General features: G+C 68.3%; 51 protein-coding genes, 1 tRNA gene and 1 pseudogene (2 of these 53 running past the window's edge). 34 read left to right on the top strand and 19 right to left on the bottom strand.

What is annotated here, in order from left to right; all coding sequences use genetic code 11:
• On the top strand, positions 1-284 hold the 3' portion of the coding sequence (locus tag RHOOR87_RS0108690; RefSeq protein WP_007510540.1) for a squalene/phytoene synthase family protein. Its footprint begins 571 nt before the window's first position; only the last 284 of its 855 coding nucleotides appear in the window; its start codon lies off the left edge, out of view; its stop codon occupies positions 282-284.
• A 109-nt stretch (positions 285-393) separates the two neighbouring features.
• Complete coding sequence (gene folE2 / locus RHOOR87_RS0108695; RefSeq protein WP_007510543.1) at positions 394-1,341, top strand: GTP cyclohydrolase FolE2; 948 nt, start codon at positions 394-396, stop codon at positions 1,339-1,341.
• A 116-nt stretch (positions 1,342-1,457) separates the two neighbouring features.
• Here the strand turns inward: folE2 and yidD are convergent, their stop codons facing one another.
• A complete protein-coding gene (gene yidD, locus RHOOR87_RS20340) occupies positions 1,458-1,700 on the bottom strand; it encodes a membrane protein insertion efficiency factor YidD (protein WP_231381747.1) in 243 nt (80 codons plus the stop codon).
• 145 nt (positions 1,701-1,845) lie between these two features.
• On the opposite strand from yidD, the gene dksA reads away from it, so the two are divergent.
• Positions 1,846-3,105: an RNA polymerase-binding protein DksA gene (gene dksA / locus RHOOR87_RS20615; protein WP_196806976.1), complete on the top strand. Its 1,260-nt coding sequence runs from the start codon at positions 1,846-1,848 to the stop codon at positions 3,103-3,105.
• Positions 3,106-3,215: 110 nt separating this feature from the next.
• On the opposite strand, the gene RHOOR87_RS0108710 is transcribed toward dksA, so the two are convergent.
• The 3 genes from RHOOR87_RS0108710 to cysS all read right to left on the bottom strand — a co-directional run bounded on the left by RHOOR87_RS0108710 (position 3,216) and on the right by cysS (position 7,536).
• Positions 3,216-5,312 (bottom strand): TonB-dependent siderophore receptor, encoded by a 2,097-nt coding sequence (locus RHOOR87_RS0108710; protein ID WP_027484800.1) that lies wholly within the window; start codon positions 5,310-5,312, stop codon positions 3,216-3,218.
• A 299-nt stretch (positions 5,313-5,611) separates the two neighbouring features.
• On the bottom strand, positions 5,612-6,046 hold the full coding sequence (locus tag RHOOR87_RS0108715; protein ID WP_007510551.1) for a SufE family protein: 435 nt from the start codon (positions 6,044-6,046) through the stop codon (positions 5,612-5,614).
• A gap of 119 nt (positions 6,047-6,165) precedes the next feature.
• Positions 6,166-7,536, bottom strand: a complete 1,371-nt coding sequence (cysS, locus tag RHOOR87_RS0108720; protein ID WP_027484801.1) for a cysteine--tRNA ligase — start codon at positions 7,534-7,536, stop codon at positions 6,166-6,168.
• Between the two features lie 190 nt (positions 7,537-7,726).
• On the opposite strand from cysS, the gene RHOOR87_RS0108725 reads away from it, so the two are divergent.
• The 14 genes from RHOOR87_RS0108725 (at position 7,727) to RHOOR87_RS0108795 (ending at position 22,151) form a co-directional block, all read left to right on the top strand.
• A complete protein-coding gene (locus tag RHOOR87_RS0108725) occupies positions 7,727-8,254 on the top strand; it encodes a glycine zipper 2TM domain-containing protein (RefSeq protein WP_007510554.1) in 528 nt (175 codons plus the stop codon).
• Between the two features lie 361 nt (positions 8,255-8,615).
• Positions 8,616-9,623, top strand: coding sequence for an N-acetylornithine carbamoyltransferase (locus tag RHOOR87_RS0108735; protein ID WP_027484803.1), 1,008 nt, complete (start codon positions 8,616-8,618; stop codon positions 9,621-9,623).
• A gap of 6 nt (positions 9,624-9,629) precedes the next feature.
• The gene (locus tag RHOOR87_RS0108740; protein ID WP_027484804.1) at positions 9,630-10,253 is read left to right on the top strand and encodes an FMN-binding negative transcriptional regulator; all 624 of its coding nucleotides are present in this window, start codon (positions 9,630-9,632) and stop codon (positions 10,251-10,253) included.
• Complete coding sequence (locus RHOOR87_RS0108745) at positions 10,250-10,723, top strand: OsmC family protein (protein ID WP_027484805.1); 474 nt, start codon at positions 10,250-10,252, stop codon at positions 10,721-10,723. Before RHOOR87_RS0108740 ends, RHOOR87_RS0108745 begins: the two co-directional genes overlap by 4 nt.
• A gap of 28 nt (positions 10,724-10,751) precedes the next feature.
• Positions 10,752-11,945: an argininosuccinate synthase gene (locus tag RHOOR87_RS0108750; RefSeq protein WP_027484806.1), complete on the top strand. Its 1,194-nt coding sequence runs from the start codon at positions 10,752-10,754 to the stop codon at positions 11,943-11,945.
• The gene (locus RHOOR87_RS0108755) at positions 11,942-13,075 is read left to right on the top strand and encodes an acetylornithine deacetylase (RefSeq protein WP_027484807.1); all 1,134 of its coding nucleotides are present in this window, start codon (positions 11,942-11,944) and stop codon (positions 13,073-13,075) included. Before RHOOR87_RS0108750 ends, RHOOR87_RS0108755 begins: the two co-directional genes overlap by 4 nt.
• Before the next feature lie 17 nt (positions 13,076-13,092).
• Positions 13,093-14,412 carry an acetylglutamate kinase gene (locus RHOOR87_RS0108760; protein ID WP_027484808.1) on the top strand — a complete coding sequence of 440 codons (1,320 nt, stop codon included), beginning with the start codon at positions 13,093-13,095 and terminating at the stop codon, positions 14,410-14,412.
• 3 nt (positions 14,413-14,415) lie between these two features.
• Positions 14,416-15,369, top strand: a complete 954-nt coding sequence (argC, locus tag RHOOR87_RS0108765; protein WP_027484809.1) for an N-acetyl-gamma-glutamyl-phosphate reductase — start codon at positions 14,416-14,418, stop codon at positions 15,367-15,369.
• A gap of 19 nt (positions 15,370-15,388) precedes the next feature.
• Positions 15,389-16,684: an argininosuccinate lyase gene (argH, locus tag RHOOR87_RS0108770; RefSeq protein ID WP_027484810.1), complete on the top strand. Its 1,296-nt coding sequence runs from the start codon at positions 15,389-15,391 to the stop codon at positions 16,682-16,684.
• Between the two features lie 13 nt (positions 16,685-16,697).
• On the top strand, positions 16,698-17,885 hold the full coding sequence (proB, locus tag RHOOR87_RS0108775; protein WP_051281156.1) for a glutamate 5-kinase: 1,188 nt from the start codon (positions 16,698-16,700) through the stop codon (positions 17,883-17,885).
• Positions 17,882-19,144, top strand: coding sequence for a glutamate-5-semialdehyde dehydrogenase (locus RHOOR87_RS0108780; protein WP_027484812.1), 1,263 nt, complete (start codon positions 17,882-17,884; stop codon positions 19,142-19,144). The genes proB and RHOOR87_RS0108780 overlap by 4 nt, the downstream gene beginning before the upstream one ends.
• A 165-nt stretch (positions 19,145-19,309) precedes the next feature.
• Entirely contained in the window at positions 19,310-20,023 is a 714-nt protein-coding gene (locus RHOOR87_RS0108785) for an ABC transporter ATP-binding protein (protein WP_015447228.1), read from the top strand.
• On the top strand, positions 20,023-20,961 hold the full coding sequence (locus RHOOR87_RS0108790; protein ID WP_007510581.1) for an efflux RND transporter periplasmic adaptor subunit: 939 nt from the start codon (positions 20,023-20,025) through the stop codon (positions 20,959-20,961). The genes RHOOR87_RS0108785 and RHOOR87_RS0108790 overlap by 1 nt, the downstream gene beginning before the upstream one ends.
• Entirely contained in the window at positions 20,961-22,151 is a 1,191-nt protein-coding gene (locus tag RHOOR87_RS0108795) for an ABC transporter permease (protein WP_007510583.1), read from the top strand. Before RHOOR87_RS0108790 ends, RHOOR87_RS0108795 begins: the two co-directional genes overlap by 1 nt.
• Before the next feature lie 36 nt (positions 22,152-22,187).
• Here the strand turns inward: RHOOR87_RS0108795 and kynU are convergent, their stop codons facing one another.
• From kynU to RHOOR87_RS0108825, 6 genes are all read right to left on the bottom strand, one after another.
• The gene (gene kynU, locus RHOOR87_RS0108800; RefSeq protein ID WP_027484813.1) at positions 22,188-23,483 is read right to left on the bottom strand and encodes a kynureninase; all 1,296 of its coding nucleotides are present in this window, start codon (positions 23,481-23,483) and stop codon (positions 22,188-22,190) included.
• A 61-nt stretch (positions 23,484-23,544) separates the two neighbouring features.
• Positions 23,545-24,063, bottom strand: coding sequence for a hypothetical protein (locus RHOOR87_RS0108805; protein ID WP_007510587.1), 519 nt, complete (start codon positions 24,061-24,063; stop codon positions 23,545-23,547).
• Entirely contained in the window at positions 24,060-25,094 is a 1,035-nt protein-coding gene (locus tag RHOOR87_RS0108810; protein ID WP_007510589.1) for an amidohydrolase family protein, read from the bottom strand. Before RHOOR87_RS0108810 ends, RHOOR87_RS0108805 begins: the two co-directional genes overlap by 4 nt.
• Positions 25,095-25,157: 63 nt before the next feature.
• Positions 25,158-27,254 carry an FUSC family protein gene (locus RHOOR87_RS0108815; protein ID WP_027484814.1) on the bottom strand — a complete coding sequence of 699 codons (2,097 nt, stop codon included), beginning with the start codon at positions 27,252-27,254 and terminating at the stop codon, positions 25,158-25,160.
• An 83-nt stretch (positions 27,255-27,337) separates the two neighbouring features.
• A complete protein-coding gene (gene yeiP / locus RHOOR87_RS0108820) occupies positions 27,338-27,901 on the bottom strand; it encodes an elongation factor P-like protein YeiP (RefSeq protein ID WP_007510594.1) in 564 nt (187 codons plus the stop codon).
• 127 nt (positions 27,902-28,028) lie between these two features.
• Positions 28,029-28,796, bottom strand: coding sequence for an SDR family NAD(P)-dependent oxidoreductase (locus RHOOR87_RS0108825; RefSeq protein ID WP_007510597.1), 768 nt, complete (start codon positions 28,794-28,796; stop codon positions 28,029-28,031).
• Between the two features lie 198 nt (positions 28,797-28,994).
• Between RHOOR87_RS0108825 and RHOOR87_RS0108830 the strand changes: the two genes are divergently transcribed.
• Entirely contained in the window at positions 28,995-29,447 is a 453-nt protein-coding gene (locus RHOOR87_RS0108830) for an RcnB family protein (protein ID WP_007510599.1), read from the top strand.
• A gap of 74 nt (positions 29,448-29,521) precedes the next feature.
• On the opposite strand, the gene RHOOR87_RS0108835 is transcribed toward RHOOR87_RS0108830, so the two are convergent.
• The 3 genes from RHOOR87_RS0108835 to RHOOR87_RS0108845 are packed head-to-tail and all read right to left on the bottom strand — an operon-like array spanning position 29,522 to position 31,241.
• Entirely contained in the window at positions 29,522-30,085 is a 564-nt protein-coding gene (locus RHOOR87_RS0108835; RefSeq protein WP_027484815.1) for a GNAT family N-acetyltransferase, read from the bottom strand.
• 10 nt (positions 30,086-30,095) lie between these two features.
• On the bottom strand, positions 30,096-30,698 hold the full coding sequence (locus tag RHOOR87_RS0108840) for a YdeI/OmpD-associated family protein (RefSeq protein WP_027484816.1): 603 nt from the start codon (positions 30,696-30,698) through the stop codon (positions 30,096-30,098).
• 9 nt (positions 30,699-30,707) lie between these two features.
• Positions 30,708-31,241: a GNAT family N-acetyltransferase gene (locus tag RHOOR87_RS0108845; RefSeq protein ID WP_255325543.1), complete on the bottom strand. Its 534-nt coding sequence runs from the start codon at positions 31,239-31,241 to the stop codon at positions 30,708-30,710.
• An 11-nt stretch (positions 31,242-31,252) separates the two neighbouring features.
• On the opposite strand from RHOOR87_RS0108845, the gene RHOOR87_RS0108850 reads away from it, so the two are divergent.
• Together RHOOR87_RS0108850 and RHOOR87_RS0108855 are read left to right on the top strand one after the other, a co-directional pair.
• Complete coding sequence (locus RHOOR87_RS0108850) at positions 31,253-31,888, top strand: glutathione S-transferase family protein (RefSeq protein WP_015447238.1); 636 nt, start codon at positions 31,253-31,255, stop codon at positions 31,886-31,888.
• Positions 31,885-32,361, top strand: a complete 477-nt coding sequence (locus RHOOR87_RS0108855; RefSeq protein ID WP_015447239.1) for an NUDIX domain-containing protein — start codon at positions 31,885-31,887, stop codon at positions 32,359-32,361. Before RHOOR87_RS0108850 ends, RHOOR87_RS0108855 begins: the two co-directional genes overlap by 4 nt.
• A 30-nt stretch (positions 32,362-32,391) precedes the next feature.
• Here the strand turns inward: RHOOR87_RS0108855 and RHOOR87_RS19125 are convergent.
• From RHOOR87_RS19125 to RHOOR87_RS0108875, 4 genes and pseudogenes are all read right to left on the bottom strand, one after another.
• Positions 32,392-33,725, bottom strand: a pseudogene (locus RHOOR87_RS19125) (amidohydrolase family protein).
• A gap of 41 nt (positions 33,726-33,766) precedes the next feature.
• Complete coding sequence (locus tag RHOOR87_RS0108865) at positions 33,767-34,669, bottom strand: hydroxymethylglutaryl-CoA lyase (protein ID WP_007510614.1); 903 nt, start codon at positions 34,667-34,669, stop codon at positions 33,767-33,769.
• A 137-nt stretch (positions 34,670-34,806) separates the two neighbouring features.
• A complete protein-coding gene (locus tag RHOOR87_RS0108870; RefSeq protein ID WP_027484818.1) occupies positions 34,807-36,798 on the bottom strand; it encodes a biotin carboxylase N-terminal domain-containing protein in 1,992 nt (663 codons plus the stop codon).
• 93 nt (positions 36,799-36,891) lie between these two features.
• Positions 36,892-37,689 carry an enoyl-CoA hydratase-related protein gene (locus RHOOR87_RS0108875; RefSeq protein WP_027484819.1) on the bottom strand — a complete coding sequence of 266 codons (798 nt, stop codon included), beginning with the start codon at positions 37,687-37,689 and terminating at the stop codon, positions 36,892-36,894.
• A gap of 120 nt (positions 37,690-37,809) precedes the next feature.
• Between RHOOR87_RS0108875 and RHOOR87_RS0108880 the strand changes: the two genes are divergently transcribed.
• From RHOOR87_RS0108880 to RHOOR87_RS0108890, 3 genes are read left to right on the top strand one after another with little or no spacing between them, the layout of a single operon-like run.
• A complete protein-coding gene (locus RHOOR87_RS0108880; RefSeq protein ID WP_007510622.1) occupies positions 37,810-38,055 on the top strand; it encodes a FeoA family protein in 246 nt (81 codons plus the stop codon).
• On the top strand, positions 38,052-39,887 hold the full coding sequence (locus RHOOR87_RS0108885; RefSeq protein WP_015447244.1) for a ferrous iron transporter B: 1,836 nt from the start codon (positions 38,052-38,054) through the stop codon (positions 39,885-39,887). Before RHOOR87_RS0108880 ends, RHOOR87_RS0108885 begins: the two co-directional genes overlap by 4 nt.
• Positions 39,884-40,186, top strand: coding sequence for a DUF6587 family protein (locus RHOOR87_RS0108890; RefSeq protein WP_015447245.1), 303 nt, complete (start codon positions 39,884-39,886; stop codon positions 40,184-40,186). Before RHOOR87_RS0108885 ends, RHOOR87_RS0108890 begins: the two co-directional genes overlap by 4 nt.
• A gap of 110 nt (positions 40,187-40,296) precedes the next feature.
• On the opposite strand, the gene rpsT is transcribed toward RHOOR87_RS0108890, so the two are convergent.
• On the bottom strand, positions 40,297-40,560 hold the full coding sequence (gene rpsT / locus RHOOR87_RS0108895; RefSeq protein ID WP_007510628.1) for a 30S ribosomal protein S20: 264 nt from the start codon (positions 40,558-40,560) through the stop codon (positions 40,297-40,299).
• Positions 40,561-40,782: 222 nt separating this feature from the next.
• Between rpsT and murJ the strand changes: the two genes are divergently transcribed.
• From murJ to ispH, 5 genes are all read left to right on the top strand, one after another.
• Positions 40,783-42,393, top strand: coding sequence for a murein biosynthesis integral membrane protein MurJ (gene murJ, locus RHOOR87_RS0108900; RefSeq protein WP_007510630.1), 1,611 nt, complete (start codon positions 40,783-40,785; stop codon positions 42,391-42,393).
• 30 nt (positions 42,394-42,423) lie between these two features.
• A complete protein-coding gene (locus RHOOR87_RS0108905) occupies positions 42,424-43,377 on the top strand; it encodes a bifunctional riboflavin kinase/FAD synthetase (protein WP_015447246.1) in 954 nt (317 codons plus the stop codon).
• Positions 43,378-43,474: 97 nt separating this feature from the next.
• On the top strand, positions 43,475-46,336 hold the full coding sequence (gene ileS, locus RHOOR87_RS0108910) for an isoleucine--tRNA ligase (protein WP_027484820.1): 2,862 nt from the start codon (positions 43,475-43,477) through the stop codon (positions 46,334-46,336).
• Between the two features lie 159 nt (positions 46,337-46,495).
• A complete protein-coding gene (gene lspA, locus RHOOR87_RS0108915) occupies positions 46,496-46,996 on the top strand; it encodes a signal peptidase II (protein ID WP_027484821.1) in 501 nt (166 codons plus the stop codon).
• A gap of 100 nt (positions 46,997-47,096) precedes the next feature.
• A complete protein-coding gene (gene ispH / locus RHOOR87_RS0108920) occupies positions 47,097-48,059 on the top strand; it encodes a 4-hydroxy-3-methylbut-2-enyl diphosphate reductase (RefSeq protein ID WP_027484822.1) in 963 nt (320 codons plus the stop codon).
• Positions 48,060-48,231: 172 nt separating this feature from the next.
• On the opposite strand, the gene RHOOR87_RS0108925 is transcribed toward ispH, so the two are convergent.
• Positions 48,232-48,307, bottom strand: a tRNA-Thr gene (locus RHOOR87_RS0108925).
• Between the two features lie 279 nt (positions 48,308-48,586).
• Between RHOOR87_RS0108925 and RHOOR87_RS0108930 the strand changes: the two genes are divergently transcribed.
• From RHOOR87_RS0108930 to RHOOR87_RS0108955, 6 genes are all read left to right on the top strand, one after another.
• Positions 48,587-50,443, top strand: coding sequence for a GGDEF domain-containing protein (locus RHOOR87_RS0108930; RefSeq protein WP_027484823.1), 1,857 nt, complete (start codon positions 48,587-48,589; stop codon positions 50,441-50,443).
• Positions 50,444-50,619: 176 nt separating this feature from the next.
• A complete protein-coding gene (locus tag RHOOR87_RS0108935; RefSeq protein ID WP_007510642.1) occupies positions 50,620-51,252 on the top strand; it encodes a GspH/FimT family pseudopilin in 633 nt (210 codons plus the stop codon).
• Complete coding sequence (pilV, locus tag RHOOR87_RS0108940; RefSeq protein WP_007510645.1) at positions 51,249-51,776, top strand: type IV pilus modification protein PilV; 528 nt, start codon at positions 51,249-51,251, stop codon at positions 51,774-51,776. The genes RHOOR87_RS0108935 and pilV overlap by 4 nt, the downstream gene beginning before the upstream one ends.
• Positions 51,773-52,825: a prepilin-type N-terminal cleavage/methylation domain-containing protein gene (locus RHOOR87_RS0108945; protein ID WP_081660222.1), complete on the top strand. Its 1,053-nt coding sequence runs from the start codon at positions 51,773-51,775 to the stop codon at positions 52,823-52,825. Before pilV ends, RHOOR87_RS0108945 begins: the two co-directional genes overlap by 4 nt.
• A gap of 1 nt (position 52,826) precedes the next feature.
• Entirely contained in the window at positions 52,827-53,435 is a 609-nt protein-coding gene (locus RHOOR87_RS0108950; RefSeq protein ID WP_231381748.1) for a PilX N-terminal domain-containing pilus assembly protein, read from the top strand.
• 76 nt (positions 53,436-53,511) lie between these two features.
• Positions 53,512-56,254: the 5' portion of a PilC/PilY family type IV pilus protein gene (locus RHOOR87_RS0108955; protein WP_027484825.1), read on the top strand. Its footprint extends 1,052 nt past the window's final position; the window shows 2,743 of its 3,795 coding nt (coding positions 1-2,743); the start codon lies at positions 53,512-53,514; the stop codon falls past the right edge of the window.

A 56,254-nucleotide genomic window follows, 5' to 3' on the forward strand; every position in this document is an offset into this window, starting at 1 on the left:
GCCTGAGTCGCGTGCAGTTGCGCAGCCACGGCGCGGCGCGGCAGCAGGCGATCAAGGCGCAACTGGACGACCTGCTGGCCAGCTGGCAGGAGTCGGCCACGCTGGCCGGGTCGCTCAGCGTGTTTCGCGCGCTGGAATCGCGTCACGCCTGTGGCCTGGCGCGACGCGCGGCGCGCGCCGGCGACGCGCTGGCGGTGCTGCAGGCCGGCCAGTCGCGTACCGCGCTGACCACCGCGCTGCAGGCCTGGCAGGCCGCACGTGCATGGCGCCGCTACGTGGCGTAAAACGGCCACGGACGCAGTGTTTCCGCCACGCCACTATTGCGTGGCCGCCCGCCTGCCCCAAGATTGTCTGCTTCACGGCGACCGCTCGCCGATGCCAGGATTCCCCGCCATGCCGAACCAGGAAAACACCGCCCGCCTGTTGCCCGATGTCGCCGTGCACGCGCAGCCGCATCTTGCCGGTGCGCTGGACTGGGTCGGCATGGCCGACATCCAGGTGCCGGTGTTGTTCGACGCCGGCGATGGCCACGCGCAGCGTTCCAGTGCCCGGGTCGGCGCCTTCGTCAATCTGAACCGGCCGGACAAGCGCGGCATCCACATGTCGCGGCTGTACCTGCAGGTCGAGCAAGCGCTGAGCACGCAGACGTTGAATGCGTCGATGCTGCATGCGCTGCTGCGCGGGTTCCTCGAATCGCACAAGGATCTGTCCGACCGCGCCTGCCTCAGCATCCGTTTCGAGCACCTGGTGCGCCGTCCCGCGCTGAAAAGCGCCAACAGCGGCTGGCGCGCGTACCCGGTGTGCATCGAGGCCAGCCTCACCGGTGACGAGTTCCTGCTCGAGTTCGGCACCGAGGTGGTCTATTCCTCCACTTGCCCGGCCTCCGCCGCGTTGTCGCGCCAGCTGATCCAGGACCAGTTCGCCAGCGACTTCGATGCCGGCAAGCCGCTCGACCATGCCGCGGTGCTGGCCTGGCTCGGCAGCGAGAAGGGCATCGTCGCCACGCCGCATGCCCAGCGCAGCGTGGCGCGGCTGCGCATCCGCCCGGTGATCGGCGCGGGCTTCAACCTGATCGGCCTGATCGACCGCGTCGAGCGCGCGCTCGGCACACCGGTGCAGACGGCAGTGAAACGTGAGGACGAGCAGGCCTTCGCGCTGGCCAACGGCGGCAACCTGATGTTCTGCGAAGACGCCGCCCGGCGCATCCAGAAGGCACTCGATGCCGATGCCGCGCTGGGCGATTTCCACATCCGCGTCGAGCACCAGGAAAGCCTGCACCCGCATGACGCCGTGGCCTACGCAAGCAAGGGTGTGGAAGGCGGCTACGGCTCCACGCCGTGACGATTGCTGCCGCTTGCGCCGGCCCGGCATCGGCGGCCATCCCGAGGTAACCGTGCTTCACGCGAGACAGCGTGGGGACGGCGGCCTTGTGGCGACGAGTCCGCATTCCAGAACGCTCAGTGCGCCTCGGGAGAATGTCCCCGGTGGCGGCAGCGGGAAAAATGGAAGTGCTCGGGCACCGGGTCCTCGCCGCCCTCGCACAGCGGCTGGCAGCGCAGCAGGCGCCAGCCAGCCAGCAGGCTGCCGCGCCATGGGCCGAAGCGGGTGACCGCAATGCGTGCATAATCGGAGCAGCTGGGGTGGAAGCGGCAGCGCGGACCCAGCAGGGGACTGAGCCAGCGCTTGTACAAACGCAGCATCCACAGTATCAATCGGGTCAGGACGTTCACGGTGCCGAAGCGGCCAGCGGCGGGTAGTGGTACAAGTATTCCAGATGCGAGCTTGCTGGTGTAGGACACATGGGCTATAACACCCGGCCGCCACGGCCAAAAACGGTGAAGGGATATGGCGAAAACGACGCGTAGTTCGACCGCCGCCAAGGCGCAGAAGGGCAAGACTTCGACAGCGGCCAGGACCGCCGGCGCGGCCAGGGCGGCGGCGAGCAAGGGGCGAACCGTGAAGAGCGCCGGCAAGGCAGCCGCGAAGACCGTTCGCGGCGCGAACGGCAAGGCGGCGCCGAAGAAGGCCGCCACCCGGCCGGCCGCTGCGAAGAAAACGCTCGCCAAGCCCGTGGCCGGGAAGGCCGTTGCCAAGTCATCCGCGAAGAAACCCGCCGCGAAGAAACCAGCCGTGAAGAAACCAGCCGCGAAGAAACCAGCCGCGAAGAAGGCGGCCGTGAAGAAAGCCGCGGTCAAGAAGGTGGTGGCGAAAAAAGTCGTAGCGAAGAAACCGGTCGCGACGAAACCGGTAGCGAAGAAGGCACCCGCGAAAAAGGCGGTCACTCGGAACATCCGGCCGGCGAATGGCGCCGCTGCGAAAACGGCAGCGAAGCCGGCGACGCGGGTGGTCGCCGGCAAGGCGCCGCCGGCCAAGACCGTGGCGAAACAGGTCGCCAAGCCGGAAACCAGGCCGGCTGCAAAACCCGTCGCAAAACCTGCTGCAAAACCTGTCGTCAAGCCGGTACTGGCGGCTGTCAAAAGCGTATCCCCGGCACCCGCCAGCACCCTGTTCAAGGGCAAGGTGGCGAGTGCAACCGCCATGGTGACACCGCGTGCAGCCCCGGCCGCCGCGGGCCATGCCTCTTCCCCCAAAAGCCCGAAAAACTCGTCGTCCTCAATGAATAAATCCGCTGCAAAGAAACTCGACAACGGCATCACCCGCGAAGACGGGCGATACGCGCTGCCGTCCACCAGCAACATCACGTTGCCCAAGGGTTACCACCCCTCGCCGAGCGAGGAGTACATGAACCCGATGCATCTGGCCTACTTCCGCAACAAGCTGCGCGACTGGCGCGACCAGCTGGTGGAAGAGTCGCGCCAGACCATGGACAACCTGCGTGAGGAGGTGCGCGACGTCGGCGACGAAGCCGAGCGTGCCACCCGCGAGACCGAGAATTCGCTGGAGCTGCGTACCCGCGACCGCTACCGCAAGCTGATCTCGAAGATCGACAAGGCGCTGCGCCGGATCGAGGAAGGCAGCTACGGCTTCTGCGAGGAGACCGACGAGGAAATCGGCATCGACCGCCTCGACGCTCGCCCGATCGCCACGCTGTCGCTGGACGCGCAGGAGCGTCGCGAGCACCTGCAAAAACAGATGGGCGACTGATCACCGCGCCGTCCCTGCGGCCGGGGATGGCGTCGTTGTCCGCATCCAAGATCAGCAAAACCCCCGAGCCTCGTGGCTCGGGGGTTTTGTTTTCCCGGGCGGGCTCGACGCTAGAACTGGTAGCGCAAGGTCAGGTTCGCGCCACGCGGCGCACCCGGCAGGTTGAGGTTCGGGCTGGTGCCGTGGGCGGACACGATGTAGCGCGTGTCGAACAGGTTGGTCAGGTTGAGCTGCAGCGAGACCGGCCCGGTGCGGTACTGCGCCATGAGGTCGGCGGTCACGTAGCCGGGCAGGGTCACCGTGTTGCCCGGGTTGGCCTGTCGCGCACCGACCAGGTTCAGGCCGCCGCCCAGTTGCCAGCGCTGCGCAAACGCGTGGGTGATCCACAGGTTGCCGCTGTTGCGCGGGGTGAGGGTGGCGCGCTTGCCCTGGACCGGACGCCCGGCATCCATCGCCACGGAACGGATGACGCGCGCATCCAGCCAGGCGTAGCCGGCGAGCAGGCGCCAGCCGTCCGCCAGGTCCGCGGCGGCGCTGAGCTCGACGCCGCGCGTGCGTTGCGTGCCGATCGGCAGCACTTTGTGCGTGACCGGATCGGTGGCCTTGATGCCGCTGCGTTCCAGCTCGAAGAGCGCGGCGTTGAAGGTGACGCGTCCATCCAACAGGTCGTATTTCGCCCCGACCTCGGTGTTGTGCGTGCGCTCCGGTGCGATGTCCGCATTGCTCGCGGCGAGCGCGAACGCCTCGCCGGAAGGCTGGAACGAACGGCTCCAGGACAGGTAGTAGGACTGCGTGGCCGAAGGCTGCCAGACCACGCCCGCGCGCGGGCTCAGCGCCTTGTCGGTGCGCGCGAGGTTGCGCTGGCCCGGCAGGTGATTTTCCGTACGCTGGCGAAAGCGGTCGTAGCGCACGCCGAGCAGGGCCTTCCACTGCGAGCCCAGGCTCAGCAGATCCTGCAGGTAGACGGCGCTGGCGTCGAAGATGCCGAGGTTGTCGGCGGCCGGCGCGCGAGACACCTGCAGCGGCAACACCGGCAGCACGGGATGGAACAGGTCGACCACCGCCACGCCGCTGGCGCTGCGATTGAGCAGGGCCTTGTCCTGCCGCCCCAGTTCCAGGCCGTAGAGCAGGTCATGGCTGAGCGCGTCGCCGGCCAGGTGCTGGCTGAGTTCGGTCTGGTTGAACCAGCCGTGTTCGTGCCGATCCACGTTGGAGCGGTTGAGCGAAACGGTTCGCGCGCTTTCGTCGACGCTGCCCGGAAGCGTATTGTTGCGGTCGAGCTTGTAGTCGTACCAGCGTGTGGCGTTGCGCAGGGTCAGGTCGTCGCTGAAGGCGTGGGTCAGGGTTGCGGTGGTCGAGCTCACGGTGGACTCGCTGGTGTCGACGTCGCGCGCATTGGCCGCGCCGTAGTAGGTGCCCCTCGGCACGTCGACCGGGCGTCCGTGCCAGGCCGGAATGCCGAAATCGGTGACACGGCGGTCCTTTAGGTAATCGGCCTGCAGCAGCGTGGTGTCGCTGCCGGGGTGCAGCAGCACCGAGGGAGCCACGGCACGGCGTTTGAGGAACTGCGGGTCGCGGTAGCCGTTGGCATCCTCGACCGCGCCGGTGAGACGCCACGCGCTGCCGGCGTCGCCAAAGCGCCGCCCGACGTCCAGCTCGCCGCGGCGATCGGCCCAGCTGCCGTAGCTGAGCGCGAGCTGGCCACCGTCAGTGCCGGGCTGCCGGGTGATGCGATTGATCAGGCCGCCCGACGAGCCACGCCCGTACAGCACCGACGCCGGTCCCTTCAGCACCTCGATGCGCTCAATGTTGGAGAGGTCGCGGAAGTACAGCGCATCGTCGCGCAGGCCGTCGACGAACTGGTCCGCGATCGCGGTGAAGCCGCGGATGGAGACCTGGTCGCGCTGGCCGTCACCGGTCGAGAAGCCGACGCCGGGCACGTTCTTCAGTGCATCCTGCATCGACGTGGCGTGCTGGTCGCGCAGCACGCTGGCCGGCACCACGTTCACCGTCTGCGGCACGTCGCGCAGGGCGGCGTCGATTTTGGTGGCGCTGGTGGCGTCCGGCACGCGGTAATCGCCGGGATGGGTGGCCTGCACGTTGACGCCGGGCAGCAGCTTGGCTTGGTCGGCGGAAGCTTCGTCGGCAACGGCCCGGGGCGAGCCCAGGATGGCGAGCAGGGCGAGGGAGAGAGGCAGCAGGCGCATGGCGAAATCCTGGGCAGCCGTGGGCCACGCGCGTCCCTCGCGGGGGCGCGATGAGCACACAGGGGATGGCGCCGGGCCGGCGTGGCGCTGGCTGGCTCAGGCCGCGGCGAACGGATGGAACGCTTTCATCGTTGCCGGCCGGAAGCAGCCAGCAAGATGTTGCGAATTATTCTCATTTTCACAAATGGCGTCAACACTGCAGTGGATCGACGCCGTGCGGTGCGCAGCGAGCACCGTTGCGGGCGATAGGCAATGCGGCGAAGAGAGCAAAAGGTGCGTGGCGTCTCCGCTTCGTGCGATCAGCCGCCGCCCGCCGCGGCGGCGTAGCCCTTCAATTTGGCCAGCATCGCGGCCAAACCGTTCGAGCGGGTCGGCGAGAGGTGCTTGGCCAGGCCGATCGTGCCGATGAAGGCCGGCTCGGTGACGAGGATCTCCGCGGCCGGGCGGTCGGAGTAGACGCGCAGCACCAGCGCGATCAGGCCCGACACGATCGCCGAGTCGCTGGCCGCTTCGAAATGCATGCATGACGCATCGCCACTGGGCACCAGCCAGACCATCGACTGGCAGCCGTGCACGCGGTATGCCTCGGTCTTGTACTCATCCGGGAACGGCGGCAACTGCCGGCCGAGATCGATCAGGTACTGGTAGCGTTCGGTCCAGTCGCCGAGGAAGGCGAATTCCTCGGTGATCTCCTGCTGCGCCTGCTCGGCGCGGGTGGTGGCGGTAGCGTTCATGCGCCCATTATCGCGCGGAGCGGGGCGGGAAATGAAATGCGCAGGAGCGCACCCTGTGCGCGATGCTCTTCGTCACGTGATGGAAGGCATCGCGTACAGGGTGTGCTCTTGCATGTGCGTCATGGCTTGGCGATGCTCCAGCGCGTGCCCTGGGCGCTGTCCTCGATCGCGATGTGCATCGCCGCCAGTTCGTCGCGGATCGCGTCGGCACGCGCAAAATCGCGGGCGGCGCGGGCGGCCTGGCGCTGTTGCAGCAGATCCTCGATGTGCGCTGCGTCGACCGTGCTCTCGCCACGCCTGAACCAGGCTTCCGCATCCTGCTGCAGCAGGCCGAGCAGGGCGCCGCCCCCGAGCAGCGCGGCTTTCGCCGCGGCGCTGCCGGACTGGCGCGCGGCATCGGCCAGTACGGACAGCTCGGCCAGCGCCTGCGGCGTGTTGAGGTCGTCGCACAAGGCTGTTTCGATGCGCTCGGGCACCGGCAGTTCGCCGGGCGGCAGTTCGACCATGGCCAGGTCGCGCAGCACGCGATACCAGCCGTCCAGCGTGCTGCTCGCCTGGGCGATGGCCGCCTCGGACCAGTCCAGCGGCTGCCGGTAGTGGCCGCTCAGCAGGCGCAGGCGCAGCGCTTCGGGCGGGTGCAGTTCCAGCAGGTCGTGCAGCAGCAGCACGTTGCCCAGCGACTTGGACATCTTGCGGCCGTCGAAGGTGAGCATGCCGTTGTGCATCCACCAGCGCGCGAAGGTCTTGCCGCCGTGCGCGCAGGTGGACTGGGCGATCTCGTTCTCGTGGTGCGGGAACAGCAGGTCGATGCCGCCGGCGTGGATGTCGATGGTCTCGCCCAGGTGCGCTGCGCTCATCGCCGAGCACTCGATGTGCCAGCCGGGGCGGCCGCGGCCCCATGGGCTGCCCCAGCCGGGCAGCTCCGGCGTGGACGGTTTCCACAGCACGAAGTCGCCGGGGCTGCGCTTGTAGGGCGCCACGTCGACGCGCGAGCCGGCGATCAGCTCGTCGGTGTCGCGGCCGGACAGCTCGCCGTAGGCCGGGAAGGAGCCGACGTCGAACAGCACGTGGCCTTCGGCAGCGTAGGCATGGCCGCCGTCGAGCAGGCTTTCGATCATCGCGATGATCGGGCCGATGTGGGTGGTGGCATGCGGCTCGATGTCCGGCGGCGCCACGCCGAGCACGGCCATGTCCTCGCGATACGCCTGCGCGAAACGTTCGGTGATCGTGCCGATCGGCACGCCCTGCTGCTGCGCAGCTGCGTTGATCTTGTCGTCGACGTCGGTGATGTTGCGCGCGTACGCCACCTGCGGATAGTGCCGCCGCAGCAGGCGCACCAGCACGTCGAACACCACCGGCCCGCGCGCATTGCCGATATGCACATAGTTGTAGACGGTGGGGCCGCACAGGTAGATCGTCACGCGCTCGGGGTCGAGCGGAGCGAACGGTTCGGTGCGGCGGGTGAGGCTGTTGTAGAGCGAAATCGGCATCGGTGGGGTCCGCAGCGTGGGGCGGCGCACGACAGCGCGCAGCCAGCGCGGCATCTTAACAAGGTGTAAGCGACCGAGTCGCGCAAGGTCCCGCCGGGAGGGGTTCTAAGCGTGTATTCAGTGTCAATTTGCTGGAATGCTGCCAGTACGCGCGCAAGCGCGCCCGCCGTTCTGCAATTGGGAGGCTGCCATGACCAAGCCATGGCTTTGTGCACTGGTACTCGCCGTGATGGCCACAAGCGTCCACGCTCAGGATGGGCGTTACGCCAATGCCGATGACAATACCCACTACGGCTGGGCCGACGTGCTGCGGGCCGACCCGGTGCAGGGCGTCACCCGCACCGAAGTGCCGCGGCAGGAGTGCTACGAGCAGCCGGTGGTGCGCCGCGAGGGCGGCAACAGCACGGCCGGCACGGTGCTGGGCGCCGTGATCGGCGGCGTGCTGGGCAACACCGTGGGCAAGGGCGATGGACGCAAGGCCGCCACCGTCGCCGGTGCCGTCGCCGGCGGCGCCATCGGCAACCGGGCATCCAGCCGCGGCAGTGAATACGAGTCCACCCAGACCCAGTGCCGCGAGGTCAGCTCGATCAGCGAGCAGCGCCGGATCATCGGCTACGACGTGGAATACCGCTATCGCGGCGAGATCTATACGTCGCGCCTGAACTACGACCCGGGCGAGCGCCTGCGCGTGCGCGTGCGGGTCGACCCCGCCGACTGATTCGCCCGCCTGACCGTCGCCGCCACCCGTTGGCGGCGATCTTTTTCCGGGACCCGATTTTTTTGTTGCACGGCAGCGAAATTGCCGCCATCATGCGCACTCGTTACCTGGAACCCCGCATGTCCACAGCCGTCTATACCGCCACCGTACTGACCAGCGCCCGCGCGGCTGCTGGCATGACGTCGCGTGCGCGCCGACCGCTGGATGGACATTCGGCCGGGTAGGCAGTCGCACGCGTTTCATGTGCATCGACGACAAAACCCGGCCATCGCGCCGGGTTTTTTGTTGGTTTATTTCACGCGGATCCATCCGCAACACCCCGGCCGTCCATGGCCGGACTCTTCAACAAGGCATCGACTTCATGACCATTCGGCATTTCTTGACCACCCAGGATTACAGCCGCGCCGAGATCGATGCGCTGCTGGAGCAGGCCACCGTGTTCAAGCGCTCGCCGCGCGGGCAGCAGCTGGCCGGCAAATCCATCGCGCTGCTGTTCTTCAACCCCTCGATGCGCACGCGCACCAGCTTCGAGCTGGGTGCGTTCCAACTGGGTGGCCACGCGATCGTGCTGGCGCCGGGCAAGGACGCGTGGCCGATCGAGTTCGAGGCCGGCAGCGTGATGGACGGCGATACCGAGGAGCACATCGCCGAGGTGGCGCGGGTGTTGTCGCGTTACGTCGACCTGATCGCGGTGCGCGCGTTTCCGAAGTTCCAGGACTGGGCGGTGGACCGGCAGGACAAGGTGATCAAGGCGTTCGCCCAGTACGCCACGGTGCCGGTGATCAACATGGAGACGATCACCCACCCCTGCCAGGAGCTGGCCCACGCGCTGGCGCTGAAGGAGCACCTGGGCGACCTGCAGAACAAAAAGTACGTGCTGACCTGGACCTATCATCCGAAGCCGCTGAATACCGCGGTGGCGAATTCCGCGCTGCTGATCGCGACCAAGCTGGGCATGGACGTGACCTTGCTGTGCCCCACGCCCGATTACGTGCTGGACGAGCGTTACATGGCGTTTGGCCGTCTGAACGCCGAGCAGAACGGCGGCTCGCTGAAGGTCAGCCACGACATCGAGGAGGCCTATGCCGGCGCCGACGTGGTCTACGCCAAGAGCTGGGGCGCGCTGCCGTTCTTCGGCCGCTGGGAGCAGGAAAAGCCGGTTCGCGAGGTGAGCAGGCACTTCATCGTCGACGAGGCGAAGATGGCGCTGACCAACCACGGCCTGTTCAGCCACTGCCTGCCGCTGCGCCGGAACATCAAGGCCACCGACGCGGTGATGGATTCGCCCGCCTGCATCGCCATCGACGAGGCCGAGAACCGCCTGCACGTGCAGAAGGCGGTGATGGCTTCGCTGATCGGGCAGGGCTGAGCCGTCATGTACACGCCGAAGCATTTCGTGGAAAGCCGCGTCGAAGCCCTGCACGGACTGATCCGCGCGTATCCGTTCGCCACGCTGGTGACCCGTGCGGCCGACGGATTGACGGCCAATCACCTGCCGTTCGAACTGGTCGGCGAGGTGCTGCACGGCCATGTCGCCCGCGGCAACGAACTGGCGCGACTGGACGGCGCCGAAGTGCTGCTGGTGTTCCAGGGGCCGGACGGCTACATCAGCCCGAACTGGTACCCGAGCAAGCACGAGACCGGGCGCGAGGTGCCGACCTGGAACTACGCGGTGGTGCACGTGCATGGCCGCCTGCGCGTGATCGATGACGCGGCCTGGCTGCGTCGCCTGCTGGAAACCTTGACCGATCACCATGAGGCCGGCCAGCCGCAGCCGTGGAAGATCACGGATGCACCAGACGACCACATCGAGAAGTCGCTGCGCGCGATTGTCGGGCTGGAGGTCGTGGTCGAGCGGATCGAAGGCAAGTTCAAGCTGAGCCAGAACCATCCCGCGCGCAACCGCGCGGGCGTGATCGCCGGGCTGCGCGGGCGCAACGGCGGTGGCGACGCGGAGCTGGCCGCATGGATGACTCAACAAGAGGAATCGAAACCGTGAACCATCAGCATCACTATCGCGTCGCCGTGGAATGGACCGGCAACCTCGGCAGCGGCACGGACGGCTACCGCAACTACAGCCGCGACCACGTGATCCGCATCGACGGCAAGCCGGCGATCGCCGGTTCCTCCGACCCCACCTTCCGCGGCGATGCCGCGAAGCACAATCCCGAGGACATGCTGGTGGCCGCGCTGTCGACCTGCCACATGCTGTCCTACCTGCACATGGCCACCGTGGCCGGCGTGGTGGTGACGGCGTATAGCGATGCTGCCGAAGGCACGATGGTCACCGAAGGCGATGGCGGCCGCTTCGTCGAAGTGGTGCTGCGCCCCACGGTGACCATCAGTGCCGCCAGCGACCCGGCCAAGGCCGAGGCCGCGCACGAGGCGGCGCATCACGCCTGCTTCATCGCCAATTCCGTGAATTTCCCGGTGCGCTGCGAGCCGCGCGTCGTCGTCGAATCCGCCTGACCACCCTTCTTTTCAGGATCTGCAAGCCATGAGCAAAGACATCGTCCTCGCCTTTTCCGGCGGCCTCGACACCAGTTTCTGCGTGCCCTATCTGCAGGAGCGCGGCTGGGCCGTGCATACCGTGTTTGCCGATACCGGAGGCGTGGATGCCGCGGAGCGCGCCTTCATCGAAGGGCGCGCGCAGGAGCTGGGCGTGGCCAGCCACGCCACCGTGGATGGCGGCCCGGCGATCTGGAACGGTTTCGTCAAGCCGTTCGTGTGGGCGGGCGAGGGCTACCAGGGCCAGTACCCGCTGCTGGTGTCCGACCGCTACCTGATCGTCGAGGCCGCACTGAAGCGCGCAGCCGAACTCGGCACGAAGGCGATCGCACATGGCTGCACCGGCATGGGCAACGACCAGGTGCGCTTCGACCTGGCGGTGAAGGCGCTGGGCGACTACCAGATCGTGGCGCCGATCCGCGAGATCCAGAAGGAACACACGCAGACGCGCGCCTACGAACAGAAGTTCCTGGAAGAGCGAGGCTTCGGCGTGCGCGCCAAGCAGCAGGCGTACACCATCAACGAGAACCTGCTCGGCCTGACCATGTCCGGCGGCGAGATCGACCAGTGGCAGGCGCCCGGCGCCGGCGCGGTGGGCTGGTGCAAGCCGCGCGCCGAATGGCCGTCCAAACCGCTGCGGGTGAAGATCGGCTTCATCAACGGCGAGGCGGTGACGCTGGATGGAGAAAAGATCGCCGGGCATAAGATGCTGGCGACGTTGAACGGTCTGTTCGCCGCCTATGGCGTGGGTCGCGGCCTCTACACCGGCGACACCACCATCGGCCTCAAGGGCCGCATCATCTTCGAGGCGCCGGGTCTGACCGCGCTGCTCGCCGCGCACCGCGCGCTGGAAGAAGCGGTGCTCAGCAAGCAGCAGAACCGCTTCAAGCCGGATGTCGCGCGCAAGTGGGTGGAGCTGGTCTACGAGGGCTTCTTCCACGATCCACTGAAGACCGATCTGGAGGCGTTCCTGGCGTCCAGCCAGTCCACCGTCAACGGCACGGTGACGCTGGAAACGAACGGCGGCAGTGTCGGCGCGGTGGCGGTGGAGTCGAAGCACATCCTCAATGCCAAGGGCGCCACCTACGCGCAGTCGGCCGACTGGGGCGTGGAAGAAGCCGAGGGCTTCATCAAGCTGTTCGGCATGAGCAGCACGCTGTGGGCCGAGGTCAATCGCGGATGAGCGCACTGCTCGATGCCACGTTGAAACATCTGGCGGCGCTGGTCGGCTTCGACACGCGCAATCCACCGCGCACGATCGACACCGGTGGCATCTTCGACTACCTGCGCGCGCAACTGCCCGGCTTCGGGGTGACGGTGACCGACTTCGGCGCCGGCGCGGTAGCCCTGCACGCGGTGCGCGGCCAGCCGAAGGTCCTGTTCAACGTGCACTTGGACACCGTGCCGGACTCGCCGGCCTGGACCGCCGACCCGCACACGCTGCGGGTCACTGCCGATCGCGCGATCGGTTTGGGTGCGTGCGACATCAAGGGGGCGGCGGCGGCGCTGCTGGCGGTGGCGAAGGCCAGCGACGGCGATCTGGCGCTGCTGTTCACGACCGACGAGGAGGCCAACGATGCGCGCTGCATCGCCGGCTTCCTGCGCGAACCGCATGCCTACGACGCGGTGATCGTGGCCGAGCCCACCCGGGGCGAGGCGGTGCTGGCGCATCGCGGCATCCAGTCGGTGCTGATGCGCTTTGCCGGGCGGGCCGGGCATGCGTCGGGCGAGCAGCAGCCCAGGGACAGCGCGCTGCACCAGGCCGTGCGTTGGGGCAACGCGGCGCTGGATTTCGTCGCGGCACAGTCGCACGAACGTTTCGGCGGGCTCACCGGCCTGCGTTTCAACATCGGCCGCATCGAGGGCGGCATCAAGGCGAACATGATCGCGCCGACGGCGGAAGTGCGCTTCGGCTTTCGCACCTTGCCCACGATGAATCCGGATCACCTGCTGATCCGTTTCCGCAATCTGGTGGAACCGCAGCCGGTGGAGTTCGCCGAGACTTTTCGTGGCGCCTCGCTGCCGGCCGGCGATACCGCCAACGCCGAGGCGAACCGGCTGGTCGCGCGCGATCTCGCCGACGAGCTGGGCATCCCGGTCGGCAACGCGGTGGACTTCTGGACCGAAGCCGCGCTGTTCTCTGCCGCCGGCTACACCGCCTTCGTCTACGGCCCCGGCGACATCGCGCAGGCGCACAGCGCCGACGAGTGGGTCGCGCTGGACCAGCTCGAACGCTATGTGCAAACGGTTTATCGAATCATTGAAAAGTCCGGCCAGGGACGGCCGGTTTTTGACTCTGGCGTTCACGGATGAACGCACTGGAAAACACAATGGACACGGCTAAGCACAACACCCGCAAGACCATCGTGCGCCTGCTCTCCAGCATGGGCAGCGCGAAGGAAATCCAGCAGTACCTGAAGCGCTTCTCCGAGCTGGACGCCAAGCGCTTCGCCGTGGTCAAGGTCGGCGGCGCGGTGCTGCGCGACGAGCTGGCCGATCTGGCCTCGTCGCTGACCTTCCTGCAGCAGGTGGGGTTGACCCCGATCGTGCTGCACGGCGCCGGCCCGCAACTCGACGAGGAGCTGGCTGCCGCCGGCATCGTGAAGCAGACCGTGGGTGGCCTGCGCGTGACCTCGCCGAAGGCGCTGGGCATCGTGCGGCGCGTGTTCATGCAGCAGAACCTGAAGCTGGTCGAGGCGCTGCAGTCGATGGACACCCGCGCCACCGCCGTGCCCTCGGGCGTGTTCATGGCCAGTTACCTCGACCGCGAGACCCTGGGGCTGGTCGGCAAGGTGGAGAGCATCAACCTGGCGCCGATCGAGGCCAGCCTGCACGCGAATTCGATCCCGGTGATCGCCAGTCTGGGCGAGACCGACGAGGGGCAGATCCTCAACGTCAACGCCGATGTCGCCGCCAACGAACTGGTGCGCGCACTGCAACCGTACAAGATCGTGTTCCTCACCGGCACCGGCGGCCTGCTCGACGGCGAGGGCAAGGTGATCGACTCGATCAACCTCAGTACCGAGTTCGAGCAGCTGATGGCGCAGCCGTGGATCAATGGCGGCATGCGGTTGAAGATCGAGCAGATCGCCGACCTGCTGGCCGACCTGCCGCTGACCTCGTCGGTGTCGATCACCCGACCGTCCGAACTGGCCAAGGAACTGTTCACCCACAAGGGTTCGGGCACCCTGGTGCGGCGTGGCGAGAAGGTGCTGCGCTTCGATTCCTGGGAAGGCGTGGACCGCGCGCGCATGCGCGGGCTGATCGAATCCAGCTTCGGCCGCACCCTGGTGCCGGATTATTTCGAGCGCACGAAACCGTTCCGCATCTACGTCAGCGAGAACTACCGCGCCGCGATGATCCTCACCATGGAAGGCGACCTGCCGTACCTGGACAAGTTCGCCGTGCTCGACGACGCGCAGGGCGAAGGCCTGGGCCGCGCAGTGTGGCAGGTGATGCGCGAGGAAAACCCGCAGCTGTTCTGGCGCTCGCGTCACCGCAACCCGGTCAACATCTTCTACTACGCCGAGTCGGACGGCTGCATCAAGCAGCCGCGCTGGAAGGTTTTCTGGTACGGCATCGACGAGCTCGACACGATTTCCCGCTGCGTGGCGCATTGCGCGCAACGCCAGCCGACACTGGTGGATTGAGCCATGCACACGAACAGGAAAACGGTAGGCATCGTCGGCGCGCGCGGCCATACCGGCATGGAACTGATCCGCCTGATCGCGGCGCATCCGGTGCTGCAACTGGCCTTCGTTTCCTCGCGCGAACTGGACGGCCAACGCGTGGCCGATCACGTCGACGGTTTCGCCGACGAACTGCGCTATGCCAGCCTGGACCCGGCCGCGGTGGCGGCGCAGGGCGCCGACGTGGTGATCCTGGCGCTGCCCAACGGCAAGGCGGCGCCGTTCGTCGAGGCGATCGACGCGGCGAAGCCGGACACGTTGATCCTCGACCTTTCCGCCGACTACCGCTTCGATCCGTCGTGGTACTACGGCCTGCCGGAACTCACCCGCGGGCAGTGGCGGGGCGAGAAGCGCATCAGCAACCCCGGCTGTTACGCCACCGCGATGCAGCTGTCGATCGCGCCGCTGAGGGACCTGCTGGCTGCGCCGCCGGTGTGCTTCGGCGTCTCCGGTTATTCCGGCGCCGGCACCACGCCGTCGGACAAGAACGACCCGGAGAAGCTGCGCGACAACCTGATGCCGTACGCGCTCACCGGCCACATGCACGAGAAGGAAGCCTCGTTCCGCCTCGGCGTGCCGGTGGAATTCATGCCGCACGTGGCGCCGCACTTCCGCGGGCTCACCGTCACCACCAACCTGTATCTGACCCGCCCGCTGAAACGCGAGGACGTGCTGCAGCGTTTCCGTGCCGCCTACGACGGCGAGAAGCTGGCCATCGTGACCGACGAGGCGCCGTGGGTCAGCCGCATCGCGCACCGCCACCATGCCGAGGTCGGCGGCTTCGCCGTATCGGCCGACGGCAAGCGCGTGGTGATCGTGGCCACGCTGGACAACCTGCTGAAGGGCGCCGCCACCCAGGCGATGCAGAACATCAACCGCGCGATCGGCGTGGACGAGTACACCACGATTCCGCTCTAGCCGATTTCAGGACACCACCATGACCCAACCCCTCTGGCAAAAAGCCGGCATCCAGATCGACGCGAAGATCATGCGGTTCCTCGCCGGCGACGACGTGCTGCTGGATCGCGAGTTCTTCCTGCACGACATCACCGCCAGCAAGGCGCACGTGGAAGGGCTGGCCAACATCGGCGTGGTCAGCACCGACGAAGCCGCCGCGCTGAAGCGCGAGCTGGATGCGCTGGCCGAAGATTTCACGAGCGGCGCCTTTGTGCTGGACGAGCGCTACGAGGACGGCCATTCGGCGATCGAGGCCCGCCTCACCGAACGCCTCGGCGACGCCGGCCGCCGCGTGCACACCGGGCGCAGCCGCAACGACCAGATCCTGGTCGCCACCCGGCTGTGGCTGAAGGACAAGCTGGCCGCGCTGGAGGCGCATTGCCGCGCGATCGCCGAGGCCTGCCTTGAGCGCGCGTCGCAAGAAGCCGTGCCGATGCCCGGCTACACCCACCTGCAGCGCGCGGTGGTCTCATCCACCGCGATGTGGTTCGCCGGCTTCGCCGAGGGCTTCATCGACAATGCGCTGCGCGCGCGCCAGACGATGACGCTGATCGACGCGAATCCGCTCGGCACCGCCGCCGGCTACGGCGTGAACATGAAGCTCGATCGCGAGCACACCACCCGGGCGCTCGGCTTCGCGCGCATGCAGATCTCGCCGATCTACGCCCAGCTGTCGCGCGGCAAGTTCGAGATGGCCGTGCTGGAGGCGATCGGCGGCGCGCTGCTCGACCTGCGCCGGCTGGCGTGGGACCTGTCGCTGTTCACCACCGCCGAATTCAACTTCGTACGGCTGCCGGCCGAGTACACCACCGGCAGCTCGATCATGCCGAACAAGCGCAACCCCGACGTGATCGAACTGCTGCGCGCCAGCTATGCCAGCGTGGCGGCCGCGCGCACCGAGATCGAGCAGCTGCTGTCGCTGCCGTCCGGCTACCAGCGCGACCTGCAGTTCTCCAAGGGTTCGCTGTTCCACGGCGTGCGCCACGGCCTGGGCGCACTGGAGCTGGTGCCCGACCTGCTGGCACGACTCGAGTGGAACGCGGGCGCCATGCGCGCTGCGATCGAGCCGGCGATGTACGCCACCGACGTGGCGATCGAACAGGCGGCCGCCGGCGTGCCGTTCCGCGATGCGTATCGCGCGGCGGCGGAAACCGCGGCATCGGCGGGGCAGGGGCGCACGCCCGAAGGCAGCCTCGCCGCGCGCGTCTCGCCGGGCGCCGGCAACGACTTGCGACTGGATGAATTGCGCGTTCGTCTGCGCGAACTCGACGGCTGAGAGGCCTCAGGGCATGGCGATGATCGACACGAAGAAAGTGCGCGACGTTTTGCCCGAACAGGTGTTGCCCAGCTGGCGCCGTGCCGTTCTCAAGGTCGGCAGCAACCTGCTCGCCGCCGATGGCGGCGGCCTCACCCCGCGCCATGCCGAGGCGCTGGCCGCCTTCATCGCCGCCAGCCACGCCGATGGCCGCGAGGTGGTGCTGGTGTCCTCCGGCGCGGTGGCGGCCGGGCGCGCGCTGCTGTGCCAGCATGCGCGCGGCAGCAGCGGCCTCGCCGCGCGGCAGGCGCTGGCCGCGCTGGGCCAGGCGCCGATGATCGCGCTGTGGCAATCGCTGTCCGCGCGGCCGGTGGCGCAGGTGCTGCTGACCCACGACGACCTGCGCAACCGCCGCCGCTACCTCAACGCGCGCGCCACCCTGCGCGAGCTGCTGCAGCTCGGCGTGCTGCCGGTGGTCAACGAGAACGACACCGTCTCGGTGGACGAACTGAAGCTCGGCGACAACGACAACCTCGCCGCCATCGTGGCCGCGCTGGTCGATGCCGACCTGCTGCTGATCGCCTCCGACGTCGATGCGCTGTACAGCGCCGACCCGCGGCGCGATCCCGCGGCCGTGCCGATCGCGCAGGTCGCCGCGCTGACCCCGGAGATCGTCGCCATGGCCGGCGACAGCGGCAGCGCGGCCGGCACCGGCGGCATGCGCACCAAGCTGCAGGCGGCGGCGAAGGCTGCCGCCGCCGGCATCCCCACGGCCTTGTTCAGCGGGCGCGAGGCGGCCACCGTGCAGGCGCTGCAACGCGGGCGACTGCGCGGTACGCTGATCGCCGCGGCTTCCACGCGATTGCAGGCGCGCAAATACTGGCTGCGCCACGCACCCGCCGCGCCGGGCCGCATCCGTATCGACGCCGGTGCGGTGAAGGCGCTGGCCGGCGGGCGCGTCTCGCTGCTGCCGGGTGGCGTGCTTGGCGCCGACGGCGAGTTCCACCGCGGCGACCTGGTGGAGATCGTCGACGCGGACGGCGCCGCCATCGCGCGCGGACTCAGCCAGTACGGTGCCGCCGAGGTGCGCCGGCTGGCCGGCCGGCACAGCCGCGAGATCGACGGCGTGCTCGGCTACAGCCACGGCGACGAGGTGGTGCACCGCGACGACCTCGTCGGCATGAACCGCCCGGTTGCGTCCGGGCAGGAGATCAGCGCATGAGCACGATCCGCGAACAGGCACTGGCTTGCCGCGACGCCGCCCGGGTCGTGGCGGCGCTGGGCAGCGAGGCGAAGCGCGCGCTGCTGCGCGACATGGCCGCAGCGCTGGAAGCGCAGTCCGCCGCGGTGCTGGCCGGCAACGCCGAGGACATGCGCCAGGCCGCGGCGAAAGGCGTGCAGGGCGCCATGCTCGACCGGCTGCGGCTGGACGAGGCGCGCGTGACCGGCATCGCCGGCGCGCTGCGCAAGGTGGCCGAGCTGCCCGATCCGGTCGGCGTGACGACCCGCCGCGAGACGCGGCCGAATGGCCTGTCGGTCGAGCGCGTGCGCATCCCGCTCGGCGTGATCGCGATGATCTACGAGGCGCGACCCAACGTCACCGCCGACGCCGCGGCGCTGTGCCTGATGGCCGGCAACGCGGTGATCCTGCGCGGCGGCTCCGAGGCGATCCATTCCAACCTCGCTATCGCCGCGGCATTGCACACCGCGCTGCGCGCGCACGGCGTGCCCGAGGCGGCGGTGACGGTGCTGCAGGATCTCGGCCGCGAGGCGATGGTCGAGCTGCTGCAACTCGTCGACATCGTCGACCTGGCCATCCCGCGCGGCGGCGAAGGCCTGATCCGCTTCGTCGCCGAACACGCGCGGGTGCCGGTGATCAAGCACTACAAGGGCGTCTGCCACCTGTACGTGGACCGCGCCGCCGACCTCGAGCTGGCGTTGAACCTGCTGATCGACGGCAAGACCTCGCGCCCCGGCGTGTGCAACGCGCTGGAGACGCTGCTGGTGCATCGCGATGTGGCCGATGCGTTCCTGCCACGCGCCACGCAGGCACTGCGTGAGCGCGGCGTCGAACTGCGCGGCGACGAACGCAGCCGCGCCCTGGTGCCCGACATGCACGCAGCCACGGAAGATGACTACGCCGCCGAGTTCCTCGACCTGATCCTCGCCGTGCGCGTGGTCGATAATCTCGACGACGCCATCGCCCACATCCGCCGCTACGGCTCCGACCACACCGAAGTCATCGCCACCGCCGACCAAGCCGCCGCGCGACGCTTCGTGCAGGCGATCCGCTCCGCCGTGGTGATGGTCAACGCCTCCTCGCGCTTCAGCGACGGCGGCGAACTGGGCCTCGGCGCCGAGATCGGCATCTCCACCACACGACTGCATGCCTACGGCCCGATGGGCGCCGAGGCGCTCACGGTGGAGCGCTTCGTGGTGCGCGGGGTGGGACAGGTGAGGCATCCGCCAAGCCGGGTCTGAGAGCCCGTTCAAGATTTCCAGGTACCCCGTGCCGGCATCGGTGCTGGCTCGAGTCGCTATCGTGTCGCCGGTGCGTGCGCGATTTCTTGCGCAATGCCCATGTCTTTGCATTCGTGAGCGCGGGCTACAATCCGACCCTGATACTCCTGAAGGCAGCAGTCGTCGATGACACGTGCAGACCAGGAACCCGCCGTGCGCTGCCGCGGCCTGACCAAACACTATGGTTCGGGCAACGAGCGCGTGGATGCGTTGCGCGGCGTTGACCTCGATGTGCGCATCGGGGAATTGCTGATGTTGGTGGGGCCGTCGGGATGCGGCAAGACCACCCTGATCTCGATCATCACGGCGATCCTCGACCAGGATGAGGGCACCTGCGAAGTGCTGGGCCGCGATATCGGCCGCATGACGGAGAGCGAGCGAACGCGCTTTCGCGGCGGGGCCGTCGGTTTCGTCTTCCAGGCCTTCAACCTGCTGCCTGCGCTCACCGCGGCGGAGAACGTGTCGGTACCCCTGCTGGTGTCGGGCGTAGCGCGTGAGGTAGCCGAGAAGCGTGCCAGGTCCGTGCTCGAAGAGGTCGGATTGGGAGCACGGGCCGACGCGCTGCCGCGCAAGCTCAGCGGCGGACAGCAGCAGCGCGTCGCCATCGGGCGTGCCCTGGTGCACGATCCGAAGCTGGTGGTGTGCGACGAGCCGACCAGCAACCTCGATGCGAAGACGGGACACGAGATGATGGACATTCTGCGCGGCGTGGCTCGTGCGTCCGGTCGGACGCTCATCGTGGTCACGCACGACAACCGGATCTTCAGTTACGCCGACCGCATCGCACGCATGGAGGACGGGCGGATCGTCGAGGTTGGGCGGCAGGGGGCGCCATCGTGATGACGCCGTTCGAGAAGCGGTTATACCTGCTGGCTGGCCTGGCGCTGGCAGGGGTGGTCATCGCCGTGGCGGTGGTCTTCCGCTCCGGCGATTCGGCCGAGGTGACGACCGCGGCGCCAGCAGTCGAGAAGGTGCCCTTTGACGACTACGTCGTCGGCACCGGCATCACCGAAACCGGCCTGGGCAATGTCTCGATCGGCACCGCGGTTCCCGGCGTGGTGAGCACGATCGACGTGAGGCCGGGCGACGAGGTGAAAGCGGGTGCCCCGCTCTTCAGCATCGATGACCGTGACCTGCAGGCGCGACTCGGCGTCGCCAAGGCCAATGTCCGGCTGGCCCAGGCGGCGCTGGCGAAGCCCGCGCACCGGCTGGATTACCTTACGCGCCTGCAGCACATCGACAAAGCCGCCCTCAGCGTCGAGGCGCTGACCAATGCGAAGGACGACATGGAGGCGGCCGCTTCGGCGGTGGAGACGGCTTCGGCGACCGAGCGGCAGATCGAGGTCGACATCGGGCGCGCAGTAGTCCATGCCCCCATCGCCGGACGCATCCTGCAGGTCAACGTGCGGGTAGGCGAGTTCGCGCCGGCGGGCGAGGTGGCCAAGCCACTGGTGCTGATCGGCGACGACAGGCGCATGTATCTGCGCGTGGACATCGACGAGAACGATGCCTGGCGCGTTCGTCCGCATACGCGGGCGCGCGCGTTCGTGCGCGGCAATCCCCAGCTGTCCATTCCGCTGCGCTTCGAATACATCGAGCCGTACGTCACCCCCAAGACCTCGCTGACGGGGCTGAGTACGGAGCGCACGGACGTCCGCGTGCTGCAGGTGATCTATAGCTTCGAGCGCGGCACACTGCCGGTGTACCTCGGACAGCAGATGGATGCCTTCATCGAGGTACCGGCCGCGCCGGGAAAACCGGCGGCCGGACAGCGCTGATGTTCCGCATCGCGCTGAAGATGCTGGCAGCGGATCGCGCGAAGTTCGTGGGGCTGCTGTTCGGGATCGCGTTCACCTCCTTCCTGGTCACCTTCGCCGCCTCGTATTTCTGCGGCTTCATGACCGATGGTTTCGCGCTGATCGCCGAAAACGGCGCCACCGACGTGTGGGTGATGGACCCGGCGGTCGAGTCGGTGGAGCAGACCATCAACATGCCGGCATCCGCGCTGGACCGGGTGCGCAGCGTCCGGGGCGTCAGCCGCGCGGTGCCACTGGCGCTTGGCACCGCGGACGTGCGCTTCCCGAGCGGGCAGTTCCAGACCTTCCAGGTGATCGGCGTGGACGATGCGTCGCTGGCCGGCGCGCCGATGGTGCCCGGGCGGAATCTGGAGGAGCTGCGCGCACGCGATGCGGTGATCGTCGACGCGGGCGGTACGACCGGCAAGCTGGAGACCCCGGCGCTGGCGCGGGACCAGTGGCCGCATGACGGCGCGCACCTGGATGCGCCGACGCGCGAGCTGCGCGGCGGCGACGAACTGCTGGTCAACGAGCATCTGGTGCGCGTGCTGGGCCAATCCTCGGCCTTGCCGCGCTATCCGCCACGGCCACTGCTCTACACCACGCTGTCCAACGCGCTGCGCATCCTGCCGGTGGAACCGCATACGCTGACCTTCGTGATGGTGCGGGCTGCGGCAGGTGTCTCGCCGCGGGAGCTGGCAAGGCGCATCGAGCAGCGCACCGGCCTGCGCGCGCGCGCGACGGCCGACTTCAAGTCCGATACGGTCCGCTGGTTCCTGGTCAACTCCGAGGATGTCGGCGACATCGCGGCGATGCTGACGCTGGCGATGACCATGGGGTTCGGCGTCACCGGCGTCATGCTCTACATGTTCACCTACGAGCACCAGAGCCAGTACGCCGTGCTCAAGGCGCTGGGGACGCCGTCCGCAACGTTGATCGCGATGGTGCTGGCGCAGGCCGCGGCGTGTGCCTTGCTGGGGACCGGCATGGGCCTGGGATTGTGCGGCATTGCCGGCGAGGTCGTCGTCCGGTTGGGGTTCCCGTTCCGCATGCTGTGGTTCACCCCGCTGGCAGGCCTGCTGGGTGTCGTCCTGGTGAGCGTGGCGGCGGCCTTGATCAGCGTGCGTCCGGTGGTGAAGTTGCAGCCGGCGGTCGTGTTCGCCGGGCGGTAAGCTGGTGGCGATGGCATGTTCCGAGCCGCAGCCGATTCAGATGCTGCGGCTCCACCCCCGCACCGTCTCCGCAAACACCAAACAATCCGCAAACCGGTTGTACAGCGGCGCGGGCGAAATGCGGATGACGTCGGGTTCGCGCCAGTCGCCGATGACGCCGTTTGCCATCAGGTATTCGAACAAGGCGCGGCCGCGCTCGCGGCCGCCGATGACGCGGATCGACAGCTGGGCGCCGCGGCGTGCGGGTTCGGTGGGGGTCACCACCTGCAGCACGTCGGCCAACTGGGTCTGCACCAGCCATTCCAGGTAGCCGGTGAGCTGCAGCGATTTTTCGCGCAGGCGAGCCATGCCGGCGCGGCGGAAGATTTCCAGCGACACGCGCAGCGGGGCCAGCGCCAGGATCGGCGGGTTGGACAACTGCCAGCCATCCGCGCCGGGGGTGGGCATGAACTCCGGGCCCATCTGGAAGCGGGTGGTCTTGTCGTGGCCCCACCAGCCGGCGAAGCGCGGCAGCATGGCTTGCGCGTGACGCTCGTGCACGAACGCGCCGCCGACGGCACCGGGGCCGCTGTTGAGATACTTGTAGCTGCACCAGATGGCGAAATCGGCGCCGCTGTCGTGCAGTTGCAGCGGCAGGTTGCCGACCGCGTGGGCGAGGTCGAAACCGACCGTGCAGCCATGCCGGTGGCCGAGCTCGGTGATCGCCTTCAGGTCGAACGCCTGGCCGGTGCGGTACTGCACGCCGGGCAGCAGCACCAGCGCGATGCGCGAGCCATGCTCGGCCAGCGCGCGTTCGATCGCCGACATCGAGGTGATCCCGTTCGGCTCATCCGCTTCCAGTTCGATCAGCGCATCGGCCGGGTCGAAGCCGTGGAAGCGGATCTGCGATTCCACCGCGTAGCGGTCGGTGGGGAAGGCACCGGCTTCGATCAGGATCGCCGGGCGTGCGGCGGTGGGGCGGTAAAAGCTCACCATCATCAGGTGCAGGTTCACGCCCAGCGTGTTCATCGCCACCACTTCGACGGGGAGCGCGCCGACCACGGCGGCGAGGTCGTCGCGCACGAACTCGTGGTAGTCCATCCATGGCAGGCGGCCCTTGAAGTGGCCTTCCACGCCCAGCTCGCCCCAGTAATCCAGTTCCGCGTCGACCGCCTCGCGCACCGCGCGCGGCTGCAGGCCCAGCGAGTTGCCGCAGAAGTACGTGCTGTCAGAGAGCCGGCTGTCGCGGCCTTCGTGCGGCGGGATCAGGAACTCGTCGCGGAATGCGCGCAGCGGATCGGCGGCATCCTGGGCGTTCGCCCAGTCGAGGGTGGCTTCGAAGCTTGCGGGCATCGGGTATCTCTTCGGAGTGTTGATCCCTCCCCTGCGAAGCAGGGGCGGGATCGGCACGGACTCACTTCAGTTGCGCGGCGATCGCGTCGCAGCCCTTGTCGAAGGCGGCCTTCCAGTCGGCGCCGGCCTGGGTCTGGCTGGGACGCACGCAGCGCAGCTGGATCGCGTGGCCGTTCTTGAACCAGTAGTGCTCGGTGTAGCTGAAGCCGGTGGCGTTTTCCTGCGCGGTATAGACGTTGCTGTTCGGGCCGGGCGGCACCGCGGCGGCCTTGTAGCCGGGCAGCGCCATGGCTTTCGCGGTGGCTTCGCTGCGGTACTGGTTGAAGCCGTTGACGTCGGCCACCTGCTTCACCGTGACGGTGACGCGGGCGAGGCTGTTCTTGCCGGTGGGCGAGGGGTCGGGTACCTGGAACACGCGGGCTTCTGGGTCGCCCTGGGTTTCCATGATGTCGAGCCAGTTGTCCGGCGTGCTGAAGTGGACGCTGCCGTCGGCCATGCTGACGTCGGCGGCACGCGCGCCACCGGCCAGCAGGACGGTGGCGAAGGCGATCGCGAGGGTGGTGCTGCGCAGAAGGCTCATGCGGGTTCCTTCGGGATGGGGTCGGGGACGAAGCGGTGGCGGGGCAGGCCCAGCCATTCCAGCGCGGTGCCGTGGAACAGCCTCGCGCGGTCGGCCTCGTCCAGGCCCAGTGCCTCGATGCCGCTGCCGGGTGCCTGCTCCCCCAGCGGGAAAGGATAGTCGGTGCCGAGCATCACCTGGCGGGCGCCCGTCACATCCAGCAGATAGCGCAGCGCCTGGTCGTCGTGCACGCAGGAGTCGAAGTAGAAACGCTTGAGGTACTCGCGCGGGTTGCGCGGGTTGTCGGTGGCGACCAGGTCCGGGCGCATGCGGAAGCCGTGCTCGATGCGGCCGATGGTGTACGGGAAGCTGCCGCCGCCGTGGGCCAGCATCACGCGCAGCTTCGGCAGCCGCTCCAGCACGCCGCCGAAGACCAGGCAGCAGGCGGCGCGCGACTGTTCGGCGGGCATGCCGACCAGCCACGGCATCCAGTATTTCGGCATGCTGGCCATGCCCATCATGTCCCACGGGTGTACCAGCACCGCGGCGCCGAGATCGGCGGCGGCCTCGAAGAACGGGAACAGCTCCGGCGCATCCAGGTTCCAGTCGCCGCAGTGCGAGCCGATCTGCACGCCCTGCAGGCCCAGTTCGTCGATGCAGCGCTCCAGCTCGCGCACGGCCAGCTGCGGCGCCTGCAGCGGCACCGTGCCGATGCCGGCGTAGTGGCGCGGGTGGTCGCGGCAGATGCCGGCCATGTGCTCGTTCAGGTGGCGATGCAGCTCCAGCGCCTGGTGGCCGGGTGCCCAGTACGAGAACAGCACCGGCACGGTGGAGATCACCTGCACGTCGACGCCGAAGCGGGCGTAGTCGTCGATGCGCGTCTGCGGGTCGAACGCCGAATCCCACACTTCGCGGAAGAAGCGGCTGTCCTTGTAGATGCGGTGGCGCCCGTCGGTATGCGTCATCACCGGGAAGCGGTCGTCGCCGTACCTGGCTGCCAGGTTCGGCCAGTCGCGGGGCAGGATGTGCGCGTGGGTGTCGATCTTGAGCATCCGTGCAGTGTAAAACCTCCGCACGATGGCGTCGCGTTGCGCCCGCACATGCTGCGGCGCGGCTTACGCCACCGGTGGCTCCGCGGCGGCGAGCTCCGACAGGCCGCGCTTCGTCACGTGGGCCAGCGTGTCGACGTTGTCGACCAGCCGGTCGCTGATCCGCGCCAGCAGCTCGAACGCCGCGCGGTCGCCGACGCCCTGCATCGAGGTGACCAGCTCGCGCTGCATGGCGCGCAGCTTGGGCAGGGCGCCCGGCGGCTGCCGCTCGCGCAGCGCCGTGGCGATGGCCTGCACGGCGTCGGCGTTGCGCTCGACGAAACGGCCGATGGCGTCCGCCGCCGGCAGCGCGGCGAGATCGCCGAGGGTGGCTTCCAGGGTCATCGCGGTGCGCGCCAGGCGATTGCCGTTGGCGAACAGCGCGCGGGCCAGCGCCAGCAATTCCGGCGGCGTGGCCGGCTCGGTGCGCATGCGGTCGATCGAGGCCTGCGCATTGGTGCGGGCGGTGCGCGCCGCGGTGCGGGTGTCGTTGCGGTTGCCGCCCCGGTCGGGTTGCGCCAGGGCGCGCAGGTAACTGGCGTAGGCGTCCAGCATCACCGCCAGCGCGGCGCGCGCGCGACCGCGTTCCCAGGTCGGCCAGGCCACGTAGGCGAGCAGCGCCATGCCGCAGCCGAGCGCGGTGTTGAGCACGCGGTCGGACACCGCCAGGCCGGGGTTGACGCCCTCGAACGACAGCAGGATCACCACGGTGCCGGTCAGTGCCGCCACCGCAATGCCGTAGTGCGCGCCGGCCAGGTAGCGAAACGCCATGCACAGCAGCGCCATCAGCGCCAGGTGCGCCCACGGTTCGTCCGGCGTGACGTGCAGCAGCACCGTGGTGAGCACCAGCCCCAGCACCGTGCCGAGCACGCGCAGCAGGCCGAAGTTGAAGGTGGCGGCGAAGTCCGGGCGCAGCACGATCGCCGCGGTCATCGGCAGCCAGTAGCCGTGCGGCAGCTGCAGCAGGCGCGAGATCCACAGCGCCGCGCTGAGGCAGACCGCCATGCGCACGGCGTGGCGGAACGCCACCGAGCGCGGGGTGAGGTTGGCGCGCAGGGTGGCCCAGGTGGAGCTGCTGCGGAGCGAATTGGGCAGCCGGGTTTCCGCTGCGCTGGCGCGCAGCTCGCCGCGGCTGCCGGCCCAGTCGGCGTTGCGCACCGCGGCGGCCAACTGGCCGGCCAGCGCATGGATGTGCGCGGTCAGGCCGTCGGCGTTGCCGCCGCCGTCGAGCAGGGCGCGCTCGCTGGCGCGCAGGGTCTGCAGCGCGCGGTCGGCCCGCTCGGGCGGGTCGCCCTGCTGCAGTGCCTCGGCGATCGCCGCCAGCACGCGCGCGGCGTCGTCGCGGAACATCGCGTGGATGGCCGGGTTGGCGTGCAGCTCGGCCATCGCGGTGAGCTCCAGCCGGATCCGCTCGGCCAGCTCCAGCAGCACGCCAAAGGCTTCCATCGCGCGGCCATGCGCGCGATGACGACCCAGCAAGGTGCGCTGCAGGCTGGTCATCGCCTCGGTCAACGCCGGCACTTCGGCATCGTCATGCGCCTGCTCGCGGGCCAGTGCGGCCAGCCCGGCGTACACCCGCGCCAGCTCGATGCGCTCGGGCCAGTAGCGCTGCAGCGGCCACGCCGCCAGCGAGAACGCGGTGAGCAGCACGCCGCCGGCGAAGATCAGCGCAGCGCCGCCGAGCGCATGGCTCGGCGACGTCGGCGTCGAGGCGGTGATCACCAGCAGGATCATGCTGGTCATGCCGACCCGCGCGGTATCCGCGCCGAACACCACCAGCATGCCGCCGAAGAAGCCGCAGGCGGCGGTGGCGAGCAGGATCGGCAGCAGCTGGCCGCCGATCAGGAAGCCCACCAGTGCGGCGAGGCCGGCCGCCAGCGACGCCAGCAGCAGTTGCCGCATGCGCTGGCGGTATGGCCCGGGCTGGTCGGAGAACATCGTGTCCAGCGCGCCGGCCGCCACGCCCAGGCCGATCTGCGGATGGCCGGTGGCCATGCCCACGGCCAGCGGCAGGATCACCGCCGCGGTATTGCGCAGCACCACGCGCAGCGGCACGTCCGGCCGCTTGATATCGGTCAGGCTCTCGATCGCATGGGCGCGTAGCGAATAACCGCTGGGTCGCATGGGGCAGGAAATGGGTGGAGAGGAGTGAGGGTCGAGTATGACAAAAGCACTCGTTTCTCACTCCTCTTCACGCACTCCCGCTCTCAGGCCCTGCCGGCGAACTCGCCGGTGAGCGTGTTCACCCACACCTTCTCGTCGTTGCTGATGTACTCGGGCACCTGGATCTCGATGCCGGTGTCGAGCTTGGCCGGCTTGGTGCGCTTGGTGGCACTGGAGCCCTTCATTTCCGGCGCGGTGTCGACCACGGTCAGCACCACGCTGGTGGGCACCTGCAGGCCCACCGGCACGTCGTCGATCAGCTGCACGTAGTAGCCCTCGACGCCCTCGACGATGTAGCCGGCGTTGTCGCCAACCAGTTCCGGCGACAGCGGGTACTGGGTGTAATCCTCGGCATCCATGAACACGAATGCGCCGTCGTCCATGTAGGAGAAGTTGGCGGCGCGGCGCACCAGGTCCATCTCGCGCAGCTCGTCGTCGGCGCGCAGGCTGAGGTCGAACTTGCGTCCGCCGGGGATCGAATACAGGGTGAAGCGGAAGGTGACGTTGCCGCCACGCGCGCTCGGCGAGCTGCGCTCGATGTCGCGTACCTGGTAGACGGTGCCGTCGTGCTCGACCACGTTGCCTTTCTTGACGTCGGAAGCTTTCATGGGGTTTTGGCCGGGAATAGGGAGTCGGAAATAGGGAATCGTAAAAGCGGTTCGTCGTGCCGGAGGGCGTCGAGACGGGGCGCGATTTTGCCTTTGCGATTCCCGATTCTCTATGCCCTGTTCCCGGCTATTTGGCTGCCAGCCGCACCGCGCCATCCAGCCGGATCGTCTCGCCGTTGATGTAGCGATTGACGAGGATGAAGGCCACGGTCTGCGCGAATTCCTCCGGCTTGCCCAGCCGTGAGGGGAATGGGATCGAGGCGGACAGCGACTGCTGCACGGCTTCGGGCATGCCGTCCACCATCGGGGTCCAGAAGATGCCCGGCGCGATGGTCGCCACGCGAATGCCGAAGCGCGACAGCTCGCGCGCCATCGGCAGGGTCATGCCGACCACGCCGCCCTTGGAGGCGGAGTAGGCGGCCTGGCCAATCTGGCCTTCGTAGGCGGCCACGCTGGCGGTGTTGACGATCACGCCGCGCTCGCCGTCCTCGCCGGCTTCGTTGTGCTGCATCAGCGCCGCGCCGGCCTTGGCCACGTTGAAGCTGCCGACCAGGTTCACCATCACCGTGCCGGAGAACGTGGCCAGCGGCATCGCGCCTTCCTTGCCCAGCACGCGGCCGGCACCGAGGATGCCGGCGCAGTTCATCACCACGTTGAGGCCGCCCATCGCGTGGTGGGCGGCGGCCACATTGGTGGCCACGCCGTCCTCGGAGGTGACGTCGGTGCGGAAGAAGCGCGCCGCGCCGCCCAGTTCCTTCGCGGCGGCCTGGCCCTTGTCCTCGTTGACGTCGAACAGCGCGACCCTGCCGCCGTTCGCCACCAGATGCTGCGCCACCGCGTGGCCGAGACCGGAGGCGCCGCCGGTGATGATTGCCTTGACCTGATCGAGCCGCATGGGGAATCCTTGGTAGCCAACGTCGAAAGGCCGCCATGGTAGCCGACCGGCGCGGGTTGCTGCAGGCTGAACGCGAAATCTGCCATGGCAGGGGATTCACGCCGCGTTGGGGCGGCGGCGGTCACTTTGGACCCGAACCACCGGGCAGTCCGGGTTCGTCCGGGCAGGCCTTTTTCCATCGAGGATGGGGAGCAACGCATGAAGAAGCTACTGAGTCTGTCTGCCGTTCTGGGTGCCATGCTGATGCTGGCCAGCGGCTCCGCGCTGGCCCAGGGCAACGGCCATGGCCGGGGCCATGGGCACGATCGCGATCGCTACGAACAGCAGGATGATGGCGATCGCGGATACAACGACGACGGCGATCGCTACGTGCGCTACGAAGACGACGACCAAGGCAACGGCCATGGTCGCGGCCACGCCTATGGCCATTACAAGAACTGGCACGATCGCGGCCGCCACGAGGGCTGGTACAAGCGTGGCGGCTACCTGCCGGAGGAATACCGCAGCACCCGCTACGTGGTGACCGACTGGCGCCAGTACGACCTGCGCGAACCGCCACGCGGCTACCGCTGGGTGCGCAGCGACAGTGGCGACTACCTGCTGGTGGCGATCGCCACCGGCGTGATCGTCGACCTGCTGCTCAACCACTAGGCGCCAGCCAGCGCCTCACCGGGACCGACGGCGTGCCTGCGACCCGCAGGCACGCCGTTTTCGTTGCGGCCGGTTCAGCCCAGCAGGGCGTGCAGCGCCGGCGTATCGGCGAGTGCCTGGAACGGCGTCACGGGTTGCGGCGGAGCGGCGGCCGGCTGAAGTTCCTTCTGCCACACGCCCACGTCCCACCATTGCCCCAGCTTGTAGCCGCACTGGCGCCAGACGCCGGCGGGGGCGAAACCCATCGCCTCGTGCATCGCCACGCTGGCCGCGCCGGGCAGGGTGATCACGCCGACCGCCTGGGTAATGCCCTGCAGCCGCATCACCTCCAGCAGCGCGCCGTACAGCCGGCGCGCGATGCCGCGGCGCTGCGCATCGTGGCGCACGTAGATCGAGGTCTCGGCGATCCAGTCGTAGGCGGCGCGCTCGCGGAAGCGCCCGGCATAGGCGTACGCCAGCACTTCGCCGGCGTCCTCCCACACCAGCCACGGGTAGTGTTGCAGGCGTGCGCGGAGGCGTTCGCGCATGGTCTCCACGCCGGGCAGCTCGGTCTCGAAGGTGGCCACGCCGGCGCTGACCGAAGGGGCGTAGATCGCATGGATGGCGGCGGCGTCTTCGTCGCGGGCGGTGCGGATCATGAACAGGCTCTCAGCATTTCTCGTACTTCCAGTGGCGCCGCTTGCCTTCGGCCAGCCACTCCAGGGTGGTGGCGAGGCGCTTCTGGTGGGTCGCTTCGGTTTTCGCCTCGGCGATCCAGTCGATGTACTCGCGTTGCGCGCCGGGTCCGAAGCCTGCCCAGGTCGTGCGCGCGGCGGCGTGTTTCTTCTGCGCGAGCAGGGCGGCCAGATCGTCCGGCAGTGCCGGTGCGGGTTTCGCGGCGGCCTTCGGGCGTGCCTTCTTCACGCCGGCCTCGTTCAGCGCCATCGCCTTCTTCAGGTGGGCGGCGAGTTGCCGGTCCGAGGGTAGGTCCTTCAACGAGGCGAGCTTGCCGAACTGGCCCATGCCGTCCTCGTCGCTGCCGCCGGTGACTTCCTTCGACAGCCAGAAACCGAAGCCGCAGTGCTGCTTGAACGCGGCCATCATGCACATCGGCGCGCCCTTGTAGCTGAAGAACGGCATGCTCCACTTCAGGCTTTCCTCCACCTCGGGGCAAGCCTCGTGCACCAGCGCGCGCAGGTGTTCCAGGATCGGGCGGGCGAACCCGGCGGATTTCGCGATATAGGCGTCGATGCGGGGAGCGTGGTTCGCCATCACCTCACCTCACAGCTCGCGGATGAAGTAGCGGTCGCAGCCGTGGTGACCGGTGCCGCCCATCGCGCTGCACAGGGCGGTGAAACCGCTGCGCTTGTACAGCGCCTGCGCCGCATCCATGCCGGTCAGCGTTTCCAGGTAGCAGCGCCTGAAGCCATGCGCGCGCGCCGCGTCGAGGCAGCGCTGCATCATCGCCGTGCCCGCGCCGATGCCGCGCGCCGTGGGCAGGAAGTACATCTTGCGCAGCTCGCACACGTCCGGCTCGCCGCCTTGCAGCGGCGCCACCCCGCCGGCGCCCACCACCATGCCGTCGCGCTCGACCACGAAATAGCTGCAGCGCGGTTGCGCGTAGGCCGCATGCATGTGGTCGACTTCCGGGTCGTGGATGGCGAAGCCGGGGCCGTCGGCGCCGAACTCGGGCATCACCGCGCGGATGATTGCGGCGACCGCGGCGTCGTCGCGCGGCTCGATGGGGCGAATGGTGTAGTCGTGGGTCATGGCAACGGCGCGGCGTCTGCGGTGTAGTGTTGGGTATTCTCGCACCGGAGTCACCCATGTTGATCTACGACGCGATCAGCCCCGCCCCGCGCTGCCTGCGCATGTTCGTGCTGGAGAAGGGCCTGCGCCTGCCGGCCGTGACGGTGGATGTGATGCGTGGCGAGAACCGCGAGCCGGCCTGGCTGGCGGTGAACCCCGCCGGGCAGACGCCGGCGCTGCGCCTCGACGACGGCAGCGTGCTGGCCGAGGCGGTGGCGATCGCCGAATTTCTGGAGGAACTGCACCCCGCGCCGGTGCTGATCGGCGCGACGCCGGAAGAGCGCGCGCTGACCCGCCAATGGTGGCGGCGGGTGGAGCTCAACGTCACCGAGTTCATCCACAACGCCTTCCACTACGCCGAGGGCCTGCCGCGCTTCACCCCGCGCATCCCGGTGGCGCCCGAGGCGGCGGCGGGCCTGAAGCGCATCGCGCAGGATCGCCTGGCCTGGCTCGATGGCCTGTTCGGCGCCGGGCCGTGGCTGTGCGGCGAGCGCTTCACGGCGGCGGACATCTGGCTCTACGTGTGGCTGGATTTCGGCGCCGGCGTGAACCAGCCGTTCGACCGCACCTTGCCGAAGGTTGGCCCGTGGTTCGCGCGGGTGGCGGCGCGGCCCAGCGCGGCGGCCAGCCGCGAACTGCTGGCCTCCGCATGAGCGCCGAACGCCGCCTGCCGGTGCGCAGCTCCATGGTGTCGGTGGTGGCGTTGCGCGGCGCGGGCGCGGCCACGCAGATGCTGGTGGCGCGACGGGTCGGCGCCTACCTCGACGGCGCGTGGAGTTACCTCGCCGGTCATGTCGAGGCGGGCGAGACGGGCTGGCAGGCCGCGTTGCGCGAACTGCGCGAGGAAACCGCGCTGGAGCCGGAAAGCTTCTGGGCCACCAGCTTCTGCGAGCAGGTCTATCTCGCTGCAACCGACGCCATCGAGATCGTGCCCGCCTTCGTGGCGCGCGTGGCCGAGGGAGCGCAGGTGCGCCTCAATGGCGAGCACTCGGCGTTCCGCTGGGTCACGCTGGGCGAGGCCGCCGCGCTGCTGCCGTTCGGCAGCCAGCGCGAGCTGCTGGCGCACGTGCGCCGCGAGTTCGTGGAGCGCGAGCCCTCGCCGTTCCTGCGTCTCGCGCATCGCTAGCTGGCGCCGCGACGAGGCGCTGCCGCCGTGTCAGCGCGGCGAATCTTCCCGCCCGCTGGCCGGGCGCAGGTAGACGCCGCCGTCCTTCATCACGAACACCGGCTTTTCCAGGGCGTCGATCTGCGCGCTCGGGTCGCCGGCGAAGGCGGCAAGGTCGGCGCGCAGGCCGGGCGCGATGCGGCCGAACGCGGCCTGCTGGCGCAGGATCTTCGCCGCCACGTCGGTGGCCGCGTGCAGCGCCTGCGCCGACGTCATGCCGGCGGCCACCATCGCGGCCGGCTCGCGCCAGTTCTCGCCGTGCGTGAACACGCCCACGTCGCTGCCGTTGCCGATGGTCACGCCCAGCTTCAGCGCGGTGCGGAACGCGCGGGCGGCTTCCTGCATGCGCGGCGTGGGCGGGTCGCGGCCGGGCACGTAGTGGTGGAAGTACTGCTCGGTGGAAGCGACCGCGGTTAGCGTGGGCTCATAGGCGATGCCCTTCTGCCTGAGCAGCTTGAACGTCCCCGCACTGGCGCCGTAGCCGTGCTCGATGCTGTCCGCGCCGGCCTCGGCCGCCATGCACACGCCGGCGTCGCTGGCTGCGTGCACGGCGACCGGGCGGCCGAGCTGGTGCGCGGTGTCGACCAGCGCCTTCAGCTCCGCCGGCGTGAAGGTGGGCGCGGTGGCGCCATCGGGGCCGACGCGGTAGTCGCCGTAGAGCTTGATCCAGTCGGCGCCGCGCGCGGCCTGCTCGCGCACCGCGGCCATCGCCTGGTCGATGCCGCTGACTTCCTGCGCGCCGCCGGGCAGGTCGAGGTCCGGGCGGAAGCCGCGCGGGCCGGGGCCGTAGCTGGCGGTGGCGACGATCGCGCGGGTGGCCACGAACAGCCGCGGGCCGGGGATCAGGCCTTCGTCGATCGCCCGCTGCACCGACACGTCGGCGTAGCCGGCACCCTCGGTGCCGAGATCGCGCAGGGTGGTGAAGCCGGCGAGCAGGGTGGCCTTCGCGTGGGCGGCGGCCTCCAGCGTGCGGTAGTCCTGCGGCTCGGTGAGCACCTGGTCGTTCCACAGCGTCTCGTTGTACGGGTGCAGGAACAGGTGCGAGTGGAGGTCATCAAGCCAGGGGTGAGCGTGGCGCCGGGCAGTTCGATGCGTTGCGCGCCGGCCGGTGTCTGGATGCTCGCACGAGGGCCGACCGCGGCAATCGCGCCATCGTGCACCAGCACCGCCCAGCCCACGTGCGCGGCGTCGCCGTCGGCAGTCCACACGCGTTCGGGCAACAGCAGCCAGTCGCCCTTCGGCGTGGCCGCTAGCGTAGGCAGGGAGCACAGCAGGAGCAGCAGGACCGCTGCCGTTTGCCACCAGGTCGTCAGGCTTGCGCGCATCGCTTCGTCCGGTCAGCCGAAGGGCCGATGATAGCGAGCTTTCAGCCCGCGGCAGTGCGCGCGCGGGTGACCCGGCTGGCGGTGTCCTTGTGCAGCTGCGCGGCGAGCCAGGCACCGGTGGCGACCAGCAGGTCGAGGTCGATGCCGGTCTGCATGCCCATGCCGTGCAGCATGTAGACCACGTCCTCGCTGGCCACGTTGCCGGTGGCGCCCTTCGCGTAGGGGCAGCCGCCAGTGCCGGAGACCGCGCTGTCGATCACGCGCACGCCTTCCTCCAGGCAGGCCAGGATGTTCGCCAGCGCCTGGCCGTAGGTGTCGTGGAAGTGCACCGCCAGCGCGGCGATCGGTACCTCCTGCGCCACCGCGCGCAGCATCGCGCGCGCCCTGGTCGGGGTACCCACGCCGATGGTGTCGCCCAGCGAGATCTGGTGGCAGCCCAGCTCGTGCATGCGTCGCGCCACGCGCACCACGTCAACGACCGGCACCTCGCCCTGGTACGGGCAGCCGAGCACGGTGGAGACGTAGCCGCGTACTTTCACGTCGTCGGCCCGGGCCTGTTCCATCACCGGGATGAAGCGCTCGATCGACTCGTCGATCGAGGCGTTGATGTTCCGGCGGTTGAACGCTTCCGACGCGGCGGTGAACACGGCGATGTGGGTGGCCCCCACTTCACGCGCGCGCTGGTAACCCTGCAGGTTCGGCACCAGCACCGGGTAGCTCACCCCCGGCAGCTTGCGGATGCCGGCGTATACCTCGGCCGCGTCGGCCAGCTGCGGCACCCATGCCGGACTGACGAAGCTGGTGGCCTCGATGGTCTGCAGGCCCGTCGACGAGAGCCGGTCGATCAGCGCGATCTTCACCGCAGCCGGCAGCAGGGTCTTCTCGTTCTGCAGGCCGTCGCGGGCGCCGACTTCGACGATGCGGACGTGGTTGGAGGCGTTCATGGGGTGACTCCGAAGAAGGGTCGTCCTCCCGGCGGAAGCCGGAAGCGCTCAACGGCGGCGAAGCCGGTGATCCAGTGCCGGTGTCGCCGTGCGAACTCACTGGATTCCAGCTTTCGCTGGAACGACGGCAAGAGCAGTCAGGCGCCAGCGAAACGCACCAGCACGGCGTCGGCCTCGACGAACTCGCCTTGCGCGGCGCTCACGCTTTCGATGGTGCCGGCGCGGGGCGCCTTCAAGGCCAGTTCCATCTTCATCGCCTCCATCACCAGCAGCTCCTGGCCCTGTTCGACCGCGTCGCCGGCGCTCGCTTTCACCAGCACGATGCGGCCGGGCATCGGCGCGATCACCTGGTTGCTGCCGACGGCGTCGCTGGTGGCCCATGCGAACGCGGCGGCGCGGGCGAAGCGGTAGCGCTGGCCGTGGGCGTCGTGCAGCAGTACGTGGGCGGCATCGCTGCGCAACGGCACGCGGCGCGATTCGCCGTCGAAGCGGGCGCTGAGATGGTCGTCGAGCAGGCGCGCGCCGCGCACGCTGCAGCCGGTTTCGCCGTGGTGCAGCTGGTAATCGCCGGCGTGGCCACGCGCCTCGATCTCGAAGCGCTGCTCGCGCCAGCTCAGCGCCACGATGCGCTTGCCGGCATGGCCGATGCGCCAGGCATCGGCGCTGGCCCACGGCGAATGCGGGTCGGCTGCGGCGCTGGCCACGCGCGACTCGTCGCGCAGCAGCACCGCCGTCGCGGCAGCGAACAGCACGCCGTCGGTCGGCGCCACGTCGCCGACCAGGAACTCGTCGAGGTGGCGGTCGAGGTAGCCGGTGTCGATGCGTCCCTCGACCACCGCCGGATGCCGAGCCAGTCGTTCGAGGAAGCCGATGTTCGATTTCGGGCCGACGATCTCGCACGCCGCCAGCGCTTCGCGCAGCCGCTGCAGGGCCTGCGGACGGTCTTGGTCGAACACGATCAGCTTGGCGATCATCGGGTCGTAGAAGATCGTCACCGTGTCGCCCTCGATCACGCCGCCGTCGAGGCGCACGTGGGCCGACGCCGCGGGCAGGCATAGCGTCTGCAGCTTGCCGGAGCCGGGCAGGAAGTTCTGGTCTGGATCTTCCGCATACAGGCGCACCTCGATCGCATGCCCGTGCGCGCGTACCTGGTCCTGGGTCAGCGGCAGCGCTTCGCCCGCGGCCACGCGCAGCTGCCATTCGACCAGGTCCAGGCCCAGGGTCAGTTCGGTGACCGGGTGCTCGACCTGCAGGCGCGTGTTCATCTCCATGAAGAAGAATTCGCCGCTCTGCGCGACGATGAACTCCACCGTGCCGGCGCCGACGTAGTCGACCGCCTTTGCCGCGGCCACCGCGGCGGCGCCCATCGCCTGGCGGCGCGCGGCGTCGAGGAACGGCGAGGGGGTTTCCTCCAGCACCTTCTGGTAGCGGCGCTGGGCCGAGCATTCGCGCTCGTTGAGGTGGATGACGTGGCCCTGCGTGTCGCCGAACACCTGGAATTCGATGTGGCGTGGGTGCTCCACGTAGCGTTCCAGGATCACCCGGCTGTCGCCGAACGAGCTGGCTGCCTCGCGCTGTGCCGAGGCGAGCGCATCGGCGAATTCGGCCGCACCGCGCACGATGCGCATGCCCTTGCCGCCGCCGCCGGCCGCGGCCTTGATCATCAGCGGGAAGCCGGTCCTGGCTGCCTGTTCGGCAAGGGCGGCCGCATCCTGGTTGGCGCCGTGGTAGCCGGGCACCAGCGGTACCGCGTGCTTCTCCATCAGCGCCTTGGCGGCGGCCTTGGAGCCCATCGCGTCGATGCTTTCCGGCTTCGGGCCGATGAAGACGATGCCGGCCTCGCCGCAGGCGCGGGCGAAGCGGGTGTTCTCGGACAGGAAACCATAGCCGGGGTGGATCGCCTGCGCGCGGGTTTGCCTCGCCACGTCCAGGATGGCGTCGCCGCGCAGGTACGATTCGGCCGGCAGCGGGCCGCCGATCGGCCACGCCTCGTCGGCCAGCCGCACGTGCTGCGCGTCGCGGTCGGCTTCCGAGTACACCGCGATGGTGCGGATGCCGAGGCGGCGGCAGGTGCGGATCACGCGGCAGGCGATCTCGCCGCGGTTGGCGATCAGTACGCGTTCGAACATGCGGGGTTCCCGTAACCGTTGGTGTCGATGCAAAGCTACTGAAACTAACAGATTGCGCTGTCGCAGCCGATGCGCGGCGCAGCATGGCCGTGCTTATGTGGCCTGGCCGACCCACCCCGGTGCGCGCTTGTCGAGGAACGCCGCCAGGCCGTGCTGGCCTTCGGGCGAGACGCGCAGGCGGGCGATCAGTTCGGCATTGGCGGCGTCGATGCGCTCGGCCTGGGCCAGATCCGCGCCGCCGGTGCGCAGCGCCAACTGCTTCGCCTCGCGCTGGGCCAGCGGGCCGGCCTTGGCCAGCCAGTGCAGCTGGCGCTCGATCGCCTCGTCCAGCTCGCTGCCCGACACCACCGCGTGCAGCAGGCCGATGTGCTGCGCTTCGGCAGCGTCGAACACCTCGCCGCTGACGAACAGCCGGCGCGCCTGGCGCAGGCCGATCGCGGCGACCACGTACGGCGAGATCACCGCCGGCACCAGGCCCAGTTTCACTTCCGACAGCGCGAACTTGGCGGTGTCCACGCCGATCGCGATGTCGCAGCAGGCGACCAGGCCCATGCCGCCGCCGTAGGCCGCGCCGTTGACGCGCGCGATGGTGGGCTTGGACAGGAACTGCAGGCTGCGCATCAGTCGCGCCAGGCGCAACGAGTCCTCGCGGTTTTCCTGCTCGCTGGCGGCGGCCATGCCGCGCATCCAGTTCAGGTCGGCGCCGGCGGAAAACGTGCTGCCGCTGCCGGTGAGCACGACGCAGCGAACCGCTGGATCGGCATCGGCGGCCGCCAGCGCTTCGGTCAGTGCGGCGATCAGGCCGTCGTCGAAGGCGTTGTGGACCTGCGGGCGGTTCAGGGTGAGCCACGCGGTCGCGCCACGGCGTTCGCTGCGGATGGAATCGGTCATCGGTCGTCCCTGCGGCAAATAACGCGATGATAAACGCACCGGGGGTGCGGCAATCGGCGTGGTGCAGCGGGGCGGGTGTGGGGCTACAATGCGAACTATTCTTATTTGAGAATCAAACCTGTGCGCCTGTCCGATTTGCCCAAGGGTGCCCCCGCCGTGGTCGAGCGCGTGGACGACGCGCATGCGGCCGATCCGATCGCGCAGCGCCTGCGCGACCTGGGCTTCGTCGACGGCGAGCCGGTACGCGTGGTGGCGGTGGGGCCGATGGGCGGCGACCCGCTGCTGGTCCAGATCGGCTTCACCCGTTTCGCCCTGCGCCGCGCCGAGGCGGCCCGGGTCAGCGTGCGCAGCGAGGCGGCGGCATGAGCGCGTCCACTCTGCGCATCGCCCTGGTCGGCAACCCGAACTGCGGCAAGACCGCGCTGTTCAACCTGCTCACCGGCGGTCGCCAGAAGGTGGCGAACTATGCCGGCGTCACGGTGGAGCGCAAGGAGGGCCGTTTCACCGCGCCGTCCGGCCGCGTGCTGCAGATCCTCGACCTGCCGGGTGCCTACAGCTTCGACGCCAGCAGCCCGGACGAGCAGATCACCCACGACGTCTGCGCCGGCAACTACCCGGGCGAGGCGCCGCCGGACCTGATCGTGTGCGTGGCCGATGCCACCAACCTGCGCCTGCACCTGCGCTTCGTGCTGGAAGTGAAGCGGCTGGGCCGGCCGGTGGTGCTGGCGCTGAACATGATGGACACCGCACGCTCGCGCGGCATCGCGATCGACGTGCCGGAGCTGTCGCGCCGGCTGGACTTGCCGGTGGTGGAGACGGTAGCGGTGAAGCGTGGCGGCGCGCGGGCGCTGATCGAGCGGGTCGACGGCGAGGTGCCGCCGGCGGCGCCGGTGCAGCCGGACGACGGCGCCAGCCGCGCCGACCTGCACGCGCAGGTGCGCGAGCTGCTCACGGCGACCGTGCGCATGCCGCGCGCCACCGCCGAGCTGGACGACGCGCTGGACCGCTGGACCCTGCACCCGGTGTTCGGCCTCGCGATCCTGGCGGTGGTGATGTTCCTGGTGTTCCAGGCGGTGTATGCCGCCGGCAAGCCGATGAGCGACCTGATCGGTGGCGGCTTCGGCTGGATGGGCGAGCACGTCGCCGCGCTGATGCCGGCCGGGCCGCTGCGCAGCCTGGTGGTGGATGGCCTGTTCGGCGGTATCGGAACCGTGCTGGGCTTCCTGCCGGTGATCCTGGTGCTGTTCTTCTTCATCCTCACGCTGGAGGAATCCGGCTACCTGCCGCGTGCGGCGTTCCTGCTTGACCGGCTGATGCTGTCGGTGGGGCTGACCGGCCGCTCGTTCATCCCGCTCCTGTCCAGCTTCGCCTGCGCGATCCCCGGCATCATGGGTACGCGCAGCATCCAGGATCCGCGCGACCGCATCACCACTATCCTGATTGCGCCGCTGATGACCTGTTCGGCGCGGCTGCCGGTGTACGCGCTGCTGATCGGCGCGTTCATCCCGGTCCACTACGTGTTCGGCGTGTTCAACCTGCAGGGCGTGGTGCTGTTCGCGCTGTATCTGGCCGGCATCCTCGGCGCGATGCTGGTGGGCTGGGTGATGAAGCACATCCGCCGCGACAAGAGCGAGCACGCACTGCTGATGGAGCTGCCCTCGTACCGCCTGCCGAAGGCGCGCGACGTGGCGATCGGGCTGTACGAGCGCGGCATGATCTTCCTGAGGCGGCTGACCGGGGTGATCCTCGGCCTGACCGTGTTGATGTGGTTCCTCTCCACCTTCCCGGGCGCGCCGGAAGGCGCCACCCTGCCGGCGATCGACTACAGCTTCGCGGGCTACATCGGGCGCGGCCTGCAGTACATCTTTGCGCCGATCGGCTTCAACTGGCAGATCAGCCTGGCGCTGATCCCGGCGTTCGCCGCGCGCGAGACGGCGGTAGCCGCACTGGCCACCGTCTACCTGGTGGGCGGCGAGGCGGAGGGGTTGAGCCAGGCGCTGGCCGGTCAGATACCGCTGGCCAGCGCGCTGTCGCTGCTGGTGTGGTTCGCCTATGCGCCGCAATGCATGTCCACCTTGGCAATCATCAAACGCGAGACCGATTCCTGGCGCAACGTGGCGATCTCGTTCGGCTACATGTTCGTGATGGCCTACACCGCGTCGTTCATCGTCTATCAGGTGACGAGGGCACTGACGTGAGCACGAGCCTGCTGCTGCAGTACGTGGTGATTGCCCTGGCGGTACTGGCCAGCGTGTGGATCGTGCTGCGCAAGCTGGCCAGGAAAACGACCAACCGCTGGCTGGCGGCCGCGTCCATCCACTTCAACCAGCCCGGCCGCGGCGCCTTGGCGCGGGCCTTCGGCCGGCGCTTGCAGCCGATCGAGGCCACCGGTGACTGCAGCGACGGCTGCAGTACCTGCGGCGCCTGCGGCCCGAAGCCGCCGGCGGCGGCACGCTCGGGCGAGCCGATGCCGCTGGAGTTCCGCCCGCGGCGGTAGGGTTCCGCCTTGGCTCTCCTCCCTCCGCTCGCAGGGGGAGGGAGCAAGACGCGGGCACGAAAAAGCCGGCTTGCGCCGGCTTCTTCTTGTCACGCGGGTCGCGCCCCAGCTTACGCCAGTTCGCGGATCTTCGCGTTGAGGCGGCTCTTGTGGCGGGCGGCCTTGTTCTTGTGGATCAGGCCGCGGGCGGCGTAGCGATCCATCACCGGCTGGGCGACGGTGAACGCGGCGACGGCGCCGGCCTTGTCCTTGGCCTCGATGGCCTTGACGACCTTCTTCAGGGCGGTGCGGACCATGGAACGTGCGCTGATGTTGCGCAGGCGGCGCTGTTCGGACTGGCGCGCGCGCTTCTTCGCGGACTTGATGTTGGCCAAGGTAGAACTCCGGGATGCAGTGTTGGGTTGGGTGGAAAAAGACGCCAATTATGCGGTCGATTCGCCGGTGCGTCAATCACTTGGGCGGCAGCGCCCCCGGCCGGCGTGGCGCGCGGCAGCGCTGATGCCGGTATTTTGCCATATCCGGGTTGTGATCCTGCCCCGGCGGGCTGTCAAACTGTGCGCCCCGTGTGATCGACGCCGAAGGTAGAACAGCCGCTCATGAAGTCACCCAGCATGCTCCGCGGGCTGCTCTCGTTCAGCAGCATGACGATGGTTTCGCGGGTGCTCGGCCTGGTGCGCGACATGTCGATCAACGCCGCGTTCGGCGCCAACGGCGCCACCGACGCGTTCTGGGTGGCGTTCCGCATCCCCAACTTCATGCGCCGGCTGTTCGCCGAGGGCTCGTTCTCCACCGCCTTCGTGCCGGTTTTCACGGAAGTGAAGGAAAAGGGCAGCCACGCGCAGCTGAAGGAACTGATGGCGCGGGTGTCGGGCACGCTGGGCGGGGTGCTGTTGCTGATCACCGCGCTGGGCATCCTGTTCGCGCCGCAGGTGACGGTGCTGTTCTCGCCCGGCGCGATCGATGAACCGCAGAAGTTCGAGCTGACCGTCGAGCTGCTGCGGCTGACCTTCCCGTTCCTGTTGTTCGTGTCGCTGACCGCGCTGTCCGGCGGCGCGCTGAACAGCTTCCACCGCTTCGGCCTGCCGGCGCTGACCCCGGTGATCCTCAACCTGTGCATGATCGCCGGCGCGCTGTGGCTGTCGAAGCGGCTGCAGACGCCGATCATGGCGATGGGCTGGGCGATCCTGGCGGCCGGCATCCTGCAGTTGCTGTTCCAGTTGCCGGCGCTGCGACAACTCGACCTGCTGACCCTGCCGCGCTGGGGCTGGAGCCATCCCGAGGTGCGGAAAATCATGCGGCTGATGGTGCCGACCCTGTTCGGCTCGTCGGTGGCGCAGATCAACCTGCTGTTCGACACGGTGATCGCCTCGCTGCTGGTGGTCGGCTCGCAGAGCTGGCTGTCGCAGGCGGACCGCTTCCTGGAGCTGCCGCTGGGCGTGTTCGGCGTGGCGCTGGGCACGGTGATCCTGCCGTCGCTGTCGCGCCATCATGTCAGCACCGATACCGCGGGCTTCTCGCGCGCGCTGGACTGGGGCCTGCGCGTCACCCTGCTGATCGCGGTGCCGGCGATGTTCGCGCTGATGCTGCTGGCCGGGCCGCTAGTGGCCACGCTGTTCCAGCACGGCCACTGGAGCGCGCACGACACGCACATGGCGACCTTGTCGATCACCGCGCTGAGTTTCGGCCTGCCCGCGTTTGCGCTGGTCAAGGTGCTGCTGCCGGCGTTCTATGCGCGGCAGGACACGCGCACGCCGGTGCGCGCAGCGGTGGCCTCGTTGCTGGCGAACATGCTGTTGAACCTGGTGTTCCTGGCGCTGCTGTTCGAGCTGTGGGCACCGGTGGAACTGAAACGGCTGCCCTGGCTGGACGGCCTGGCCCGCTTGCCCGGCCTGCACATGGCGCTGGGCCTGGCCAGCGCAGTGGCGGCCTACGTGAACTTGGGGCTGCTGTGGCACTGGTTGAAGAGGGCCGGCGTGTACCAGCGCCAGCCGGGCTGGTCGCGGCACCTGCTGCGGCTGGCGGTGGCCTGCGCGGTGATGGTGGCGCTGTTGCTGCTGGGCCGCTGGCTGTGGCCGAACTGGACCCACGGCGTGCCGGTGCTGACCCGGTTGTGGCACCTGGCCGTGCTGGTGCTCGCCGGCGGAGCCGGCTATGTGGCCGTGCTGTTCGCCGGCGGCTTCAGCCTGCGCGACCTGCGGGCGGCGTGAACCCGCGTGCCCGACCGTTATACTCACGCGATGATGAGACTTTCCAGGGATGTCGCAGGCCCTTGCCTGGCGCCGCGCGGCAGCGTCATCGCGGTCGGCGCGTTCGACGGCCTGCACCGCGGCCACCAGGCCTTGCTGGCCCAGGTGCGCGAGCGCGCACAGGCGCTCGGCTGCAGCCCGGCGGTGGTGAGTTTCGAGCCGCTGCCGCGGGCGTTCTTCTCGCCCGAACCGGTGCCGCGGCTGTCCAGCGTGCGCGAGAAGCTGCGCGGCTTCGCCGCCGCCGGCATGGAGGAGACCCTGCTGCTGCGCTTCAACCGCGCGCTGACGGCGATGTTGGCCGAGGCATTCGTGCGGCGCGTGCTGGTCGAGCGGCTGGCTGCACGCGAGGTCTGGGTGGGCGGCGATTTTCGCTTCGGCCACGGGCGCGCCGGCGACGTGGCGCTGCTGGAGCGGATGGGTGCGCAGTTCGGCTTTCGCGCCTGCGCCATGCCGACGATCCAGCTCGACGGCACCCGCGTCTCGGCCAGCCGGGTACGCGCCTTGCTCGGCGCCGGCGAGTTCGCCGGCGCCGAGCCGTTGCTGGGCCGGCCGTTCGTGATCGACGGCAAGGTGGAGTACGGCAACCAGCTCGGCCGCACGCTCGGCTATCCCACCGCAAACATCCATCTGCAGCAGCGGGTCAGCCCGATCCAGGGCATCTTCGCGGTGCGCGTGGGGTTGGGCGAGGGCGAGTGCAGCTGGCCCGGCGTGGCCAGCCTCGGCGTGCGTCCCACCGTGAACGAGGTCAGCCAGCCGCTGCTGGAAGTGCACCTGTTCGACTTCGAGGGCGATCTGTACGGCCAGCGCATGGCGGTACAGTTCGTCGCCAAGTTGCGTGACGAGCAGAAGTTCGACGGATTGGAACCGCTCAAGGCGCAGATGGCGCTGGATGCGCGCCGGGCGCGCGAGCTGCTGGGCATGAACCCGCGGCTGGCCGAGGCGTGAGGACGCGGGCATTCCGGCACGGGTCGAAATCGACTAACTTCCCCTTCTTTGCCTGCCATCTGGCGGGCGGCAACACCTCAGTGACGGCATCCAGGCCATGACCCACGATTACAAGAACACGATCAACCTGCCGCAGACGGCGTTTCCCATGCGCGGCGATTTGCCGAAGCGCGAGCCGGGCTGGCTGGCGGAGTGGGCACGGGTCGATCGCTACGCGCAGATCCAGCAGAAGACCGCGCATCGCGACAGCGTGTTCGTGCTGCACGACGGCCCGCCGTACGCGAACGGCCCGATCCACATCGGCCACGCGGTCAACAAGATCCTCAAGGACATCGTGGTCAAGTCCAAGCTGCTGGCCGGCCAGCGCGCGCCGTACGTGCCGGGCTGGGACTGCCACGGGCTGCCGATCGAGATCGCGGTGGAGAAGAAGTTCGGCAAGCCGGGCGACAAGCTCGACGCCGCCGCGTTCCGGCAGCAGTGCCGCGAGTACGCGACCGAGCAGGTCGACGCGCAGCGCGCCGATTTCAAGCGGCTCGGCGTGCTCGGCGACTGGGACCACCCGTATCGCTCGATGGATTTCCGCTTCGAGGCCGACATGCTGCGCGCGCTGGCGCGCATCGTCTCCAACGGCCACGTGGTGCGCGGCGCCAAGCCGGTGTACTGGTGCTTCGACTGCGCCTCGGCGCTGGCCGAAGCGGAGATCGAATACGGCGACAAGGTCTCGCCGGCGGTCGACGTGGCGTACGACGCGGTCGATCCGAACGCGCTGGTGGCGGCGTTCGGCGTGGAGGCCGGCGACGCCATCGCCGCCATCCCGATCTGGACCACCACGCCGTGGACCCTGCCGGAAAGCCAGGCGGTATCGCTTGGTGCCGATCTGGAATACGCGCTGATCGAAGGTCCGTCGCGCGGCGGCCGGAGCGTGTTGTTGGTAGTCGCCAGCGCGCTGGTCGACAAGGCGGCGCAGCGTTACGGGCTGGAGCAGGCGGCCGTGCTGGGCCATGTCGAAGGCAAGGCTCTGGAAGGCTTGAAGCTGCGCCACCCGTTCTACCCGCGCGAAGTGCCGGTGATCCTCGGCGAGCACGTCAGCGCCGAGGACGGTACCGGCGCGGTGCACACCTCGCCCGACCACGGCGTCGAGGATTTCGTGGTGGCGCGCGAGTACGGCATCGGCCTGCTCAACTACATCGAGCCGCGCGGCACCTATCGCATCGACACGCCCGTTGCCGATGGCCTCGGTCTGGGCGGCATGCACATCTGGAAGGCGAACGACGCCATCGTCGACCTGCTGCGCCAGCGCGGCGTGCTGCTGGCGTTCGCGAAGATCGAGCACAGCTACCCGAACTGCTGGCGGCACAAGACGCCGGTGATCTACCGCACCACGCCGCAGTGGTTTATCTCGATGGAGCAGGCGCAGCTGCGCGAGACCGCGCTGACCTCGATCAAGAACGTGCGCTGGGTGCCGGGCTGGGGTGAGGAACGCATCGCCGGCATGGTCGCCGGGCGTCCGGACTGGTGCATCTCGCGCCAGCGCACCTGGGGCGTGCCGATCGCGCTGTTCGTGCACAAGGCCACGCAGGAGCCGCACCCGGATTCCGTCGCTCTGCTGGAGCAGGTTGCGCAGAAGGTGGCGCAGGGCGGCATCGACGCCTGGTTCACGCTGGATGCAGCCGAGCTGCTCGGCGCCGACGCGAACGACTACGAGAAAGTCACCGACGTGCTCGACGTCTGGTTCGATTCGGGCGTGACGCACTACGCGGTGATCGGCCAGCGCCCGGAACTGCAGCAGGGCACGGCGTCGCACTACAAGGTGATGTACCTGGAAGGCTCCGACCAGCATCGCGGCTGGTTCCAGTCCTCGCTGCTGACCTCGTCGGCGATCCACGGCCGCGCGCCCTACGACGAAGTGCTCACGCACGGTTTCGCGGTGGACGCGAACGGCCGCAAGATGTCCAAGTCGCTGGGCAACGTGGTGGCGCCGCAGAAGGTGATGGACACGCTGGGTGCCGACGTGCTGCGCCTGTGGGTGGCCTCGGCCGACTACCGCAACGAGATGACCGTCTCCGACGAGATCCTCAAGCGCGTCTCCGACACCTACCGGCGCATCCGCAATACCGCGAAGTTCCTGCTCGGCAACCTCGACGGCTTCGATCCGGCCAGGCACCTGTTGCCGGTGCAAGGCAGCGTGCTGCTCGACCAGTGGGCCGTGCAGCAGGCGTACGACGTGCAGCAGGCGGTCACCGCTGCGTACGAGCGCTACGACTATCCCGAAGTGGTGGCGCGCATCCAGAACTTCTGCACCAACGAGCTGGGCGCGCTGTACCTGGACATCACCAAGGACCGGCTCTACACCATGCCGACCGACAGCCGCGGCCGGCGCAGCGCGCAGAGCGCGATGTACCGCATCGTTGAGGCGCTGGTGCGCTGGTTGGCACCGATCCTCAGCTTCACCGCCGAGGAAATCTGGCAGGCGCTGCCGGGCGAGCGCGGCGACAGCGTGCTGTTCGAGACTTGGTACGACGGCCTCGCCGCCACCCAGAACTCGCCGGAGCAGCGCCGCTGGTGGGCCGACCTGCTGGCGATCCGCGACACCGGCGCGCGCGTGCTCGAAGGCATGCGCAAGGCCGAGCGGATCGGCGCGGCGCTGGAGGCGAAGCTGGCGATCCACGCCGACGAGGCCACGGTGGCGCGCTACGCCCCCGCGGCCAGTGAACTGCGGTTCTTCTTCATCACCTCCGAGGTGCGTCTCGATCTGGCCGGCGGCCAACCGGCCGACGCGGTGCTGACCGAGCTGGAGGGCGCCGACGCTTGGGTCTCGGCCACGGTCAGCGGCGCAGCCAAGTGCGTGCGCTGCTGGCATCGGCGCGACGACGTGGGCAGCCACGCCGGGCACCCCGAGCTGTGCGGGCGCTGCGTCGGCAATGTCGAGGGACCCGGCGAGGATCGCCGCTGGTTCTGACCTTGACGTAACTCCCTCCCCTGCAAAGCAGGGGAGGGCCGGGGAGGGGTAGGTTCTTGATCTGATCTCCCAAGGTCAAAAGCGAACCCCCTCCCAACCTCCCCCTGCGTTGCAGGGGGAGGAGCCGAAGATCGCCCCATCACCGAGTCCCCGCGCCCCATGACCCCGAAACCCAACGCACTCCCCTGGCTCTGGCTGTCCGCCGCCGTCATCGTGCTCGACCAGCTCAGCAAGTGGTGGGCGCTGCATGCGCTGCAGCCGGTGGGTGTGCCGCATCCGGTGATCCCGGGTTTCCTGAACTGGACGCTGGCGTTCAATACCGGCGCCGCGTTCAGCTTCCTCGCCGACGGCGCCGGCTGGCAGCGCTGGTTCTTCGTGCTGCTGGCGGTGGCGATCAGCGCCGTGCTGGTGGGTTGGCTGCGGCGCACGCCGCGGCGCGACTGGCGCACCGCGCTGCCGCTGGCGCTGATCGTGGGCGGCGCGGTCGGCAACCTGATCGACCGCCTGCACGCGGCCCAGGTCACCGACTTCATCCACGTGTATTTCCGCCAGTGGAGCTACCCGGTGTTCAACCTCGCCGATTGCGGCATCACGGTGGGCGCGGTGATGCTGATTGCGTTCGGCCTGTTCGCCGGCAAGCCCGGGAACGGCGTGCGATAATCTTCATTCTTGACGTGGGATCCCGCTGGCGGGCGATGCTCCTGAATTGAAAAGCATCGCCCGCCAGCGGGATCCTGCGGGATTTCGTATCGAGGTCGTCTTGGACATCCTGCTCGCCAACCCCCGCGGCTTCTGCGCCGGCGTCGATCGCGCCATCGCCATCGTCGAGCGCGCGCTGGAGTCCTACGGGGCGCCGATCTACGTGCGGCATGAGGTGGTGCACAACCGCTACGTGGTCGACAAGCTGCGCGCGGACGGTGCGGTGTTCGTCGAGGAGCTGCAGGAGGTGCCCGACGGCGCCACCGTGATCTTCAGCGCCCATGGCGTGTCGCAGGCGGTACGCGAGGAAGCCGGGCAGCGGCACCTGAAAGTGTTCGACGCCACCTGTCCGCTGGTCACCAAGGTGCACATGGAAGTGGCGCGGTTGGGCCGCATCGGCCGCAGCGTGGTGCTGGTCGGCCACGCCGGGCATCCCGAGGTCGAGGGCACCATGGGCCAGTGGAATCCGGCCCATGCCGGCGAGATATGGCTGGTGGAGTCGGTGGAGGACGTCGCCGCGCTCGCGCCGAAATTTCCGCATGCGCTGTCCTACGTCACCCAGACCACGCTGTCGGTGGACGACACCAAGGCGATCATCGCAGCGCTGCGCGCGAAGTTCCCCGACATCGAGGGGCCGCGCAAGGACGACATCTGCTATGCCACGCAGAACCGCCAGGACGCCGTGCGCCGATTGGCCGGCGCGGTCGACCTGATGCTGGTGGTCGGCTCGGTCAACAGCTCCAATTCCAACCGCCTGCGCGAGCTGGCCGCGAAGCAGGGCGTGCGCGCGTTCCTGATCGATGGTGCCGAGCACATCCAGCGCGACTGGCTCGACGGCGTCAAGCGCATCGGCCTCACTGCCGGCGCCTCGGCGCCGGAAAAACTGGTGCGCGACGTGATCGCCCGGCTGCAGTCGTGGGGAGCCGGCGACGTGCGAGAGCTGGACGGCGAACCGGAAAACATCACCTTCGCCCTGCCGAAGGAACTGCGCGTGGTCGGCGGCAACGGCTCAACCAGCTTCTGACTCCCCCGCGTCGAATCCGTAGGGGCGCACCCTGTGTGCGATGTCCTTCGTCGCGTGAGGGGAAGGCTGTCGCGCACAAGACGCGCTCCAGCCCGAAGCGCGATGCGGCGTCCTGCGCAGCAAAAAGCCCCGGAAAGCGTGGCTTTCCGGGGCTTTTTGCTGCTGCGTCAACTGGTGCCGGAGATAGGAATCGAACCTACGACCCCATCATTACGAATGACGTGCTCTACCAACTGAGCTACTCCGGCGGAGAACCGCGAATTCTACGGGCCGCACCGCAGCGGCGCAAGCGATGACGACGGCATTTGCAGCGCGGGGTGGCCGTGAGACGATGGGTCCGGCCTTGCGTCCGGCGGCTGGGGGATGGCCGCCGCACCAGGGTGATCAGACGGGTTCAGGTTTTCCGACGCGCGGCCGATAACGAGACGACGGCGTGGGCCGTGCGGACAGGGAAAGTTTGAATCGACTTTCTTGGGGGCGTGTTGTCCGGACTATTTCGTGGTTTGCCAGGTTTGCCGGGTTTGCTGATGTTGCTGCTGGCGGCGACGCCGTGCGCGTTTGCGGCGCCGCCGCCGGCGCACGACGCGGCGGCGTTCGATCTGCTCGTCCGGCAGCTGGACAACGGCGATATCCCGCTGAACAGCCAGGCCGCGGCCAGGCAGGCCCTCGACCGCCTGGGCGCGCTGCTGCCGCCCGGCGATGCCTACCGGCAGCGTCGCTACGACTACCTGTACTGCTTCCTGGCGTTCGACAACGACGTCAAGGGCGGCTACGCCTATGCGGGCCGCGGCACCGAGCAGGCGCAGCAGGCGGGCGACCTGGAGGCGGAGTCCAACTTCCGGATTTGCCGCGGCCTCTACCAGAGCAAGCTCACCACGGAGCGCGACGCGCTGCCGGATTACGAAGCCGGCATCCGGCTCGCACGGCGCCTGGAAAACCCGCGCCTGATCGCCGACGCGCTGACCTGGCGCGGCAGCGCCCAGTCGCTGCTGGGCGAGCAGGCGAAGGCGCTGTTCGATTTCCTGGAGGCGCAGCGCCTCTACGAAACCGTGGGCAACACGACCGCGGCACAGTCCAATCTCATCAGCATCGCCACCATCTATCGGCGGCTGGGCGAGTACGACAAGGCCGGCGAGTACCTGCGGCAGTCGATGCAGTCTGCGCAGCGCAAGGGAGACAAGCAGGAGCAGATGGTGGTTGACATGCAGCTGGGGTTCCTGGCGACCGAGCGGGGCGACCCCGCGGGTGCCGTCGCCCCGCTGCAGCGAGCGTTGGCGCTGGCGCACGAAACCGGTTCGCGGCAAAGCGTGGGCTCTGCCCTGCTGGCGCTGGCGGAGAGCAGCAACGCCCGCGAGCGCTACGCCGAGGCCCTGCAGCAGGTCGAGGCCGCCGCGAAGGAGTTCCAGGCCGTCGCGGACCAGTCCAACGCCGGCATGCTGGCGCTGCAGTCGGCCAAGGCGCACGCCGGCCTGGGCCAGCACGAGCTGGCCGCGCGCGAGTTCGACCTTGCCGAGGCGAGTGTCAGGAACAGCCGCAACATGCGCTACCTGGCCGAGCTGTATGACGCACGCTCCAGGAACCAGGAGGCGCTGGGCAAGCCGGCGGCCGCGCTGGCCGACCTCAGGCTGAAAATGGAGGCCGACGCCGCGCTGGCGCGCATGGCCAAGACCCAGCTGACCACCCTGATGAGTTACCAGTTCGATACCGAGCGGCGCGAGCTGGAAAACCGCAAGCTCGCCGCCGACAAGGCGCTCAAGGAGCAGCAACTGGCCACGCTGGAACGCGTTCGCGGCTGGCAATGGCTGGCCATCCTGCTGGCCGGCCTGCTGCTGATGATGATGCTGTGGCTGGCGTGGCGGCAACTGCGCCAGAGCCGACGCCTGCATCGGCTGGCGCTCACCGATGCGCTCACCGGCATCTCCAATCGGCGGCATATCGAACACACGCTGCACGAGGCCGTCGAGCATGCCCGCCGCGGCCACCAGGAACTGGCCGTGATCATGCTCGACATCGATCACTTCAAGCGCGTCAACGACAGCCATGGCCATCCGGCCGGCGACCAGGCGCTGGAGCAACTCGTGCACGCCTGCCTGGGTGCGCTGCGCCAGCACGACCGGCTCGGCCGGTTGGGCGGCGAGGAGTTCCTGGTGGTGCTGCCGAATACCGACCTGGAGGGCGGCCTGCAGGTGGCCGAGCGTCTGCGCGCTTGCGTGGCCGCCGCGCGACCGCTGGTCAATGGCGTCGAGCTGCAGCTCTCGATCAGTCTCGGCGTGGCGCAGCTGCGGCCTGCCGAGTCGGGTGCGGCCTCCCTGGTGCGCCGCGCCGACGCCGCGCTGTACCACGCCAAGGACAACGGCAGGAACCGGGTCGAAGCGGCGCCCTAGCGATCCGGACGTCGCCGTGCGCCGATCGCCGTCGCCGGCCTCGGCACGTGATCCCGATCACCTTTCCTCCGCCACCCGCCGCCGCTCATCGGCCAATTCCTACCGCCCGTCGGCTGGGAGCTGGCCGGGGCGGGGTGGATGGGTACAGTGAGTGCAGGGGCATCAGGGAGAATTCCATGCAAGTCATGTCGCGTCAGCGAGGCGTCTCGCTGATCCGGACGCGCAGGCCGGAACATGCCGGCGGCCGTCCATCGGGGTGCGGGTCGGCGCGGGCGCGCGAGTGCGGCTTCACCCTGGTCGAGCTGCTGATCACCATGGCCGTGGCGCTGGTGCTGATCATGATCGCGGTGCCGAGCTTCAAGAACATCACGCTTTCCAACAAGCTCGATACCGCCGCCAACGACATCGTCAACGCGATCCACGTGGCGCGGATGGAAGCGGTCAAGCGCAATGCGAACACCCAGCTGTGCAGCAACTCGGCCAGCGCCAACGGCGCCGGCACGCTGGGCGGCGCCTGCAGCACCCAGAGCGGGGCGGTCTATGCCATCGCCGGTGGCGGCGGGGCCAGCCAAGTGCTGGCCGGCACGGTCGGCATCAGCGGCGCCGTGCAGCTGAAGGGCGACGTGACGGCGATCCGCTTCGGCGGGCAGGGGCTGGGGCAGAAAGTCGGCACCCCGGGTTCCTACTCCGGCACGGTGGCCGACATCTGCACCAGCCAGAGCCAGATGAGCAAGGACAACCATCGCGTGATCACCATGACGACCGGTTCCATCCTCGTGACCACCACCAGCTCGGGAGCCTGCCCATGATCCGCCGCTCCGTTCCAGCCACGCCGCGCATCGCGGCACAGTCCGGCGTGGGCCTGATCGAGGTGCTTATCGCCGTGCTGGTGCTGTCCATTGCCTTCCTGGGTATCGCCGCGCTGCAGGCAGTGTCGCTTTCCACCAACAACAGCGCGATGGCGCGCAGCATGGCCACGGTCGCCAGCTACTCGATCCTCGATGCCATGCGTGCCGACATCGTCAATGCCAAGGCCGGCAAGTACAACGGCACGGTCGCGGCAGCCACGGCGGCTGTTCCTGCCAGCGGCTCCACGGTGGCTGTCCCGGCCAATCCCGCGGCTTGCCCGTCAGCGGGAACGGCTCTGGCGGCCTACCAGCTCAGTCGGTGGTGCGGCCAGCTCAGCACGAATCTGGGTGCGACGACCAACACCACGGGCACGATCAATTGCACGGGCGCTGGCGAATGCACCGTCACCATTGTCTTCGATGACAGTCGGGCGGGGGCGGGTGGCAGCAGCTCCCAGAAAGTCATCACCAAGGCCATGCTATGAGCAAGCGCTTCCTTATTCGTCGTGGTGCAGGTCGAGGTAAAGTCTGGTCGGCGCTGCCTTCGGCAGGCTTCACTCTGATCGAGCTGATGGTCGCCATGTTGCTGGGCCTGATCGTCATCGGCGGGGTGGTCAGCGTGTTCCTGGCCAACCAGCGCACCTACCGCACGAACCAGGCATTGGGCGACGTGCAGGACGGCTCGCGTCTCGCGTTCGAGTTGATGGCGCGTGACATTCGCGAAGCTGGCCTCACCGGATGCAACAACAACGGGCGCATGTCCAACGTGCTCAACAACAAGAGCACCGCATGGTGGGCGGACTGGGGCAATGCCGTGCACGGCTACGGCGCCGGTACGGCCACGGCGGATCCGGCCCTGACCGTGGGCACCGCCGCGACCAACCAGGTCAGCGGCACCGACTCGCTGCAGTTGCTCGGTGCCGCCGACTCGGGGCTGAGCGTGGCGGCCACGCCCAGTTCCACGGCTGCCAACTTCAAGCTCAACGACACCACGTCGGACATCGTGAAGGGCGACGTGATCATCGTGTGCGACCCCGACCATGCGGCCATCGTCCAAGTCACGAACTACAACAGCAGCAATGTCACGCTGGATCACAACAACGGCAGCAACCCCCTTCCCGGGAATTGCTCCAAGGGGCTGGGCTTCCCCACCACCTGCACCGCCAACGGTAACGGCTACACGTTCGGACCCAACTCGCAGATCTTCAAGCTGGGCGCGGTGGACTGGTACATCGGCTACAACCCGCTGGGCGGCAAATCGCTGTATCGCGTGAACGTGGTCACCACGGCCGGCACGCCCACGCCGACGACGCAAGAGATGGTGCGCGACGTCACCGGCATGGCCATCAGCTATCACCAGGCAGGTATCGCCAGCTTCGTCGATGCCAAGACGGTGGCGGCCAACTGGGGCGCTGTCGACGCCGTGCAGGTCCAACTCACGGTGGAAAGTGTGGACAAACGTGCCGGCACCGACACCAAACCCATCACACGCCAATTCACGGCCACCACCACCGTGCGCAACCGGGTGCAATGACATGAGCCGCATCGTCCCGACTTCTTGCCCTTTCCATCCAGCCTGCCGTCATCCGTCGCCGCGACGCGGAGAACAGCGCGGCGTGGCCTTGGTGGTGGCGCTGATCCTGCTGGTGGTGATCACCCTGGTGGGGCTGGCTGCGGTGCGCGGCACCATCATGCAGCAGAAGATGGCCGCGAACATGTACGACCGGCAGGTGGCGTTCCAGGGGGCTGAGGCAGCCATGCGCGCCGCGGCGGCCAGCATCCCCACCAGCCCGGGCGACGTCGCGCGCAACTGCCAGTCGGCCAGTGTGGTCTGCCTGGCCAACCCCTTCGATGATCCGTGGATTAAGGCCAATCCGGGCAGCATCAAGACCCTTTCGACCGCGCAATACACCGCGGGTTCGCTGGCCACCGGACAGCCGCAGTACGTGGTCGAGAACATGGGCAACTTCCAAGATCCCTCGGCCAGTACCGGCTTCAGCCAGAGCGCCAACTCGCACAACTACGGCGTCAACGGCGGCACCATCACCAACATCTACTACCGCGTGACGGCCCGCAGCGGCGATCCTGCGCAGGTGGGCGAGCGTGCGGTTGTCGTGCTGCAGGCCATGATCAAGCAGGGTTGAGTTTCCCGCCGTACCTCGACTTCACAAGGGCGCATGGGCTTTTCCATGCCGCACCATCGTAAAGAGCGGAACCGACATGAATAACACCTCCCGTTTGCACAGCAAGCCCGGCAGCTTTCTCGGCAGGCTGCTGACCACCGGCTTCTCACTCTGGCTGCTGGGCGTCGCGTTTTCGCCTGCGCTGGCCGCCACGCCGAGTCCGGCGGTGGACCAGTCGCCGCTGATCATCCAGAAGCCGCTGCCGCCGAACATCGTGCTGATGCTGGATGACTCGGGGTCGATGGCTTGGGATGTCATGCCGGATTGGAATTATTTGAGCAGTACCAGCGCGGACGCGCTGGTCAATTCCGACGTGAATGGGCTTTATTTCACCCCGACGGTCACCTATGTCCCTCCACTCAAGGCGGATGGCAGTTCATATCCAGACGCGGCCTTCGACAGTGCCTTGGTCGATGGTTTCAACTCCAGCAGCACGAAAGTGGATTTGAGTACCTACGATGGAAGCAGCGATGATAGCCGGAACGGGCAGATCCGCAGTGACATCGCATACTCGGTTGGTGCTGGCTCGGGTGGCTACGGCGCTTCGACATGCAGCAGTTACGACGGTACTTCTCAGCGTTATCCGGGATATTGCTATGCCAGTTATAATAACGGGTCAAGCGATTTTTCTTATAACGGCAATTATTACTATTATCGCTGCAGCAGCCATCAGGATAGGTATAACGCTGATGGAAAGTGCTACCCACATTCGTTTTTCACGTACACAAAGCGTGATTCGAGCGGCAACTACACGCGTTATTACGTAGCCAAGACTGTGGGCGATTGCGCTGCGGCATCGCTGGCAGCCACAGTGTGTGATGAGAGTGCGGTCACCCGGCAAAATGTCGCCAACTGGTTTTCGTACTACCACACGCGCATCCTGATGGCCAAGAGCGGTGTGATGAATGCATTCTCATCGGTCGATGCCACCTACCGGATCGGCTTCGGCTCGATTGATGGCGGTGGTAGCGGAAACAGCAATTACGGGAATCTGCCCGCATCCCGCTACAGCTACACCGATGCGTACAACGGTGGCACCAACTACATCGCGAAAGTTACGCCATTCGGCAACGGGTCGACATCAGGCGACCAGAAGAATGCTCTGTGGAGCTGGATCGGTGCAGCCAAGGCCTCAGGTGGCACTCCGCTGCGTCAGGCACTGGACGCCGTCGGCAAGTACTACAAGACAGCTCAGCCCTGGCAGACATTGACGAGTGGCACGACCGAAGAACTTGCCTGTCGCCAGTCCTACACCATCCTGACCACGGATGGCTTCTGGAACGACGACCCGCCATCCAGCGTCGGTAATGTGGACAACACCAAGGCCGGCCCGGTTACGGGTCCCAACAACCAGCCTTTCACCTACAATCCGGCGTTGCCTTACTCGGACAACCAGAGTGACACGCTGGCCGATGTGGCCATGAAATACTGGGTCAGCGACTTGCGTCCCACTGCGGTCAACGAAGTGCCCACCAGCAAGGAAGACCCGGCGTTCTGGCAGCACATGGTCACGTTCACGTTGGGCCTGGGTTTCGATCCGGTTTACGCGAGCGGTGGGGCGACGATCCCGGTGGACCAGGTCTTTGCCTGGGCCAACGGCGACAGCAGCCAGGCGATCAGCGGGTTCAGTTGGCCGACGCCGTCGAAGGACAACATCACCAACATCGCCGACCTGGCCCACGCCGCGGTCAACGGTCACGGCGGGTTTGCCTCGGCGAAGACGCCGGGTGCGTTCAGCGATGCATTGAAGAAGGCGCTGCAACGTGCCGCCGACCGCGTGGGTACCGGCGCCAGCCTCGCGGCCAACTCCACCCAGTTGAAGACGGGTGCGTTCGCCTATCAGGCCAATTACTACACCGGCAACTGGAAGGGCGACCTCAAGGCCATCGCGGTGGACCCGAACAACGGCACGCTGGCCCTGACGCCGACCTGGACGGCGGCCAGCAAGTTGCCCGCCGCCAGCGACCGGAAGATCTACACCTACAACCCGAGCGTGGCTCCGGTGGCAGCCGTGGCGTTCACCGATCCGGCCACCCTGTCCAGCGCGGAGCAGACGGCACTTGGCGCCGACACGACCGCGCAGCAGAATATGATCAACTATCTGCGCGGCGATGCCTCGCTGGAAAAACCGAAGACCGGTGGCATCTACCGTACGCGTGAAACCCCGCTGGGCGACATCGTCAACTCCCAGCCGGTCTACGTGGGGCAGCCCGAGGCGAACCAGTTCGTCGGCCAGGCATTCACCGGCAGCGACAGCTTCGGGTCTTACGCCGCCACCATCCGCCAAGGGCTGATTTTCGTGGCGGCCAATGACGGCATGCTGCACGCGTTCAACGCCGATACCGGCGCCGAGGTCTTTGCCTACCTGCCCGCCGCCGTCATCACCAGCGGCTTGTCCGGTCTGTCCAATCCCGACTACGGCTCCACTTCGGTACCGCACCAATTCTTCAACGACGGCGAGTTGACGGTGGCGGACGTGTATTTCGGCTCGGCCTGGCACACCGTGGCGGTAGGCACGACGGGTCGTGGTACGGCCAAGGCGATCTATGCGCTGGACGTGACCGACCCGACCAACATCACGCTGCTGTGGGAGCGCTCCGCCGGGGACGGCAAGACCAATGCCGATTCCATCGGCCAGATGACCGGCAAGCCGGTGATCGCGCAGACCAACGATGCAGGCACCGCCGACCCGACCGGCAACAGCAACTGGTCGGTGCTGGTCGGCAACGGCTACAACAGCAAGAACGGCACGGCGGCGCTGCTGCAGTTCGCCATCAAGG

It is taken from the genome of Rhodanobacter sp. OR87 (assembly GCF_000473345.1).
In the GTDB taxonomy this organism is placed as follows: domain Bacteria; phylum Pseudomonadota; class Gammaproteobacteria; order Xanthomonadales; family Rhodanobacteraceae; genus Rhodanobacter; species Rhodanobacter denitrificans.

Coding starts and splice junctions, on each gene's coding strand:
- folE2 (WP_007510543.1), top strand. CDS start 394: ATGCCGAACCAGGAAAACACCGCCCGCCTGTTGCCCGATGTCGCCGTG.
- yidD (WP_231381747.1), bottom strand. CDS start 1,700: ATGCTGCGTTTGTACAAGCGCTGGCTCAGTCCCCTGCTGGGTCCGCGC.
- dksA (WP_196806976.1), top strand. CDS start 1,846: ATGGCGAAAACGACGCGTAGTTCGACCGCCGCCAAGGCGCAGAAGGGC.
- RHOOR87_RS0108710 (WP_027484800.1), bottom strand. CDS start 5,312: ATGCGCCTGCTGCCTCTCTCCCTCGCCCTGCTCGCCATCCTGGGCTCG.
- RHOOR87_RS0108715 (WP_007510551.1), bottom strand. CDS start 6,046: ATGAACGCTACCGCCACCACCCGCGCCGAGCAGGCGCAGCAGGAGATC.
- cysS (WP_027484801.1), bottom strand. CDS start 7,536: ATGCCGATTTCGCTCTACAACAGCCTCACCCGCCGCACCGAACCGTTC.
- RHOOR87_RS0108725 (WP_007510554.1), top strand. CDS start 7,727: ATGACCAAGCCATGGCTTTGTGCACTGGTACTCGCCGTGATGGCCACA.
- RHOOR87_RS0108735 (WP_027484803.1), top strand. CDS start 8,616: ATGACCATTCGGCATTTCTTGACCACCCAGGATTACAGCCGCGCCGAG.
- RHOOR87_RS0108740 (WP_027484804.1), top strand. CDS start 9,630: ATGTACACGCCGAAGCATTTCGTGGAAAGCCGCGTCGAAGCCCTGCAC.
- RHOOR87_RS0108750 (WP_027484806.1), top strand. CDS start 10,752: ATGAGCAAAGACATCGTCCTCGCCTTTTCCGGCGGCCTCGACACCAGT.
- RHOOR87_RS0108755 (WP_027484807.1), top strand. CDS start 11,942: ATGAGCGCACTGCTCGATGCCACGTTGAAACATCTGGCGGCGCTGGTC.
- RHOOR87_RS0108760 (WP_027484808.1), top strand. CDS start 13,093: ATGGACACGGCTAAGCACAACACCCGCAAGACCATCGTGCGCCTGCTC.
- argC (WP_027484809.1), top strand. CDS start 14,416: ATGCACACGAACAGGAAAACGGTAGGCATCGTCGGCGCGCGCGGCCAT.
- argH (WP_027484810.1), top strand. CDS start 15,389: ATGACCCAACCCCTCTGGCAAAAAGCCGGCATCCAGATCGACGCGAAG.
- proB (WP_051281156.1), top strand. CDS start 16,698: ATGGCGATGATCGACACGAAGAAAGTGCGCGACGTTTTGCCCGAACAG.
- RHOOR87_RS0108780 (WP_027484812.1), top strand. CDS start 17,882: ATGAGCACGATCCGCGAACAGGCACTGGCTTGCCGCGACGCCGCCCGG.
- RHOOR87_RS0108785 (WP_015447228.1), top strand. CDS start 19,310: ATGACACGTGCAGACCAGGAACCCGCCGTGCGCTGCCGCGGCCTGACC.
- RHOOR87_RS0108790 (WP_007510581.1), top strand. CDS start 20,023: ATGACGCCGTTCGAGAAGCGGTTATACCTGCTGGCTGGCCTGGCGCTG.
- RHOOR87_RS0108795 (WP_007510583.1), top strand. CDS start 20,961: ATGTTCCGCATCGCGCTGAAGATGCTGGCAGCGGATCGCGCGAAGTTC.
- kynU (WP_027484813.1), bottom strand. CDS start 23,483: ATGCCCGCAAGCTTCGAAGCCACCCTCGACTGGGCGAACGCCCAGGAT.
- RHOOR87_RS0108805 (WP_007510587.1), bottom strand. CDS start 24,063: ATGAGCCTTCTGCGCAGCACCACCCTCGCGATCGCCTTCGCCACCGTC.
- RHOOR87_RS0108810 (WP_007510589.1), bottom strand. CDS start 25,094: ATGCTCAAGATCGACACCCACGCGCACATCCTGCCCCGCGACTGGCCG.
- RHOOR87_RS0108815 (WP_027484814.1), bottom strand. CDS start 27,254: ATGCGACCCAGCGGTTATTCGCTACGCGCCCATGCGATCGAGAGCCTG.
- yeiP (WP_007510594.1), bottom strand. CDS start 27,901: ATGAAAGCTTCCGACGTCAAGAAAGGCAACGTGGTCGAGCACGACGGC.
- RHOOR87_RS0108825 (WP_007510597.1), bottom strand. CDS start 28,796: ATGCGGCTCGATCAGGTCAAGGCAATCATCACCGGCGGCGCCTCCGGT.
- RHOOR87_RS0108830 (WP_007510599.1), top strand. CDS start 28,995: ATGAAGAAGCTACTGAGTCTGTCTGCCGTTCTGGGTGCCATGCTGATG.
- RHOOR87_RS0108835 (WP_027484815.1), bottom strand. CDS start 30,085: ATGATCCGCACCGCCCGCGACGAAGACGCCGCCGCCATCCATGCGATC.
- RHOOR87_RS0108840 (WP_027484816.1), bottom strand. CDS start 30,698: ATGGCGAACCACGCTCCCCGCATCGACGCCTATATCGCGAAATCCGCC.
- RHOOR87_RS0108850 (WP_015447238.1), top strand. CDS start 31,253: ATGTTGATCTACGACGCGATCAGCCCCGCCCCGCGCTGCCTGCGCATG.
- RHOOR87_RS0108855 (WP_015447239.1), top strand. CDS start 31,885: ATGAGCGCCGAACGCCGCCTGCCGGTGCGCAGCTCCATGGTGTCGGTG.
- RHOOR87_RS0108865 (WP_007510614.1), bottom strand. CDS start 34,669: ATGAACGCCTCCAACCACGTCCGCATCGTCGAAGTCGGCGCCCGCGAC.
- RHOOR87_RS0108870 (WP_027484818.1), bottom strand. CDS start 36,798: ATGTTCGAACGCGTACTGATCGCCAACCGCGGCGAGATCGCCTGCCGC.
- RHOOR87_RS0108875 (WP_027484819.1), bottom strand. CDS start 37,689: ATGACCGATTCCATCCGCAGCGAACGCCGTGGCGCGACCGCGTGGCTC.
- RHOOR87_RS0108885 (WP_015447244.1), top strand. CDS start 38,052: ATGAGCGCGTCCACTCTGCGCATCGCCCTGGTCGGCAACCCGAACTGC.
- murJ (WP_007510630.1), top strand. CDS start 40,783: ATGAAGTCACCCAGCATGCTCCGCGGGCTGCTCTCGTTCAGCAGCATG.
- RHOOR87_RS0108905 (WP_015447246.1), top strand. CDS start 42,424: ATGATGAGACTTTCCAGGGATGTCGCAGGCCCTTGCCTGGCGCCGCGC.
- ileS (WP_027484820.1), top strand. CDS start 43,475: ATGACCCACGATTACAAGAACACGATCAACCTGCCGCAGACGGCGTTT.
- lspA (WP_027484821.1), top strand. CDS start 46,496: ATGACCCCGAAACCCAACGCACTCCCCTGGCTCTGGCTGTCCGCCGCC.
- RHOOR87_RS0108930 (WP_027484823.1), top strand. CDS start 48,587: ATGTTGCTGCTGGCGGCGACGCCGTGCGCGTTTGCGGCGCCGCCGCCG.
- RHOOR87_RS0108935 (WP_007510642.1), top strand. CDS start 50,620: ATGCAAGTCATGTCGCGTCAGCGAGGCGTCTCGCTGATCCGGACGCGC.
- pilV (WP_007510645.1), top strand. CDS start 51,249: ATGATCCGCCGCTCCGTTCCAGCCACGCCGCGCATCGCGGCACAGTCC.
- RHOOR87_RS0108945 (WP_081660222.1), top strand. CDS start 51,773: ATGAGCAAGCGCTTCCTTATTCGTCGTGGTGCAGGTCGAGGTAAAGTC.
- RHOOR87_RS0108950 (WP_231381748.1), top strand. CDS start 52,827: ATGAGCCGCATCGTCCCGACTTCTTGCCCTTTCCATCCAGCCTGCCGT.